46 protein-coding genes (1 of these 46 only partly in view) are annotated in these 57,671 nt (G+C 51.8%); 29 read left to right on the top strand and 17 right to left on the bottom strand.

Going from position 1 to position 57,671, the window contains the following annotated elements:
• The 4 genes in view from ACKWCC_RS08430 to ACKWCC_RS08445 are tightly spaced (at most 9 nt apart) and all read left to right on the top strand, a layout consistent with a single transcriptional unit that may run on beyond the window.
• Nucleotides 1–946, top strand: partial view of an ABC transporter permease gene (locus ACKWCC_RS08430; protein WP_413995476.1) — the 3' portion only. Its footprint begins 389 nt before the window's first position; 946 of the gene's 1,335 nt are visible here — the last part of the coding sequence; its start codon lies off the left edge, out of view; its stop codon occupies nucleotides 944–946.
• Nucleotides 946–1,836: a mechanosensitive ion channel family protein gene (locus tag ACKWCC_RS08435; protein WP_413995477.1), complete on the top strand. Its 891-nt coding sequence runs from the start codon at nucleotides 946–948 to the stop codon at nucleotides 1,834–1,836. The genes ACKWCC_RS08430 and ACKWCC_RS08435 overlap by 1 nt, the downstream gene beginning before the upstream one ends.
• A gap of 1 nt (nucleotide 1,837) precedes the next feature.
• Nucleotides 1,838–2,746 carry a DUF6268 family outer membrane beta-barrel protein gene (locus ACKWCC_RS08440; protein ID WP_413995478.1) on the top strand — a complete coding sequence of 303 codons (909 nt, stop codon included), beginning with the start codon at nucleotides 1,838–1,840 and terminating at the stop codon, nucleotides 2,744–2,746.
• Nucleotides 2,747–2,755: 9 nt separating this feature from the next.
• Nucleotides 2,756–3,919 carry a sigma-54-dependent transcriptional regulator gene (locus ACKWCC_RS08445; RefSeq protein WP_413995479.1) on the top strand — a complete coding sequence of 388 codons (1,164 nt, stop codon included), beginning with the start codon at nucleotides 2,756–2,758 and terminating at the stop codon, nucleotides 3,917–3,919.
• 121 nt (nucleotides 3,920–4,040) lie between these two features.
• On the opposite strand, the gene ACKWCC_RS08450 is transcribed toward ACKWCC_RS08445, so the two are convergent.
• Nucleotides 4,041–4,736, bottom strand: a complete 696-nt coding sequence (locus ACKWCC_RS08450) for a hypothetical protein (RefSeq protein ID WP_413995480.1) — start codon at nucleotides 4,734–4,736, stop codon at nucleotides 4,041–4,043.
• A gap of 194 nt (nucleotides 4,737–4,930) precedes the next feature.
• On the opposite strand from ACKWCC_RS08450, the gene ACKWCC_RS08455 reads away from it, so the two are divergent.
• From ACKWCC_RS08455 to ACKWCC_RS08465, 3 genes are all read left to right on the top strand, one after another.
• The gene (locus ACKWCC_RS08455) at nucleotides 4,931–5,818 is read left to right on the top strand and encodes a PPK2 family polyphosphate kinase (RefSeq protein ID WP_413995481.1); all 888 of its coding nucleotides are present in this window, start codon (nucleotides 4,931–4,933) and stop codon (nucleotides 5,816–5,818) included.
• Nucleotides 5,784–7,199: a M28 family peptidase gene (locus tag ACKWCC_RS08460; protein ID WP_413995482.1), complete on the top strand. Its 1,416-nt coding sequence runs from the start codon at nucleotides 5,784–5,786 to the stop codon at nucleotides 7,197–7,199. The genes ACKWCC_RS08455 and ACKWCC_RS08460 overlap by 35 nt, the downstream gene beginning before the upstream one ends.
• A gap of 287 nt (nucleotides 7,200–7,486) precedes the next feature.
• The gene (locus tag ACKWCC_RS08465; protein ID WP_413995483.1) at nucleotides 7,487–8,422 is read left to right on the top strand and encodes a peptidylprolyl isomerase; all 936 of its coding nucleotides are present in this window, start codon (nucleotides 7,487–7,489) and stop codon (nucleotides 8,420–8,422) included.
• A 775-nt stretch (nucleotides 8,423–9,197) separates the two neighbouring features.
• On the opposite strand, the gene ACKWCC_RS08470 is transcribed toward ACKWCC_RS08465, so the two are convergent.
• The 3 genes from ACKWCC_RS08470 to ACKWCC_RS08480 all read right to left on the bottom strand — a co-directional run bounded on the left by ACKWCC_RS08470 (nucleotide 9,198) and on the right by ACKWCC_RS08480 (nucleotide 10,900).
• Nucleotides 9,198–9,392 carry a cold-shock protein gene (locus ACKWCC_RS08470; RefSeq protein ID WP_138257532.1) on the bottom strand — a complete coding sequence of 65 codons (195 nt, stop codon included), beginning with the start codon at nucleotides 9,390–9,392 and terminating at the stop codon, nucleotides 9,198–9,200.
• Nucleotides 9,393–9,531: 139 nt separating this feature from the next.
• Entirely contained in the window at nucleotides 9,532–10,170 is a 639-nt protein-coding gene (locus ACKWCC_RS08475; protein ID WP_413995484.1) for a peroxiredoxin, read from the bottom strand.
• A 166-nt stretch (nucleotides 10,171–10,336) separates the two neighbouring features.
• A complete protein-coding gene (locus ACKWCC_RS08480; protein WP_413995485.1) occupies nucleotides 10,337–10,900 on the bottom strand; it encodes a thioredoxin family protein in 564 nt (187 codons plus the stop codon).
• A gap of 170 nt (nucleotides 10,901–11,070) precedes the next feature.
• Between ACKWCC_RS08480 and ACKWCC_RS08485 the strand changes: the two genes are divergently transcribed.
• Both ACKWCC_RS08485 and ACKWCC_RS08490 read left to right on the top strand, forming a co-directional pair.
• The gene (locus ACKWCC_RS08485; RefSeq protein WP_413995486.1) at nucleotides 11,071–11,991 is read left to right on the top strand and encodes a bile acid:sodium symporter family protein; all 921 of its coding nucleotides are present in this window, start codon (nucleotides 11,071–11,073) and stop codon (nucleotides 11,989–11,991) included.
• 4 nt (nucleotides 11,992–11,995) lie between these two features.
• Nucleotides 11,996–13,033 carry a lysophospholipid acyltransferase family protein gene (locus tag ACKWCC_RS08490; protein WP_413995487.1) on the top strand — a complete coding sequence of 346 codons (1,038 nt, stop codon included), beginning with the start codon at nucleotides 11,996–11,998 and terminating at the stop codon, nucleotides 13,031–13,033.
• A gap of 627 nt (nucleotides 13,034–13,660) precedes the next feature.
• On the opposite strand, the gene ACKWCC_RS08495 is transcribed toward ACKWCC_RS08490, so the two are convergent.
• From ACKWCC_RS08495 to ACKWCC_RS08505, 3 genes are all read right to left on the bottom strand, one after another.
• On the bottom strand, nucleotides 13,661–16,183 hold the full coding sequence (locus ACKWCC_RS08495; RefSeq protein ID WP_413995488.1) for a M14 family metallopeptidase: 2,523 nt from the start codon (nucleotides 16,181–16,183) through the stop codon (nucleotides 13,661–13,663).
• Nucleotides 16,184–16,465: 282 nt separating this feature from the next.
• Nucleotides 16,466–16,849 carry a PUR family DNA/RNA-binding protein gene (locus tag ACKWCC_RS08500; RefSeq protein ID WP_413995489.1) on the bottom strand — a complete coding sequence of 128 codons (384 nt, stop codon included), beginning with the start codon at nucleotides 16,847–16,849 and terminating at the stop codon, nucleotides 16,466–16,468.
• Between the two features lie 63 nt (nucleotides 16,850–16,912).
• Nucleotides 16,913–18,664 carry an ABC transporter ATP-binding protein gene (locus tag ACKWCC_RS08505; RefSeq protein WP_413995490.1) on the bottom strand — a complete coding sequence of 584 codons (1,752 nt, stop codon included), beginning with the start codon at nucleotides 18,662–18,664 and terminating at the stop codon, nucleotides 16,913–16,915.
• A gap of 170 nt (nucleotides 18,665–18,834) precedes the next feature.
• Here ACKWCC_RS08505 and nusB point away from each other — a divergent pair, with 170 nt between their 5' ends.
• The 4 genes from nusB (at nucleotide 18,835) to ACKWCC_RS08525 (ending at nucleotide 22,279) form a co-directional block, all read left to right on the top strand.
• A complete protein-coding gene (gene nusB, locus ACKWCC_RS08510; protein ID WP_413995491.1) occupies nucleotides 18,835–19,782 on the top strand; it encodes a transcription antitermination factor NusB in 948 nt (315 codons plus the stop codon).
• Between the two features lie 140 nt (nucleotides 19,783–19,922).
• The gene (locus ACKWCC_RS08515) at nucleotides 19,923–20,393 is read left to right on the top strand and encodes a DUF1573 domain-containing protein (protein ID WP_413995492.1); all 471 of its coding nucleotides are present in this window, start codon (nucleotides 19,923–19,925) and stop codon (nucleotides 20,391–20,393) included.
• Nucleotides 20,394–20,434: 41 nt separating this feature from the next.
• Nucleotides 20,435–20,722 carry a preprotein translocase subunit YajC gene (yajC, locus tag ACKWCC_RS08520; protein ID WP_413995493.1) on the top strand — a complete coding sequence of 96 codons (288 nt, stop codon included), beginning with the start codon at nucleotides 20,435–20,437 and terminating at the stop codon, nucleotides 20,720–20,722.
• Nucleotides 20,723–20,944: 222 nt separating this feature from the next.
• Nucleotides 20,945–22,279, top strand: coding sequence for a Gfo/Idh/MocA family protein (locus ACKWCC_RS08525; RefSeq protein WP_413995494.1), 1,335 nt, complete (start codon nucleotides 20,945–20,947; stop codon nucleotides 22,277–22,279).
• A gap of 85 nt (nucleotides 22,280–22,364) precedes the next feature.
• Here ACKWCC_RS08525 and ACKWCC_RS08530 read toward each other — a convergent pair whose 3' ends face one another.
• Together ACKWCC_RS08530 and pepT are read right to left on the bottom strand one after the other, a co-directional pair.
• A complete protein-coding gene (locus ACKWCC_RS08530) occupies nucleotides 22,365–22,730 on the bottom strand; it encodes a DUF1801 domain-containing protein (RefSeq protein ID WP_413995495.1) in 366 nt (121 codons plus the stop codon).
• 39 nt (nucleotides 22,731–22,769) lie between these two features.
• Nucleotides 22,770–24,002: a peptidase T gene (gene pepT, locus ACKWCC_RS08535; RefSeq protein WP_413995496.1), complete on the bottom strand. Its 1,233-nt coding sequence runs from the start codon at nucleotides 24,000–24,002 to the stop codon at nucleotides 22,770–22,772.
• Nucleotides 24,003–24,398: 396 nt separating this feature from the next.
• Between pepT and ACKWCC_RS08540 the strand changes: the two genes are divergently transcribed.
• Nucleotides 24,399–24,854 (top strand): hypothetical protein, encoded by a 456-nt coding sequence (locus tag ACKWCC_RS08540; protein ID WP_413995497.1) that lies wholly within the window; start codon nucleotides 24,399–24,401, stop codon nucleotides 24,852–24,854.
• Nucleotides 24,855–24,929: 75 nt separating this feature from the next.
• Nucleotides 24,930–25,964: a quinone-dependent dihydroorotate dehydrogenase gene (locus ACKWCC_RS08545; protein WP_413995498.1), complete on the top strand. Its 1,035-nt coding sequence runs from the start codon at nucleotides 24,930–24,932 to the stop codon at nucleotides 25,962–25,964.
• A gap of 213 nt (nucleotides 25,965–26,177) precedes the next feature.
• Here the strand turns inward: ACKWCC_RS08545 and ACKWCC_RS08550 are convergent, their stop codons facing one another.
• Both ACKWCC_RS08550 and ACKWCC_RS08555 read right to left on the bottom strand, forming a co-directional pair.
• Nucleotides 26,178–26,591 carry a Dabb family protein gene (locus tag ACKWCC_RS08550; protein WP_413995499.1) on the bottom strand — a complete coding sequence of 138 codons (414 nt, stop codon included), beginning with the start codon at nucleotides 26,589–26,591 and terminating at the stop codon, nucleotides 26,178–26,180.
• Nucleotides 26,592–26,693: 102 nt separating this feature from the next.
• On the bottom strand, nucleotides 26,694–28,766 hold the full coding sequence (locus tag ACKWCC_RS08555; RefSeq protein ID WP_413995500.1) for a choice-of-anchor L domain-containing protein: 2,073 nt from the start codon (nucleotides 28,764–28,766) through the stop codon (nucleotides 26,694–26,696).
• Nucleotides 28,767–28,958: 192 nt separating this feature from the next.
• On the opposite strand from ACKWCC_RS08555, the gene ACKWCC_RS08560 reads away from it, so the two are divergent.
• Nucleotides 28,959–29,591 (top strand): LysE family translocator, encoded by a 633-nt coding sequence (locus ACKWCC_RS08560; RefSeq protein ID WP_413995501.1) that lies wholly within the window; start codon nucleotides 28,959–28,961, stop codon nucleotides 29,589–29,591.
• Nucleotides 29,592–29,615: 24 nt separating this feature from the next.
• Nucleotides 29,616–30,482: a hydroxymethylglutaryl-CoA lyase gene (locus ACKWCC_RS08565; protein ID WP_413995554.1), complete on the top strand. Its 867-nt coding sequence runs from the start codon at nucleotides 29,616–29,618 to the stop codon at nucleotides 30,480–30,482.
• A gap of 56 nt (nucleotides 30,483–30,538) precedes the next feature.
• Here ACKWCC_RS08565 and ACKWCC_RS08570 read toward each other — a convergent pair whose 3' ends face one another.
• From ACKWCC_RS08570 to ACKWCC_RS08595, 6 genes are all read right to left on the bottom strand, one after another.
• Nucleotides 30,539–30,901 (bottom strand): hypothetical protein, encoded by a 363-nt coding sequence (locus ACKWCC_RS08570; protein WP_413995502.1) that lies wholly within the window; start codon nucleotides 30,899–30,901, stop codon nucleotides 30,539–30,541.
• Nucleotides 30,901–31,260 carry a DUF6686 family protein gene (locus ACKWCC_RS08575; protein WP_413995503.1) on the bottom strand — a complete coding sequence of 120 codons (360 nt, stop codon included), beginning with the start codon at nucleotides 31,258–31,260 and terminating at the stop codon, nucleotides 30,901–30,903. The genes ACKWCC_RS08570 and ACKWCC_RS08575 overlap by 1 nt, the downstream gene beginning before the upstream one ends.
• A gap of 59 nt (nucleotides 31,261–31,319) precedes the next feature.
• Entirely contained in the window at nucleotides 31,320–33,512 is a 2,193-nt protein-coding gene (locus ACKWCC_RS08580; protein WP_413995504.1) for a PepSY domain-containing protein, read from the bottom strand.
• Nucleotides 33,513–33,692: 180 nt separating this feature from the next.
• On the bottom strand, nucleotides 33,693–34,175 hold the full coding sequence (locus ACKWCC_RS08585) for a DUF2271 domain-containing protein (protein WP_413995505.1): 483 nt from the start codon (nucleotides 34,173–34,175) through the stop codon (nucleotides 33,693–33,695).
• A gap of 122 nt (nucleotides 34,176–34,297) precedes the next feature.
• Nucleotides 34,298–35,794: an ankyrin repeat domain-containing protein gene (locus ACKWCC_RS08590; protein WP_413995506.1), complete on the bottom strand. Its 1,497-nt coding sequence runs from the start codon at nucleotides 35,792–35,794 to the stop codon at nucleotides 34,298–34,300.
• Between the two features lie 22 nt (nucleotides 35,795–35,816).
• Nucleotides 35,817–36,752 carry a DUF6607 family protein gene (locus ACKWCC_RS08595; RefSeq protein ID WP_413995507.1) on the bottom strand — a complete coding sequence of 312 codons (936 nt, stop codon included), beginning with the start codon at nucleotides 36,750–36,752 and terminating at the stop codon, nucleotides 35,817–35,819.
• A 103-nt stretch (nucleotides 36,753–36,855) separates the two neighbouring features.
• Here ACKWCC_RS08595 and ACKWCC_RS08600 point away from each other — a divergent pair, with 103 nt between their 5' ends.
• From ACKWCC_RS08600 to ACKWCC_RS08655, 12 genes are all read left to right on the top strand, one after another.
• Nucleotides 36,856–38,958: a TonB-dependent receptor plug domain-containing protein gene (locus ACKWCC_RS08600; protein WP_413995508.1), complete on the top strand. Its 2,103-nt coding sequence runs from the start codon at nucleotides 36,856–36,858 to the stop codon at nucleotides 38,956–38,958.
• Nucleotides 38,959–38,974: 16 nt separating this feature from the next.
• Nucleotides 38,975–39,853 carry an IPT/TIG domain-containing protein gene (locus ACKWCC_RS08605; RefSeq protein WP_413995509.1) on the top strand — a complete coding sequence of 293 codons (879 nt, stop codon included), beginning with the start codon at nucleotides 38,975–38,977 and terminating at the stop codon, nucleotides 39,851–39,853.
• A 287-nt stretch (nucleotides 39,854–40,140) separates the two neighbouring features.
• Entirely contained in the window at nucleotides 40,141–42,594 is a 2,454-nt protein-coding gene (locus tag ACKWCC_RS08610; protein ID WP_413995510.1) for a TonB-dependent siderophore receptor, read from the top strand.
• 4 nt (nucleotides 42,595–42,598) lie between these two features.
• A complete protein-coding gene (locus ACKWCC_RS08615; RefSeq protein ID WP_413995511.1) occupies nucleotides 42,599–43,900 on the top strand; it encodes a PepSY-associated TM helix domain-containing protein in 1,302 nt (433 codons plus the stop codon).
• A 164-nt stretch (nucleotides 43,901–44,064) separates the two neighbouring features.
• Nucleotides 44,065–45,357, top strand: a complete 1,293-nt coding sequence (locus tag ACKWCC_RS08620) for a DUF4856 domain-containing protein (protein WP_413995512.1) — start codon at nucleotides 44,065–44,067, stop codon at nucleotides 45,355–45,357.
• A gap of 173 nt (nucleotides 45,358–45,530) precedes the next feature.
• Nucleotides 45,531–46,655, top strand: a complete 1,125-nt coding sequence (locus ACKWCC_RS08625; protein ID WP_413995513.1) for an imelysin family protein — start codon at nucleotides 45,531–45,533, stop codon at nucleotides 46,653–46,655.
• A 3-nt stretch (nucleotides 46,656–46,658) separates the two neighbouring features.
• Nucleotides 46,659–48,026, top strand: coding sequence for an HTTM domain-containing protein (locus ACKWCC_RS08630; RefSeq protein WP_413995514.1), 1,368 nt, complete (start codon nucleotides 46,659–46,661; stop codon nucleotides 48,024–48,026).
• Nucleotides 48,007–50,478: a TonB-dependent receptor domain-containing protein gene (locus tag ACKWCC_RS08635; RefSeq protein WP_413995515.1), complete on the top strand. Its 2,472-nt coding sequence runs from the start codon at nucleotides 48,007–48,009 to the stop codon at nucleotides 50,476–50,478. Before ACKWCC_RS08630 ends, ACKWCC_RS08635 begins: the two co-directional genes overlap by 20 nt.
• Before the next feature lie 68 nt (nucleotides 50,479–50,546).
• The gene (guaB, locus tag ACKWCC_RS08640) at nucleotides 50,547–52,019 is read left to right on the top strand and encodes an IMP dehydrogenase (protein ID WP_413995516.1); all 1,473 of its coding nucleotides are present in this window, start codon (nucleotides 50,547–50,549) and stop codon (nucleotides 52,017–52,019) included.
• A gap of 111 nt (nucleotides 52,020–52,130) precedes the next feature.
• Nucleotides 52,131–52,793 carry a class I SAM-dependent methyltransferase gene (locus tag ACKWCC_RS08645; RefSeq protein WP_413995517.1) on the top strand — a complete coding sequence of 221 codons (663 nt, stop codon included), beginning with the start codon at nucleotides 52,131–52,133 and terminating at the stop codon, nucleotides 52,791–52,793.
• Nucleotides 52,794–53,073: 280 nt separating this feature from the next.
• Nucleotides 53,074–53,961 carry an ABC transporter ATP-binding protein gene (locus ACKWCC_RS08650; protein ID WP_413995518.1) on the top strand — a complete coding sequence of 296 codons (888 nt, stop codon included), beginning with the start codon at nucleotides 53,074–53,076 and terminating at the stop codon, nucleotides 53,959–53,961.
• Nucleotides 53,962–53,990: 29 nt separating this feature from the next.
• Nucleotides 53,991–57,635 carry an ABC transporter permease/M1 family aminopeptidase gene (locus ACKWCC_RS08655; protein WP_413995519.1) on the top strand — a complete coding sequence of 1,215 codons (3,645 nt, stop codon included), beginning with the start codon at nucleotides 53,991–53,993 and terminating at the stop codon, nucleotides 57,633–57,635.
• The last annotated feature ends 36 nt before the right edge of the window (nucleotides 57,636–57,671 follow it).

A 57,671-nucleotide genomic window follows, 5' to 3' on the forward strand; every position in this document is an offset into this window, starting at 1 on the left:
GCGTACCATAAAAGAACGCCTGCGTCAGGAGCGGCTGAGGGAACTGGGCATCTCTGCGGCTGATTTTGCCGAAATGGACAGCCGTTACGAGTTGAACATTTCTACCTATCAAGGACTAAAGAACCTCAAGGGGCTCAATGAGATAAAAGCGATCATTGGTGGGGGATTTGGGTACCTCATCATGATGTTCATCATCATCTACGGCGGGTTTGTCATGCGCAGTGTCATAGAGGAGAAGACCAGCCGGATCATCGAGGTCATCATTTCCTCCGTTAAGCCCTTTCAGCTCATGCTGGGAAAAATAATAGGCACCTCCCTGGCCGGCATTACCCAATTTGCCATTTGGATCGTGTCGGGGCTGTTCCTGTTTTTGGGGGCCCTGCTCATTTTTGACCTGGACCCCTCCGTTCTTACAAAAAACAATGTGGGGGCAGATATCATCGCGGCCAATTCCGGTATGCCGCAGATAGACCCTTCCCTACAGATGTACGCCCAGGAGATCATGGCCATTCCCTGGGCCATGCTCATAACCTCCTTTTTGGTGTATTTTATCTTGGGCTACCTGATCTACAGTTCCATTTACGCCGCCATCGGTGCAGCGGTGGACAATGAGACGGACACCCAACAGTTCATCTTCCCCATTATCCTTCCCTTGATGTTGGCCATCTATGTTGGTTTCTTTTCGGTGTTCAGCAACCCGCACGGGCCCATAGCGGTGGGGTTTTCCCTTTTTCCGCTCACCTCTCCCATTGTCATGCTCATGCGCTTGCCTGGCGGTATCGGTGAGGGCGGCGTGCCCATATGGCAATTGGTGGCCTCCATTGTCTTTTTAATAATTACCTTTATTGCCATTGTATGGCTGGCGGCAAAGATTTACCGGGTGGGCATTCTCATGTACGGCAAAAAACCCAGCTATAAGGAACTGCTTAAATGGCTTAGGTACTGATGGTCTCACAAGACAACACGGATAGGTTAAAGGACATTTTGGAAGACGACATCTGGGGCACCATCAAGGAATTTTTGGAAATGGGCATCAGGTTCGGGGAGGGAGATAAGTCCATACACATTACCATAGGGCTTCTCATATTGGTCACCATTGCCTTTTTGTTGACCACTTTTGTCCTTAAATGGGTGCGCAAGTTCTTTACGCGCAAGATGGAAATGGACGATAAGCTCAAGTTCATCAGCATCTTTAAGTTCATTAAGTACGTGGTCTATTTGGTGGTGATCTTGCTCACCATGAGCGCCGCGGGCATTGACATCACCATTTTAATAACGGCCTCGGCCGCCTTGTTCGTGGGTCTGGGACTGGCCCTCCAAGAGCTGTTTCAGGATATCATTGGGGGCATTTTCATCATTACGGACAAGTCGCTCCGCGTGGGCGACATTGTGGAGGTGAACAACCGTGTGGGCAAGGTGCTGGAAATAAAGCTGCGCACCACCAGGGCCATCACCAGGGACGACAAGATCATTATCATTCCCAACCACAAGTTCATCAGCGACATTATCTATAATTACACCCAGAACCACAAGATCACCCGGGAGCACGTGCAAGTGGGTGTGGCCTACGGTAGCGATGTAAAGTTGGTGACCCAGGTCCTGGAGCAGGTGGCCCAGGAGCATGAGGGCCTGTTAAAAACGCCCAAGCCATTTGTGCTCTTTGAAGATTTTGGGGATTCTGCCCTCGTGTTCTCCCTTAACTTTTTTATCAGCGACAGTTTTACCGATCCCCGCGTTAAAAGTGATATGCGCTATAGGATAGATGCCCTCTTCAGGGAGCACAACATCAGTATTCCTTTTCCACAGCGCGATGTGCACATCATTCAAAAAAAATAATTTGCGCGCACCGATACCTTTAAGAAGCATTGCCTATGGGAAGGCCCTGTTATGGGCCCTGTATCCGGCCCTCTTCCTTTTTGTGGGGCCCGGCCACGCACAGACCCCGGATGTTTTCAGGGCAGAGTACATGATCATGCCAAGCAATAGGCTCCATGTGGAGACCATACGCTACAAAGGCGTGCTCAACCTGCCCATACGGGTGGGTAAGACTGATTTTTTGATTCTTGGCGGTGAGTACAACAAGTTCCGTTTTGGCCTGCCCGCCAACCTCATTCCCAACCCCGAAGAACTTGAGCATTTTCATGTGGCCGATATCAACTTGGCCTACGTGCACCAATGGAACAAGGATTGGAGGCTCATTGCGGCCGTGACGCCCAGGTGGGCATCCAACTTTACCCAAGGCACACAGCGCGAAGATTTTGTGGTGAATTTTACGGCGGGGGCACTGACCGATAGAAAGGACTTGGAAAAGCCTTATTTATTGGTGCTCGGCCTTTCCTACAACGCCACCGCCCCGGTAAGGGTGCCGCTTCCTGTGGTTTATTTTGAAAAGAGGTTCCATCCCAAATGGGCCTATATCCTTGGCGTCCCAAAGACCGGATTGAAGTACTTCACCAAGAAAAACCATTTTTTCCAAACCGAGTTTTTCCTGGACGGTTACTACGTGAACGTGCAGAATGATATCTTGTTGGGCAATAATGGCCTGGCCACGGATGTTAGCAGTGTGTCCTTGTTATGGGCGGCAGGCTATCAGTACAAATTTACCAAGGAGATGTCCGTATATCTTATGGCGGGCCACACCATCTTCCAGAACGGTGTGCTACGGGATGGCGATAGAAGTGCTAACTTTACGCTCAACGATGGGCCCAGTTTGTATCTTAGAACGGGTTTTAGAATAGGAATATAAATAAAAAATATGTCGAAAATATTGGTAATTGAGGATGAGGCCGCCATTAGAAGGGTATTGGTAAAGATACTGTCCGAAGAAAGTGATGCCTATGAACTGCACGAGGCAGAAGATGGGCTAAAGGGCTTGGAGGCCGTGAAGGACAATGACTATGACCTGGTGCTCTGCGATATAAAAATGCCCCGGATGGATGGGGTGGAAGTGCTGGAGGCGGCCAGGAAGATCAAACCGGAGGTGCCCTTTATCATGATTTCCGGCCACGGTGACCTGGATACCGCGGTGAACACCATGCGCATTGGCGCCTTTGATTACATCTCCAAGCCCCCCGATCTTAATAGGCTCTTGACCACGGTGAGAAATGCCCTTGATCGCAAGGAACTGGTCACGGAGAACAAGACCCTGAAAAAAAAGGTGGGCAAGAATTATGAAATGGTGGGCAATAGCCCGGAGATAACCGCCATCAAGGACATTATAGATAAGGTGGCCCCCACGGATGCCCGGGTGCTCATAACCGGTGGCAACGGTACCGGTAAGGAACTGGTGGCCCACTGGATCCACGAAAAGAGCGATAGGAGCAAGGCACCCTTCATTGAAGTGAACTGCGCCGCCATACCGTCAGAGCTTATTGAAAGTGAGCTTTTTGGCCATGTCAAAGGAGCTTTTACCTCTGCCGTAAAGGATCGGGCCGGTAAGTTTGAAGCCGCCAATAAGGGCACGATCTTTTTGGATGAAGTTGGCGATATGAGCCTTTCTGCCCAGGCCAAGGTCTTGCGTGCCCTGCAAGAAAGTAAAATCTCCAGAGTGGGCACGGACAAGGACATTAAGGTAAATGTCAGGGTGGTGGCAGCGACCAACAAAGACCTTAAAAAGGAAATTGAGGAGGGCAATTTCCGAGAAGACCTGTACCATCGTTTGGCGGTCATCTTGATCCAGGTACCATCGCTCAACGAACGCAGGGACGATATTCCCCTGTTGATCGAGCACTTCTCCAAAAAAATATCGGGAGAGCATGGCACTGCCGTGAAGAGCTTTTCGGACAAAGCGGTGGAACTGTTGAAATCCTATGATTGGACCGGCAACATACGCGAGCTGCGCAATGTGGTGGAGCGTTTGATCATCCTGGGGGGCAATGAGGTCTCCGAAGACGATGTGAAGCTCTTTGCCAGCAAGTGATGGCGCTGGCTATAGGTAATTTTTTTTACAGACCGGTTGTGCCCGGCCGCGATCGGGGAGGTTCGCTGCGTTCGGTGCTTTGGTGCAAGGGCCCTGGGGCGAGGGTGGTCCGGGCAGTTTGTTACAGCTCCTTTGGGCAATCTGCCAGTGTTTCCATGGCAGCGGCCGTAATTTCCTTGGTGCGTAGGTAGTAGTATTTTTTCCCTTCGCTCAGATTGGTTTTCAATAGCTGCGCCTCGCTGTTTTCATAGATGTCCTTGGCAAACGCCAGGGCTTCCCCACAGTTTACCGTACTTACTATTTTTTGGAGCGAGGCCTCATATTTTTTAAGGGAAAGGTCTATTTTGTCGTTCAGTGTCTTCACCTTGCCATTGTCCAAGGTCTTGGAGCGCTCCTCGGCATCGGTGGTGTTCAGCACCAACACATCCTTGCCATAGCTGCTCCCGTGCAAGTGGTGCTCTGCCAGGGCTTCAAGGCTCACATTGGTGTGGTCCACGGCCCGGGACAACAAGATTTGTGCCGTGCCCAACTGTTCGGACTTCACCGCATTTTTAAGGTCGCTTATGGTTTCGGCCATGCTTTTGGAGGCATAGCTGCACCCGCACTTTTCCAATTGTTCTTTAGATTTTTCCAGGGCGTTCAAGGCCTTGTAGGCAAAAAAACGAAGTTTGTTCAGGTCGGTGTTCTTCAGGGCCTTCATAGCTTGCGTCTGGGCAAAACCAATGTTGGAACCTGCATACTCACATTCCAAATTGGGACTGAAGGAAGAAAACAACAGTAGGGAAAGGCCAAGGGCCAAAAGGCGCACGTTACGCATGACAGTAGGTATTTGGGTTTGTAAAATTTGGGACTTTACAGGGATAAAGGTAGCGGTAATGTTCAGGGAGGCCATTTTTATTCGTTCGCAGGGGCCATTTTTACGTTCAGAGGGCAAAGGGTGCGTTTTTTCGGTTCAATGGAAGTATTTTTGTGGTTCATTCAAGGATTGCAGCATAATTTTTATCTTTCACCATGGATCACATCAAAACAGGGGCATACCTGGCCCACCAGCACACCAAATTGTCCGAACGCCCTACCCTGGAAGATTTTGGCCTAACCAAAAAGGAACTGAAAAAAGAACTGAAATCCGTACGCAGGGAACTGGGCGATTTCCAAGATACCTTGTACGCCCATGACCGGTACAGTGTGCTCATCTGTTTGCAGGGAATGGACACGGCCGGTAAGGACAGCTTGGTCCGGGAGGTGTTCAAGGATTTCAACGTAAGGGGCGTGGAGGTGCACAGTTTCAAGGTGCCCACGTCCCAAGAACTGGACCACGACTTTCTGTGGCGCCATTATTTGGTGCTCCCCTCCCGCGGCAAGTTTGGGGTGTTTAACCGCACCCACTATGAAAATGTGCTGGTAACCCGTGTACATCCGCACTACATACTCAATGAGAATTTGCCGGGGGTGGAGACGGTGGAAGATGTGGATGATGGTTTTTGGGACGCCCGGTTTAAACAGATCAATGATTTTGAGCACCACCTGGCACAGAACGGAACGATCATTTTCAAGTTTTACCTGCACCTCTCCAAAGAAGAACAACGGCTGCGTTTGTTGCGACGGCTCTCCAGAAAGGACAAGCACTGGAAGTTTTCTCCCGGAGACCTGGAAGAGCGGAAGCTTTGGGACACCTACCAGGATTGTTACCAAGACGCCATTTCCCGGACCACCAAGGAACATGCCCCTTGGTATGTGGTCCCGGCGGACAACAAGCAGGCGGCCCGCGTCATCGTGGCCCATATCCTGTTGGATACGTTAAAAAAATACAAAGAAATCAAAGCCCCGGAATTGGACGAGGAAATATTGGTTAATTTAGGCAGTTATGAGAAACAGTTACAAGCTGAAAAACAGGATTGACCTTGCCGTGTGCCTGGTGCTTCTGGCTTTTGGGTCTGCGGTGCGGGCCCAAACCGGGGATGCGGAACAGATCGAAAAGTTTTTTGATGCGGCCCTGACCAATGGAAAGGCCTACGGTTGGCTCAACCATCTGAGCAACCAAATCGGTGGCCGACTTTCCGGTTCCATACAGGCCGAACAGGCCGTGGAATACACCAAGGCCCAAATGGATTCCCTGGCCCTTGATCGGGTTTGGTTACAGCCCGTCATGGTGCCAAAATGGGTACGGGGCACCCCAGAGTTCGCTTTTTATGAGACCGACCCGGGAATAACCACCAATGTTCCCATAACTGCCTTGGGCGGATCGGTGGCAACCCCACCAAAAGGGATCAAGGCCGGGATCGTGGAAGTACAGGGGATAAAAGGTCTGGAAGCTTTGGGCAAATCCAAGATTGCCGGGAACATCGTTTTTTTTAACAAGCCCATGGATGCCGCGCAGATCAATACGTTCAACGCCTATTCAGACGCCGTTTCACAGCGCTATTCTGGAGCCGAGGAAGCTGCCAAGTTCGGTGCGGTAGGGGTCATTGTGCGCTCCCTGACCCACAAATTGTCCGATTTTCCCCATACCGGTGTCATGGCCTATGGAGACGGCCCCGTGGCCGATCGCATTCCCGCAGCGGCCATCAGTACCAATGCGGCCGAGTTGCTCAGTACCACCCTTAAGTTGCGTCCGGACATTCAATTCTATTTTAAACAGAACTGTAAGCAGTTGCCAGATGTGCCATCGCACAACGTCATTGGGGAAATCAAGGGGAGCCAATACCCGGATGAGATCATATTGGTGGGCGCACATTTGGATTCTTGGGACTTGGGAGATGGCGCCCATGACGATGGGGCCGGTTGTGTGCAGGCCATGGAGGTGCTACGGCTCATGAAAGAAATTGGCTATGCGCCCAAGCGAACCATCCGGGCCGTGCTCTTCATGAACGAGGAGAACGGTCTCAGGGGGGGCACCGAGTATGCGAAACAGGCGAGGGCCAAGGGAGAAAAACACATTTTTGCCCTGGAGAGCGATGCCGGGGGCTTTACCCCAAGGGGCTTCTCGTTCGATGCCGGTACGGCACATTTTAACCAGGTGTTGGCCTGGAAACCACTGTTTGAACCCTATTTTATCCATTCTTTTGTCCAAGGGGGCAGCGGAGCGGATATTGGGCCCTTGAAGGAAGAGGGCATGGTGCTCGCCGGGCTAAGACCGGATTCCCAACGTTATTTTGACCATCACCACTCGGACAACGATACCTTTGAGCACGTGAACAAACGCGAACTGGAACTGGGCGCGGCGGCCATGGCCGCCCTGGTATATCTTTATGACGCCCACGGTGTCGTTTCCCAGCCTTAGGGCAGGCATCGTTTAGAGCCATTGGAACGTTTTTGGGATTTGGGGGCATCGGGAGGATGGCAGCCCCCCCGTTCTTTTGTGACCGCCTTTACGCTCCCGAAGTTAGGTGCAAATCTGTTTTCTTTTTTTTCTTTGATTTGAAGCGCTCCACGCCCCACGCGGAGCGTTCCCCCGGGCAGCTTCCCAAGAAATGGTTGGCAGCGGAAACAACGATGTGGGCCCAAAAGCCTGTTTGGAGGCACCCCGGTATTTTGCCTACCTTTGCCCCTCACCAAAAATAATTAGGAATGCAAGACGGAATATACGCCAAGTTCAATACCGCCAAAGGAGAGATCTTGGTACGCTTAACCCATGATAAAACCCCCGGAACGGTGGGCAATTTTGTGGCATTGGCCGAAGGGAAAATGAAGAACAGTGCCAAGGCCATAAACACCCCTTATTATAATGGACTTACCTTTCACAGGGTTATACCGGACTTTATGGTCCAAGGCGGATGTCCCTTGGGCACGGGCACCGGGGACGCCGGGTATAAGTTTGATGATGAGTTTCATCCCGAACTGAAGCATGATGCCGCCGGGGTGCTCTCCATGGCCAATGCGGGCCCGGGCACCAACGGCAGCCAGTTTTTCATTACCCACGTGCCCACACCCTGGTTGGATGGCAAGCACACCGTCTTTGGTCACGTAGCTTCGGGCCAAGAGGTGGTGGACACCATTGCGCAGGGCGATGAACTCACCTCATTGGAGATCGTAAGGGTGGGCACTGAGGCGCAACAGTGGGATGCCTTGGCCGCCTTCCATGCCTTTACCGCGGCCAAAGAGGAGCGTTTGGCCCAGCAGCGGGCTAGGCAGGCCGAAGCCTTGGACAAGGTGGCAAAGGATTTTGAGTCCACCCCTTCGGGATTGCGCTATAAGATCTTGGAAAAGGGCAATGGGGCCAGACCCGAAAAAGGACAACAGGTCTCAGTGCATTATGAGGGCAGCTTAATGGACGGTACCGTTTTTGACTCCTCCTACCAACGAAAGCAGCCCCTGGACTTTAGTGTTGGAGTGGGCCAAGTGATCCCCGGATGGGACGAGGGCATAGGCCTACTGCAAGTTGGCGATAAAGCACGTTTGGTAATACCCTCCCAATTGGCCTATGGTGCCGCCGGGGCGGGGCAGGGGATCATCCCACCAAATGCCGATCTCATTTTTGATGTGGAATTGGTGGCCGTAAAATAGCTGGGCTCATAAGACCTATAAAAAGGCCCGAACCATCTGGTTCGGGCCTTTTTTGTGGCGGGCAGTGATGTTTGCGTTCCTAAATGCGATGTTTTTTTTTGGATGTGGTTCAGCACCTTTCATTCCGGCTTTTTTGCTTACAAAAAGCCTGGGTGCAGCGGGCTTTGCGCCCTGTTTCGGTAGCACTCGCCATTCATTACTGGTCATTTTGCTTTGACCGAGGAGAAAGCAAAGAGAAGAAGGTTTACCACCACCAGAATCAAAATAATACCTAAGAATATTCCCATAACAAAAAAGCAACTTGTAGTTCTAACAATTAAGGTGTCCAAAACCCTACTTCCATTTGCAAAAAAAATGAGCCTGCCTTGCCTTATCTCGTGGAGCAGCTTATGTTCTTACATACGGCTATAGGGAAAATCATACACGGCAAAGGGTTTGTTTAACTTTAGACGGAATTTTTGTAAATGGTTGCGTAAAAACTTCAACAAAATAAAAAGTTGGAGGCTGTCCGCACTGTTGTGGTCTTCTGGGTCAAAAAGCCCACTGGACCTGGGCCTGTGCAGATGGGTGGCCCCTGCCCAACGCGGCAAAACCTTTGCTTCTGGTCAGGGCTGAACGTCTTGGTGCGGCATCTGCGCCCACCCCTTTGGGGCGTTGCGCTGCTGTGCCGCTCCAAACGGGATGGGAGCCCTTGTGGTTAGAAGTTGGGCATTGGGCATAAAAAACCCGGACATTGGTCCGGGTTTTCGCTTTCTATAAAAAAGTTGATGCTTTCCTAGTCAATAACCTTCACATTAACGGCGTTCAATCCTTTTTTACCTTGTTGTAGTTCAAATTCCACAACATCGCCTTCACGAACTTCGTCGATTAAGCCAGAAATGTGTACAAAATGATCTGTGTTTGAACCATCTTCGGTGATGAAACCATATCCTTTGGAATCATTGAAGAATTTAACTGTTCCTTTACTCATAATTAAAAATATTAAATAGTGATTAAAGTGCGAATATAGTATTTAAATATTTAATTAAGAGTTATTTAGTCAAATATAATTGCACTTATTTTCTTTTGGTAAAAGCACTTGCCCTGCCCTGGGCGTCCGCAAGCTATTTTTAGGCCGTGGGATCGGGCGTCATTCTCAGATAGGGTTTTACTTCGGTGACCCCTTTCTTGAACATCTGCTTTGCATCTTCCGTGGCAATGGCCGGGCTCACCACCACATCTTCGCCGTGCTTCCAGTTGGCCGGGGTGGCCACTTTGTGGTAGGCGGTGAGCTGTAGGGAATCTATGACCCTTAACAGTTCATGAAAGTTGCGCCCAGTGCTGGCGGGGTAGGTCAAGATGAGCTTAATGCTGCGGTCCGGTGCAATGATGAACACGGAACGTACGGTGAGGTTGTTATCTGCCTTGGGGTGGATCATGTCGTACAGATCCGATACTTTTTTGTCCTCATCGGCAATGATGGGGAAATTTACCTCGGTCTGCTGTACTTCATTGATGTCCTTTATCCATTCCTTGTGCGAGGCGGCGCCATCCACGCTCAGGGCCAGCATTTTTACGTTTCTTTTGTCAAATTCTGACTTGAACTTTGCGGCGGTGCCCAATTCTGTGGTGCAAACCGGCGTAAAATCTGCCGGGTGCGAAAAAAGGATGCCCCAGCCATCACCCAAATAATCATAAAGTTCAATTTTTCCCACGGAGCTGTCCGCGGTAAAGTTGGGAGCGGTATCGCCCAAACGTAGTGTTGCCATCTTCTAATTTTTAGTGGTTAACAATAATCCATAAAATTAGTAGATTAATGCGAGGGCACAGGGACATCAAGGTTAAATGTTCGCTAATTTTTGTCACTATGGCGGGCCAGGCCGGTCCAGCCAGCGGTGGGTGTTGGCATAAGGGTGCCTGCTTCGTTAGGGCCTGTTACCAATGGGGTTTCCACTTTATGTTGCAGCCCACGCTGGGTTTCTGATTCCCCGATATGGGCCGCCCTTCCAGGAGTGCGTCCATCGCGTCCACAAGGTCCCTGCCGCTCAGTGGTTTGTCGTTGCCCGGTCGGGAATCGTCCAATTGCCCGCGGTACACCAGTTTCAGTTGGCCATCAAACAGAAAGAAATCCGGGGTACAGGCGGCCTCATAGGCCTTGGCCACTTCCTGGGAGGCATCGTAGAGGTAGGGAAAGGGGTAGCCCAGGGTCTTGGCGGTGGTCTTCATCCGTTCCGGGGCATCCTGCGGATAGTGCTCCACATCGTTGCTGGAAATGGCCACAAATGCAATGCCCTTGGGCTGGTAGCTGTGGGCCAGTTCCACCAATTTTGGGTTCACATGGAGCACAAACGGACAATGATTGCAGATGAACATGATCAAAGTTCCCTTTTTCCCTTTCAGGGAGGGGAGGGCCAAAAGCCTATCGCTAGCGGTATCCATCAATTCAAAATGGGGCGCTGGGGTGTTCAAGGGAAGCATGTTGCTCGGGGTCTGGGCCATGGGCAAAGGGATGTTGGGTGATCTGTGGGCGTTGTCTCCCTAAAAATAACGATAAAATTCATTTTGTGGGGCATCCGTTCTGCCGCCATTGCCAATTTTGCGCTTAAAATAGTATCTTCGACCCTTATCCAAGAAAATCAATAACCAACCTTTATAATTTGCCGTTGTTTTTGGGAGAGCATGTTTTGGACAACGTGGCCATTAATTTTGATACCGGTTCCCTTTGGGTATTGAACGCGGCCTTGGCGCTGGTCATGTTCGGTGTTGCCCTGGAAATTTCCACCTCGGACTTCCGTGCCCTTTGGCGGGCCCCGAAGTCGATTTTGGTAGGGGTGTTCGCCCAATTTTTGCTGTTGCCGGCGATCACCTATCTCTTGGTGCTTTTCTTGGCCCCCTATCCCAGCATTGCCTTGGGCATGTTCATGGTGGCCGCCTGTCCCGGGGGCAATATTTCCAATTTTATTTCCCATATGGCCGGGGGCAATGCGGCCCTGTCCGTCTGTCTTACGGCCATTGCCACCCTTGTGGCCGTTTTCATGACCCCTTTTAACCTGCACTTCTGGGGCACGCTTTATGCCCCCACGGAAGCGGTGCTAAAGACCGTGGCCGTGGATTCTTACGAAATGGTGAAGCTGGTGGCCCTGCTCTTGGGGGTTCCCTTGCTTTTGGGCATGGCCTTGAACCATAAAAAACCGGTGTTGGCCAAGAAAATGGCCAAGGTGCTCAAAGTGGTATCGCTCTTGTTTTTTGTTTCCTTGGTGGTTTTGGCACTGTACAACAACCGCACGGTCTTCATAGACTATGTCTTCTATGTGTTCTGGATCGTTCTCTTGCACAATCTTTTGGCCTTTACCACGGGCTTTTCGGTGGCCAAATTGTTTGGGCTGAACACGGCAGACCTCCGTTCCATTACCGTGGAAACGGGCATACAGAACTCTGGGCTGGGGCTTTTGCTCATCTTCACTTTTTTTGACGGTCTTGGGGGCATGGCCCTCTTGGCGGCCTTCTGGGGCATTTGGCACATTGTTTCCGGCCTGCTGCTGGCAAGTGTTTGGAATGTAAGACCGGCTAAATCCGAAAAACTGGCGTAAGGCGATGTGGTACGGACTGCTAAAGATCATTTTTAAGTTTGCCCTGCACGGCTACCACAGGCACATTGGGGTGTACGGACTGGAAAACGTGCCCACGGACAAACCCGTGCTGTTTCTCCCCAATCACCAGAGCGCCCTTCTGGATGTGCTCTTGGTGGTGGTGGACTGTAATAGAAAGCCTTATTTCCTGACCCGGGCAGATGTCTTTGGAAAACCCTTGCTGAATGCCTTTTTTAAGTTTCTAAGAATGATTCCCATTTACCGCATTCGCGATGGGCGGGACAAGCTGGCCAAGAACGACGCCATTTTTGATATTTGTGCCGAGGTCTTGGGCCGGGGGGAGGCCATTGCCATGTTCCCAGAGGCCAACCATAATCTTAGAAGAAGGGTGAGGCCACTGAGCAAAGGGTTCACCCGGGTACTGTTCAGGACACTGGAGCGCTATCCAGACCTTGACCTGCAAATTGTTCCGGTGGGCCTTAATTATAAGCACGCCGAAACGTTTCCGGATGAGGTGGCCATTTATTACGGGAAGCCCATTTCCGTGGCCAAATATTATGATGCCCACGACGTGCCCGGTTCCGTGGGCGCCACAAAGGAAGCGGTTGCCGCGGCCCTGAGGAGGCTCACCACCCATGTAGGTCCAGAGGGCCACTACGGGGAAATTGTGCGTTATCTGGAGCGAAAAGGGGTGGATTTTCTTGATCCTAAGGCCGCCAATGCCTTGGTGGAACAGTGGACTACCGCCGCCGTGGCACCGGTAAGGGAGAAGGCGCCCAAACCTTTGCGCATGCTGTTGCTTTTCTTAATACTGCTCAACCTTCCCGTAATCCTTTTATGGAAACTGCTGGTGAAGCCCAAAGTCTGGGAACCTGAGTTTACGGGCACGCTCAGGTTTGCCACTGCCTTTGTTGGTTTTTTGGTGTACGGTTTGTTGCTTTTTGTCCTGCTTTCGCTATTTTTTGGAGGTTGGTGGGCGGGAGCGTCCATTTTACTGCTCTTGGCCTTTAATTGGTGCTACGTAAAGTACGGTTCCTTCTAATGGTAAAACGTCCACCGAAGCGGCCCCAAAAATAACGTCCGGGATTTCTTTGGCGCTTTTCCAGGCGGGCCCTTTTTGGGAACAGGAGGCTCCTTATGCTTTGGGCAACCATATTTTGGCAGTTACAACGTAACCCCAGATCATGCAGCGCACTTTCGCAACAAGGTTGCAACCTTCAATGAAATGAAGACTTTGGTGATTTGAGCAAGGCCATCGCTGTGATGGTGGAACGGAAGCCGGCCCAATAGGGTTGGTGTGGTCCTCGGGCGATATGGGAATTTTAAGGCGTCATCTCGGTGGGATGGCCTAATGCCATCTTCCACTGTTTTCCGGAGGCAATACCAGAAGAGACCGTCATCTTCTGGCGCCTGACAAAAGAAAAGGCTTCCCGTTTTTGGGAAGCCTTTGAAAAACATTGGGCAGGCCGCTCTTGGTCATCTCCTTGACCCCGGACGGGGAATCGTACGTTCGTATTAAGGGTGCAACCTCCAATAAAATCAAGACTTTTGCCACTGTTGCATGGCCATCGCCGCGGTGCTGTCAAAAAAGTTGCCGCGGTGTTTTATTTTGCACGGAGCTGCAGCCGTTAATGTTCAATGCCTCATCTTAAAACCTTTGCAAAGGGGATCACATCATCTCGCCAAAGAATATGGCGTTCATCAATAATTTGTTGGTGCCGTACCAAAAGGCCCTAAAATTGGTATTGTCGGTGAACGCAATGACCCGTCCCCGGCCCAGACCTTGCACTTGAAAAGGTACGGAGCCCTTTAACAAGCTCAGGTTTTCTTCGGATATGTAACCGCTCAAAAGGGGTTCGTTGGTATAGGTAATGGGATTGTTGTAGCTGTTCTTGTCCGGCTCTATGTACACGTTGGTGTTCCTGAAGAGGGACAGGGTATTGTTCTTGTAGCCAAAGTTCACCGGATGGGACCGGTCCAGCTTGGCCTCAAAAATGGCACCTCCCGTTACTTGGGCACCGCGGAAATCGCGTCTTAGCAGAAAGGGGACATCCTTGGCCACCAAGGAGGTGTCCTTCCGGAATTCCAACTTCATAAAGTCATTTTTGCTCAGCCATTCCACCATGTTTCGGTACCCTATCAGGGTGCCGCCACTTCTTACCCAGTCCTTTAATTTCTGCGTATTTCCCTTGGTAAGGGCGTTGCCCCCTGCGCTTGGCAGGATAATGTCCGTGTACTTGGAGAGGTCCACCTGGCTTAGATAGGCCACATCGATCTTGGTAAGTTCCATCGCGTAGCGGGTATCCAAGAGGTGCCAGATCTCCCCGGCATCATAGGACCGTATGCCGTTGCCCACAATGATGGCCACCTTTTGTTTTTCAACCGGTTCAAAATCATTGCTCCCAAGGTCAATGCCCGTGGCGTGTCCTGTGTTGGCGGCGGTAATTTTCAAATGGCTTTGGGCAGCGACTTGGGTTAAAAAGCGGTGCAATTCCGTGGCATTGAGGTCTTGGTTCTGTACGGGAACCATAATGGTACCATAGTCATACTGGTTTCCTTCCAGGGTAAAGGGAGACATGGCCACTTTGGCCCGTAACCCTTTTTCCATGATCTGGTTCAGGGCCTTTGGTGTGTAGTATTCGTGCCACTCAAAGAGATAGGCGTAATTGCTCTTGGCGCTCACACTGCCTTGCCGGGGTGGTAAATCGGTGATCTGTGGGCCCGCGTTGGCAAGGGAGCTTGTCTCGGCATAGTCCACATTGAAGGCCAAGGGAAGGGTCCAGGCAGAGACATCGTAAAAAATACTGTCCTTGAAGGTGGTTCGTTTTTCAAACATTCCCTGGATCAACCTTGGGTTTTTTTGATTCATGGGAACCACGTAGCTATTTCCCTTTAGGTAGCGCGTTCCGTTGATGGTGGCATCGTTGGCCAGTTCATGGAATTGGATCTTGTGGCGTTGCAGGATCTCGGCCAAGTGCCATGCCCGTGCGCCGTCCTTGGCATCTCCAAAGACAATGCCCTTTACCTTGTTGCGGCTTCCCTCGTTCCTTAATTTTTCAAAAAAATCCTGCTGGTAGTCCAGTATTTTTTCCCGCATGGCGTATGCCGCCTCTATGGTGCTCATGGCGGTGACGAACTGGTTGCGAACGGTATAGGGAAAGGTGAGCAATCCGTTTTCGCTCTCCTGCACGTGCCCCCTGGAGCTGCCCTGTTCAAAAAGGATGCCTATGCTCCCGTTCACGTCCGGAAAGGTGGATCCCTTTCCGTAATAATAATCGTCAAAACCTTCCTCAGAATAGTAGAGGGACCCGATCTTGTCCAGCGCCTTGGCGTGGTAGGTGCCTATTTCACGGGTCAGTTCCTGGTTCAGTTGGGGGGTGAGCGGGTGCGTACGTGCGGGCACCCCGGGCTGAAAGAAGAAGGTGGAGTTGGTGCCCATTTCGTGATGGTCCGTCAATATATTGGGCATCCACTTGTGGAAACTCTCAATACGGGCCCTGCTCTCGGGCAGTTGTACGGGAAGCCAGTCCCGGTTCATGTCAAACCAGTAGTGGTTGGTGCGGCCCCCGGGCCATACCTCATGGTATTCACGTTCATTGTTGTCCGCTACCAGTTGCACGCTCTTGTTGGTGTTGGCCCAATAGGCAAAACGCTGCAGCCCGTCCGGGTTAAAGGAAGGGTCCAGGAGGATGACCATTTTATCCAGCATGTTTTCAATTTCGGGCCCCTGTGCCGCGGCCAAGTGATAGGCGTAGGCCAGGGCGGCGTTGGATCCACTGGGCTCGTTGCCGTGAATGGAAAAGCCTTGGTACACCACAATGGGTGCGCCGTCATTGCTTCCCTTGGCGCCTCCCTCGGTCCGGGCCAGGTGTTTCTCCCTTATCAGGTCTATGTTCGCGTGGTTTTCCGGAGTGGTCACGGTGAGCAGCAGCAAGGGTCTTCCCTCAAAGGTCTCCCCCCTGGTCTCCAGGGTGATGCGATTGCTGGCCTTGGCAAGTGCCTGCATGTAGAACATGAGCTTGTCATGGGTTACGTGCCATTCCCCGACCTCATGGCCAATGACCTCTTTTGGCGTGGGGATGGAGGGGTCATAACGCACGCCCTCGGGCAGGTAATAACTAAGGTCCAGATCTTCTTGGCCCACGGCGGTACCAAATACGGTGAGCAGGGCCAATAACAACATTCTTTTCATTTGGTCTGATTTAAAGATGACCCTAAAAATAGCAAATAGGTACCGAATTATGGGAAGGTTTTTGGTTTATTCCTGGGCGCCGCACCCTAAAACCGTGCCCTAAGGCCAGTTTGGTTCCGTAAGCCCGACCGTTTTGCCTTCCCACGCAAACTTTGGCCTTTTTTGTCTTTTTCGTGGGGGGGTTGGGGCGCCCAGCCCTTGGCGATCACAAGACACATTGGGGCGTGCCCACCTGCAGGTCTTGGCAAGGGGCGTGTTTTCATTGGGATACTGGCGGTGGGGTCAGATATCGTCGAAGCTGACGTCCGTAAAGTTTTCCGAGGGCTTTTCCACAGCGGCAGACTGGGTCACTTCCTCGTCATCCTCTTTCTTAAAATCTTTTTGGTGACGGTCCGAGATGACCTCGGTGCCTTTTTCGTTGATGATGAAATCCATCATCTCCTCCACATTTTCCTTGAAGGCCTCAAAATCTTCTTTATAAAGGTATATTTTGTGCTTCTTGTAGTGGAAAGAACCATCGTCATGGGTAAACTTCTTGCTTTCCGTGATGGTCAGGTAATAATCTCCGGCCTTGGTACTGCGCACATCAAAGAAATAGGTGCGTCTTCCGGCCCGTAGTACCTTGGAATGTATTTCTTCTTGATCTGTCAATTCTCTCTGGCTCATGGTATTTATAGTATGATTAGTCTTTCAAAAATGGAAAAAAAAACCTTAATCAACAACAAATTTTTACTTTTCTTTCCCCTCTAGTTGATTTCTGTAAAGCGTTCGGTAATATCCGTCCACCTCGTTCAAGGACTCATGATTTCCCTGTTGCAAGAGTTTTCCGTTTTCAAGAACCAGTATCTGGTCCGCGTTTTTTGCCGCCGAAACCCTATGGCTCACAATGAGTGTGGTACGCTCACTGGACGCTTTTTTCAGGTTGTTTAGGATGCGTTCCTCGGTTTCGGTGTCCACTGCCGATAGGCAGTCGTCAAAAAGGTAGATGACCGGATCCTTGATCAGGGCGCGGGCTATGGACACCCGTTGTTTTTGGCCACCACTCAGGGTAATGCCGCGTTCTCCCAATACGGTATCGTATCCTTGGCCAAATCCCATGATGTTGTCGTGTACCACGGCTTCCTTGGCCGAGTCCGTAACTTCTTGGTCCGTTGCATCTGGCTTGCCAAACTTTATGTTCTCCCTAATGGTTTCCGAGAAGAGAAAGGCGTCCTGGGGCACGGCTCCAATGGCGGCCCTTAAGGAGGTAAGCCCAATTTCCCCGATCGGTTTTCCGTCAATAAGGATGTCGCCCGAGTTGGGTTTGTAGAGCCGTGCCACGAGTTCCAGGATGGTGCTTTTGCCAGAACCTGTCTTTCCCAGTATGGCCACGGTCTGGCCCTTTTCAACTGTAAAGGAAAGCTGGTGCAGGGCTTCGATCTGGGTGTCCGGATAGGTGAAACCAACGTTTCTGAACTCTATTTTTCCGCTGATTTTGTGGGCTTCGGGGGCTTCATCCCTGATTTCTGGTGTCTGCCTCAAAAACTCGTTGATGCGTTCTTGGCTGGCCGCTGCCGTTTGCACTATGGAAGTGAGCCAGCCCACAATGGCCACCGGCCAAGTGAGCATGTTCACGTAGAGAATGAACTCGGCAATGAGGCCCACACCGATCTCGCCGGCAAGGTACTGCCTCCCCCCAATGTAGATGACCAGGATGTTGCTGGCGCCAATGAGCAGGATCATCAGGGGGTAGAACCAAGCATTTACCTTGGCCAGGTCCATACTCTTGGTCCTGCCCTCATTGGCCAATACCTCCAAGTCCCTGTTGGTCCTGGGCTCTATGGCATAGGCCTTTATGACGGACACCCCGGAGAAAACCTCTTGGGTAAAAGTGGATAGCCCCGACAAGAATTCCTGTACCCGGGTACTGCGAACGTGGATGATTTTGCTGATGCGATAGATGAGAAAGGAGAGAATGGGCAAGGGCAGCAGGGTATAGGTGGCCAAAGTGGGGGCTTTGATGAACATCAGGGGAATGAGGCAAGCGAACAGGGTAATGGTCTGTATGCCGTACATGATGGCTGGCCCGGCGTACATCCTTACCTTGTTCACGTCCTCACTGATGCGGTTCATAAGGTCTCCGGTGCGGTTGCTTTTATAGAACGTAAGGTTAAGGATCAGGTAATGGTCAAACACTTCATTTTTTAGGTCGTACTCAATATATCTGGAAACGTTGATAATGGTTTGCCGCATTAAAAAGGTAAAGAACCCTGACAATAGGGCGGCCCCGACAATGATCAGAATGTACTCGGTGATCAGGCCCTTGGCGGCGGCACCGCCCATGCTCTCGTTCAAGAACTGCTCCACGGCCGTTATGGTCTTGTTCACATAGGTGGGCATGACCAACTGAAACAGGCGGGCCACAATGGTGATGAGGATGCCCAAGAACAATTTGCGCCAGTACTTCTTAAAATATTTGTTCAGGTGCTTCAGTTCTTTCATCGGTCGTTTGGAAAAGGGTCTGCGGGCAACATGGGGGCAAAGATAGGATTTTGGGACACATTGCCTTATTATAAAACGCATAAGATAAAACCCGCTGGTTATTGTGGCACGCTAAATAGATGCGTACTTTTGCACTTCCAAAAATTACGCAACCATAAAAGTTCTTCCACATGCTTACAAGACGGCACATTAGGGTAAAGGTGATGCAATCCATCTACGCCCTGGTTCAATCCAAGGACGGATCCCTGCCCAAACAGGAAAAGTTCTTGAAGGTGAGCATAGACAATACCTACACGCTCTACCTGCTTTGGTTAAGCCTTTTCATAGAACTTCATAAACGCGGGGAAGAGCGTGCCAAGTTGGGCCACAAGAATTATTTGGAGACCTCCAAACAGCAACAATTGTTGGCCCAGCGTTTTGTACAGAACCGTTTCTTGCTGCAGCTGCGCAACAACCAACCCCTGCAAGAGGCCCTTGACGGTAAAAATATAAGGAATTGGTACTTGAACGAGGAGTACGTAAAACTCATTTTAAAGGAGATCACGCAAAGCGATACCTATACAACCTACCTCACCAGGAAAGACACCAATTACAAGACCGACCTTGATTTTGTCCTTACCCTATTCAAGGACATCATGGCGCCCAACGATAAAATATACGATTATTTTGAGGATGACACCCTCACTTGGGTCGATGACCTCCCCATTGTGAACACCTTTCTGTTAAAGTATCTTAAAAAAGCAAAGGCCGGCCAAGATGCCGATTTTTTTCTGCCCGTGCTTCTCAAGGATAAGGAAGACATGGTCTTTGCCAACCAATTGCTCACCAAGACCCTCCTTAAAAACGAGATGTTGGAAAAGGAGATACAGGGCAAGACCCCGAACTGGGATAAGGACCGTATAGCCGATATAGACGCCATTCTCCTTAAAATGGCCATTTGTGAACTCTTGCATTTTCCGTCCATTCCGGAGCGGGTCACGATCAATGAGTACCTGGAGATCGCCAAGGAATATTCCACGCCAAAAAGCAGTATTTTCATCAACGGAATCCTGGATAAGCTCACCAAAGAGTACAAGGCCACGGGAAAACTGACCAAAACGGGTAGGGGCCTGTTGTAATAAATTTTATAATTTCGCGTTGGTTTAAAAAATAATGACCGTTCATCGATGAAATTGGGCAATTGTTGGTTTAACAGGGTACCCAAGCTCGGATATGTTCACGGGCATTGTGTAAATTAAAACTCAAAATTGATTAAGGTATGAAAAAAGTAGTTTTGGCCTTGGGCCTAGTTTCGGTTTTTGCATTTACATCCTGCAAGGAAAATGCCAGTAGTAAAATAAACACGGAAAATGTGGCTCAGGCAGCCGTAAGGGATGAAGCGGCCAAAGCAGTTCCCGTGATGACCTTTGAGAAGTCCGAGCATGACTTTGGGGCCATTGAGCAGAACAGTCCGCAGGAGACCATTTTTAGGTTTACCAATACCGGAAACGCCCCGTTGATCATCACGGATGCCAAGAGCAGCTGCGGGTGTACGGTGCCCAACCCCCCCAAAGATCCCATAGCACCGGGCGAGTCCGGAGAGCTATTGGTGAAATTCAATGGACAGGGGCAGAACCAGGTAACCAAGAACATTACGGTCACGGCCAATACGGCAAAAGGCTCCGAGATATTGCGCATCAAGGCCTTTGTGAACCCCAAAGGTGCCGCTCCCTTGGGTCCGGTTAAATAGTTGCCCATCCCATAATAACAGAACCTTAAAAAGAGAACACCATGGGTGATATAGGACAGTTTCTACCAATGATATTGATATTTGTGGTAGCGTATTTTTTTATGATACGGCCACAGATGAAGAAACAAAAGGACGAAAAGAAATTTGCTTCCGAGTTAAAAAGAGGAGACCGGGTCATTACCAAAAGTGGCCTCCACGGCAAGATCGTTGAACTGAACGAGAAAGACTTCTCGTGCGTGCTTGAGACCATGGCCGGAAAGTTGAAGTTTGATCGCTCTGCCATCTCCATGGAAATGAGCCGCAAACTGTCCGCTCCAGAAAAGAAGTGATTTCATCATGTCCGCGACAATGCACAACGCCAAGGGAAACCTTGGCGTTTTTTTTGTTTTTTGGGCTGCTGTGCCCGTCCGTTCCTTCCCTTGTTTGGTACATCCTGGGAGGGCCCTAACTGGATACCATAAAAAATTGAATGGACCGCCACCGGACGTTTTGGCACAGGTTCAATGTGGAAAAAAATGGCTATTTTAGAAATCTAATAAAAATACCCTGTGATGCACAACCGAAGACAATTTGTGAAAAAGGGAGTGGCCGGACTGGCCTTGGCCTCCAGCAGCTTTGCGTTCCCCATGGACCTCTTAAAGGCAATGAGAAGGCCCGTAGGGCCCAACGACACCATAAATGTGGGCCTTATTGGCTGTAAGGGGATGGGTTTTGCCAATCTCAGGTCTTTTTTGAAGATGAACGATGTGAATGTGCTGGCCCTTTGTGATGTGGACCGTTCCGTACTGGAGCAAAGGACGGCCGATCTGGAAAAAGCGGGCATTAAAAAGCCAAAATGGTACAGGGATTATCGCAAGTTGTTGGAGAACAAGGACCTGGACGTGGTCATCATTGGCACGCCCGATCATTGGCACTGCCTGCAACTCACCGATGCCCTGATGGCGGGCAAGGACGTGTACTGTGAAAAACCCATAGCCAATTCCATACAGGAAGCGGACATTATGCTCAACTATGTGGGTGCCAGCGATCGCATGGTCCAGATCGGGCAATGGCAACGGAGCCAGCCCCACTTTGTGGATGCGATGGATTTTGTGCATTCGGGGGCCTTGGGCCAAGTGCGCCTTGCCAAGGCCTGGGCCTACCAAGGATGGATGAAACCAGTGCCCCAAGTGCCCAATTCCCCGGCACCGGCCGGAGTGGATTATGAAATGTGGTTGGGTCCGGCTCCACTCCGAGAGTTTAATGCCAATAGGTTCCACTTTAATTTTAGGTGGTTTTGGGACTATGCCGGCGGATTGATGACCGACTGGGGCGTGCACCTCATTGATTATGCGCTGTACGGTATGAAGGCCGGGACGCCAAAATCCGTGATGGCCCTGGGCGGTAAGTTTGCCTACCCCAACGATGCTTCCGAAACCCCGGATACCTTGCAGACCGTGTTTGAGTTTGATGGTTTTTCCATTCTTTGGGAGCACGCCACGGGCATAGATGGGGGCAATTATGGCAGAAACCACGGTATTGCCTTCATAGGAAACAACGGCACGCTGGTCTTGGACCGCCAAGGATGGGAAGTAATACCCGAAAAGGGCGGCCAGGACGGGGCGCCCAAAATGGAAGCGCAGTCTTTTGACAAGGGCAGCGCCAACGGCTTGGACCTGCACACCCAAAACTTTTTGAATGCCGTTAAGACCCGGGATGCCAGTGGCCTTACGGCACCCATCAAGGTAGGCTACGATGCGGCCAGGGTGTCCCATATGGGCAACGTGGCCTTTAAGACGGGAAATAGGATTTATTGGGACGCCGATGCCCAAAAATTTACCGAGGAGTCCGCCAATGAGGTGGCCCTGGCCAACTATCAAAACGGTTGGAAATTGCCCATGCTCTGAGACTGCGACGATGTTAACCCGTAATGGTTTTTCTATTGCTTCATCTGGGTTTAACCTACCGCATCCGGCCTTAGGTGGGGTGTCATCATGATTGGGCCTCCTTCTCAAAGGCCAGCGCCTGTACCATGTATTCCTTTATTTGCGGGAGTGGAAGCTCTTTTTCGCTGTGAAATCTCCAATGCCGCATGTGCTTGGTCTGGCCTTCCTGGGCATTTACAAGGACCTTGTTTTTATCGGGCAGCGAGCTCCCTTTAAAGAACCAGATGCCAAAATGATGCTTGAATTTACAGATGGCCAGTACGTTTTTGCCCCCGTAGGTGTAGGTGGGAAAAGACCATTTATAGGTCTCTTCCAGCTCTGTCCCTTGGGCTATGGCCCGCAATTGTGCCATGCCCTCCTTAAACGGGTGGGGCTGGGCATAATACTCCCTTATCTTTTCCTTTTTCTCCACCTTACATCAATTTAAAAACGCCTTTTGGGCCTTTCAGGGTCACCCCTCGTGCATTTCCGCCGCCAGTTCACAAATGGCCACTATGACTTCCGTGGCTTTTTGCATGCTCTGCACGGGCACATATTCATATTTGCCGTGAAAGTTGTGGCCCCCGGCAAAGATATTGGGGCAAGGAAGTCCCATAAAGCTCAATTGGGACCCATCCGTGCCTCCCCGTATGGGTTTAATGATCGGTGCAATGCCCACTTTCTCCATCGCTTTCTTGGCCAAATCCACCACGTGCATCACGGGTGCGATTTTTTCCTTCATATTGTAATACTGGTCGTGGAGGTCCATCTCAATGATATCGCCATACTGTTCCTTTAAGCTTGCCACAAGGGAAAGCAGAAACTGTTTCCGTTGCTCAAAGGTTTCCCTGTCGTGGTCGCGCACGATCAGTTCCAGTACGGTTTTTTCAAGGGTGGCGTCCATACGGTACACGTGGTAGAAGCCTTCTCTCCCGGACGTGGTCTCCGGGGTCTGGTCTTTGGGCAGGGCGGAGAGGAACGCATTGCCAATGCCAATGGCGTTCACCATTTTGCCCTTGGCGTATCCGGGATGTACGCTTTTGCCCCGAATGGTGATCGTGGCTTGGGCCGCATTGAAATTTTCATATTCCAGCTCCCCAATTTGGCTGCCGTCCATGGTATAGGCCCATTTTGCCCCAAATTTTTCCACATCAAACTTTTGGGCGCCGCGGCCAATTTCCTCATCTGGGGTAAAGCCAATCCGTATTTTTCCGTGTTTTATTTCCGGATGTTTCAGCAAGTGCTCCATCGCCGTCATGATCTCGGTGATCCCCGCCTTGTCATCGGCTCCCAGGAGGGTGGTGCCGTCCGTGGTGATCAGGGTCTGCCCTTTGTACAGCAGCAGCTCTTGAAAATATTCGGGAGAGAGGACAATGTTCTCTTTGGCGTTGAGCACAATGTCCTTGCCGTCATAATGTTCAATGATGTTGGGGGTTACGTTCTTGCCGCTAAAGTCCGGTGTGGTATCAAAATGCGCAATGAAGCCAATGGTGGGCACTTCATGCGCCACGTTGCTCGGTAGGGTGGCCATAACATAGGCGTTTTCGTCCAGGCTCACGTCTTGCATTCCCATTGCCTTGAGCTCTTCGGTGAGCTTTCGGGCCAGCACCCATTGCTTCTCCGTACTGGGCGTGGCATCGGACTTCGGGTCGCTTTGGGTGTCAATGGCAACGTAGCTTAAAAACCGGTCAATGATGTGCTGCATAGTGGTATGTCCTTATCGGTGCCTTCCCGAGGGAAAAAGGGAGTCGCAATTTCTTTGAAAAACCTTCCAAGTCTTTTATGGAACGCGCCTTGGGTTTCACAACGGCTGGCGGGTGGTTTTACCGCCACAAAGTAATCAAAAAAATACTGAAGCGGCTACCCTGCCCCGCTCCCATTTTAAGAACAACCGGCTTTTTGGGGTACGTTGGGCCGGCATTAGTGGAATGGGCCATGGTTTCCCAAAGGGTGGTTTGGCCCAAAATCCAGTTGGTTTTGCCCCATTATTTTTGCTCCCATTGCCGCGGCGCCTTTGTCATTAGGGATACTTGGGAACGTTTCCCCCTTTTTGGGCAAGGATTTTAATCGTACTTTTAACCCGTTGTAGATTGTATTGCCCATGACCTCTATCCTAAAACATGGCTGTGCCCTATTTATGGTCCTTTTGGCCTCTTCTGGTGTAAGGGGCCAGGCAGATTGTGTTTTGGGCGTGGGCATTACACCGGATAGCACCTTGGCCCAGGTTTTTCAGCTCAATGCCGTGCAAACCAAGGAGCTGCTAAATTACAGTGCCGAGCTGCGCTACCGAAAGGATGTGCTCAACATTGGTCTGGAGAACTACGTAAAACGCCAGCCGCAGGGCTCATTGGAAGAATTGCAGCAGTTGGCGGGGCACTACAAGAAAGTGATGGACAGCATGACCAGCTTACAAAGGATGATCGACAAAAGACTGCTTAAACTTTTCAACGAGGAACAGTACCAGCGTTACAGGCTCATGTGCCTGGAAGTGCAACGATCGCCCTACGTGGTCACCCCCACGGTGTATCCAGATAGTTTGGCCGTCAAAAAACGATGAGTTTATCGATTATTCCTCCCCATGCCACAATGTAAGGGCTGCAGTTTGTATTTTTGTTTTTTAAAGTTCAGATCAATGTACAGCGCTGTCATACGGCCGTTGCTCTTTTTGTTTGATGCCGAAAGGGTGCACCATTTTAGTTTTTCCATCATTAAGCTGTGTGCCAAGTTGGGCCTGTCCGGATTTCTTAGGCGCTTGTACGTCATTGACGATCAGCGTTTGGAGCGTGAGGTCTTTGGTCTGAAGTTTAAGAACCCCGTGGGCCTGGCCGCCGGTTTTGACAAAAATGCCGTGCTCTACAACGAACTTTCCGATTTTGGCTTTGGTTTTGTGGAGATAGGCACCCTGACCCCCAAACCACAAGGGGGAAATCCTAAAAAACGACTGTTTCGCCTGGAGGAAGACAAGGCCATCATCAATAGGATGGGGTTTAACAATGATGGGGTTTTTGAGGCAGTGGAGCATCTTAGGAAAAAGCACCGTGTGCTCATTGGTGGCAACATTGGCAAAAATAAGGACACCCCCAACAACGAGGCCATAAAGGACTATCTCATTTGTTTTGATGCCCTGTTCGATCATGTGGACTATTTTGTGGTGAACGTTAGTTCTCCCAATACCCCTGGGCTAAGGGAGCTGCAGGACAAGGAACCGTTGACGGCCCTGCTCATTGAGCTGCAAAGGGAGAACGACAAGTATGCCAAAAAGAAGGGCACGCATAGAAAGCCCATCTTGCTAAAGATAGCACCGGACCTTACGGAAGAACAGTTGCTGGACATCATAGCAATTGTGGGCACCACCAAAATAGATGGCATCATAGCCACCAATACCACCTTGGACAGGACCAACCTAAAATCGCACATTTTGTTAACGGAGGAGGCCGGGGGTCTCAGTGGCAAACCCCTAAAGTCCCGTAGCACGGAAGTCATCCGTTTTTTGGCCGAAAAGAGCAACAAGTCCTTTCCCATTATTGGGGTCGGGGGCATCCATTCTGCCGAAGATGCCCTGGAAAAATTGGCGGCCGGGGCCGATCTGGTGCAATTGTGGACCGGGTTTGTCTATGAGGGCCCCGCGTTGGTAAAACGCATCAATCAAGCCCTTTTGGCGTCCTGAGCGGGAACTGTTACCCCGAAGCCCAACGGCGGCACCTTGTACCTGCATTGGAAGAGCAAAAGCCCATAAACCGTACCAGGGTCTGCTTCCCAGCTTATACTTCCCATTCCAAAAGCCTCCTAAAAGGAAATTTAGCTGCTTTACATCGTGATAGATATGTTTTTGGAAGCAGGCGTGCGGGCAACCCCCTTTGGATTGGGGACATCTTGGGCATTAATGGGTCTTGCTCCAATAGTCCACCACCAGCACATCTTCCAAGTGGGGCTTCAATACGGCGCCAAAGGCCTTATGGTCCGGATGGGGCAGATACACCTCACGATCGGCCTCACTTTTAAACGTTAGCAGAAATCCGTGGGTAAAGCCTTTGTCCAGTCCTTCCGGACTGTTGTTCAGCCCCCATTCGTAGTCCGCTATTTCAGGAATCTTGTTTGGCAGGGCCCCAAAGGCATCGGTCACTTTTTTGAGGTCGTCCTGGGAAGTGCCCGGTTTAAACTTAAAGAGTACCACGTGGCGTAGCACGGAATCTTGTGGCATGGCGGTGTCATTTTTGTTGGTGGCGGCATTGTTGCAAGAAGGGAGGGCCAGGGCCAGGCATCCCATCAGAAGAAACAGTATTGAATTTTTCATGGGTTTGTGGTTCTTTTTGGTTTCGTTCATGGGGGGGGGCTGTTTCGGGCCCGTGCCGGCGCGGCCCGGGGCCACGGGTAGGCCAAGGTACAAAAAGCGTTTTCATCGTTTTAGGGAGAAATGGTTTTTAAACTCCTTTCTAACCCCGTCCAGTTCATAGGCAATGGTAAACCAGTAGTCCGTGGCCGGTGCAGGGCTTCGGTTGGGATGGTTGCCGTCCCAGCCACTGTCATCACTGAACTGGTGGTACAACTGTCCGTAGCGGTCATAGATTTTTATGGTGGGCGAGGGGAGGTCCTCTATGCCCACAATGCGCCAAACATCATTGAAACCGTCACCGTTGGGGGTAAAGAAACGCGGGTAATCTATCACGAAAAATGGTTTGGTCTGCACGGTACAGCCTTCGGTGTCCTGTACAAGGGCCAAGTGCTCGCCCGGTGCAAGGTTGTCAAAGTCCGGATTTTCGGAAAAGGCCCCGTCATCCACGGCAAACAGGTAGTCACTGTCGCCCTCCACCTCAATGCGCACCCCATTGCTGCCCGAGAACAGTTCCGTGGTAAAGGCCACTTCAATGGCACTGGGCGGGCGCACCGGCAGTACTTGGGTGCCATAGGAGAACACGCAGCCAATGCGGGTACTGCTCACTTCCACCACATAGTCTCCGGGTTCCATTGCCACCAGTTCCCTATTGTTGGCGTTGGGGATCCGGTTTTCATCGGCCAGGGTGCCGCGGTACCACTGAAAAGTGAACTCATTGGCGTCCAGGCCCACATCCAGCACCGTAAAGGGTTCCAGTGCTGCGCCGTTCCCATCCAGGCAGATGACATAGGATTCTTCCAGGGTGGGGGCCACCTCCAGGGCTTGCACCGAAATGTTGAACGAGGCAATTTCATAACAACTGTCTCCGGAAGACAAGCGGGCGTGGATGGTTTCTGGTAGCAGCGTTCCGGGATAGGATGCAATGGTTTCTATGCGGTTCGCATTGGCCTCGGCCTCTGCCCGGGAGTTGAAAAAAGCTACTTCATAGATGCTGCGGTCCTGGGAGCCCAACATCCGTGCTGCGTTGGCACGGAAGTCAAAAAGTTCATTTCCATCGCCGTCCAAATCACAGGCCACAAGGTTCAAGGGCTGTTCGTCTATCCTGGGCGGGGCTATGTATTCCACGGCCACGGCCCCTGAAGAAATGCACAGGGCAGAGAAGACCACTTCCACCTCATAGTTGCCCGGGGCGTCCACGTTCAGGGTGGTCATGCCATTGTTGGCGGGCAATGGCTGCCCGTTTCGGGACCAGCGATAATCAATGGCGCCAATGGCAGTGGCATCCAGGGAGAGGTTCTCCCCAATGCAGAGCGGATTGTTGCTGGCCACCGTGCGGTCCTCGCCCAGATCTACATCAATGGAAAAGCTGCCTGCCTCAAGAAATACGGCCGAGTCCAGTTCGGAATCCAAGTTGTCCGCGATCACCAATTTAATGTTGTAGGTTTCCCCGGGAATTACCTCGCTTACCGCCTGCAGGCTCACCGTTTGCCCCTCGAACGATATGGCCGAATCGGCACCATTGGTGCCCGCGAAGAATTCCTCATTTCGCGGCCCGCAGGCATTGTCCACTCCGGGGCGTATGCTGGTGGCGCTCACCGCGCGGTTGGTGCCCGGTATCACGGCCAAGTTGGTGGCTTCCCCCGCGGCATCGGTGAGGATAAAGGCAAAGACATCGGAATAAATGCACTGGTACTCTGCCGAGTATTCTTCCGAGGCAAAGATGAAGTTGAAACTGATGCTGTTGGTGGTGGGCACAAAATCGAATTGGATGTACGAAGCGTTGAACAGGTTTCCCGTTCCCGTGGCACTTCTCAGGTCCAGATCGCCCGGCCAGCTGGGATTTATGCCCGAGCCAACGCGGTTGTTGGGGCCAATGGCGTTACGGGCGTTACCGGTGGAAAGGATAATGCCCTCCCGGTAGGGGAAACGGGTGTCATTGGCATTGAAATACCCTATTCCGTTGAATCCGAAGGCACTTCCGGTGGAAGCACTGTAATTGGAGGTCTCCGCACAACTGCTATTGATCAGCACATCTACCACCAATTCCTCAATGGAACGCGAGGTGTCCACCTCAAATTGACCCCTGATTACAAAGGATGCCCCCAATAAAAGAAAGATAAAAAGGAATGTTCTCATAGCTCTTCCGCTCCAGTACAAAAGAATTATCTGGGCGGGAGTGGAATATAATAAGTATTTTGCTCAAAAAAGGTTAAAGTTGGTGAGTTTCTTTAAATTGGGGTCGATCTGCCACCATGGGCAGGGGTCAAGTGGTTTTGGCCGGTTTGGCAACGGCAGTTTGTACGTGTTTCTTAAAAGGTGTGCCCCGGTATGCAGTTAGATGTGCTCTTGGCATTTTCCACCGCCACGGCGGCCTTGGCCATTTCCCCTGGGCCCGACAATATCTATGTGTTGATGCAGAGCGTGGTGCACGGCAAGCGCTTTGGACTGGCCACTGTGGCCGGTTTAATGACGGGCTGCCTGGTGCATACCACCCTGTTGGCCTTTGGGGTGTCTGCCCTTTTGAGACGGCACGAGGGATTCTTTTTTGTCATTACCCTTTTCGGGGCGACCTATCTGCTGTATCTGGCGGTTAACGTGTATCGGGAAAACAGGGGCATTGATATGGCAGGGGACGCCCTACCAAAGAAAACCCTTGTACAGCTGTTTAAACAGGGTTTTGTCATGAACGTGCTCAACCCCAAGGTCACCATCTTCTTTTTGGCCTTTTTCCCGGGCTTTTTGTTCAGTGATACGCTGGGAACCGTGGCCCAGTTCTATATCCTGGGCTTTCTGTTCATTGCGGTCTCCTCGGTGGTCTTTGGCGGCATAGCCCTCTTGTCCGGTGGGGTGTCGCGGTGGTTGTCCGGAAATTCCAAGGCGGCTTTTTTCTTGAAATGGATGCAGATCGTGGTCTTTGTGGGCATTGCACTTTACCTGCTGTCATCAAATAATTTATGGTAATTTTAGCCCATGATACAAGAGGGTATGCCCAAAGAAGTGAAGATCGTGGAATGTCCCCGGGATGCCATGCAGGGCATCAAGGCGTTTATTCCAACGGAGCAAAAGGTAGGCTACCTCCAGGCCCTGTTGGGCTGCGGTTTTGATACGTTGGATTTCGGGAGCTTTGTGTCCCCAAGGGCCATACCCCAAATGGTGGACACGGCCGCCGTGCTCTCCCAGCTGGACCTTTCCCGCACCAAGAGCAAGCTGTTGGCCATTGTGGCCAATGTACGTGGGGCCACTGAGGCCGTACGGCACCCGGAAATTGATTATCTGGGCTTCCCCTTTTCCATATCGGAGAACTTTCAGATGCGAAATACCCATAAGACCATTGCCCAATCCGAAGAAACCCTAAAGGAAATTTTTGATATTGCCCAAGAGGCCGGCAAGCAAGTGGTCACCTATATTTCGATGGGTTTTGGGAATCCCTATGGCGACCCCTGGAACGTGGAGATCGTGGGGGAGTGGACCGAGAAGTTGGCGGATATGGGGGCCAAGATCCTCTCCCTTTCCGATACCGTGGGCACCTCCGACGCAGAGACCATCCACTACTTGTTCTCCAATCTCATTCCCGCCTACCCCCACATAGAATTTGGTGCCCACTTGCACACCACCCCGGCCGGGTGGCACGAAAAGGTGGCCGCGGCCCATAAGGCCGGTTGCCACCGCTTCGATGGGGCCGTACAGGGATTTGGAGGTTGCCCCATGGCCAAGGACGAACTAACGGGGAACATGCCCACCGAAAAAATGCTCTCTTACTTCACGGAGCAAAAAGTGGATACAGGGGTGAACTGGCTGGTGTTCGAGGCGGCCTACAACAAGGCCTCCGAACTGTTTGGCACCTACCATTGATGGCCCTTCCCATCGAGGCCTTCTTAAGAAAGGGGGGGGTGCCAGACGGGAAAGCCCTAGCTTTCCAGCACTTCATCCAAAAAGCCGTTGAGCCGCAGTTGAAACAGGGCACCCTCCACCAATTCCCCAAGGAGTTGCAGTTCATTGGGGCTCACGGCAAAGGTGAGCTGGCCCATCGGGGTCTCCAGAAGCAATGCCCTGCAATCCATTTGTTGGGGGCAGGAAGGCCTTGGCAGGCCATGCCCCTTTGTTTTTTCAATTTCGGTGTAAAAGGTGCACAGTTCCTTTTTGGTGAGCAATAGGCCGGTGTCCCTGAACACCAATTGTATTTTGGGGCGCTCGGCCGTTTGCTGTCCCTTCCACAGAAAGGCAATGCCCAGGGCATTGTGGTGCAGGGTGTCTATATCGTTCAGCATCATCAGTTCAGTATAAAAGTGTAGTCTATTTCCCCGGGGTGCAACGGCCGATCATCGGGGTCTGGGCGTTCCTTGAAGAAAACCAAGGACTTCAGTTCCTCCAGTTCGTTACGGTTCAACAGTAGCTGCAGGTTCTGCTGTAGGGTGGCAACGGCAATTTTTCGTGGTGATGTACAGTTGCAATGTTGTTGCTCCCATGGGTCCGCATCGAGCTGCATTAAAAATTTACCAAAATGGTTCAACTCCTTTGCCGTGAACTCCAGGGCAAACTGCCCAAAGAGCAGGTGGTACATCTTGCACTCGCCGCAGTGGGCCATGCTGCCGTTTCTGGTTCGTTTCAATACATTTATATTTCTGCACATAACTATAGGGATATTTTTCCGAAAAACCCTTTTTCAGAGGGATTTCCTTGTTTTTGGGTTCAATAACAGTCCATTTTTAGTTGTTCACTGGCCTCAAAATCGCTCAAGGGTCGGTTCAGATGGGTTTTGCTGATGTCTTCCAGTACGGCCAGCACCTCGTTCTGCATGGCCAGGGATCCACAGATAAAAATCGGGCCACCGTCAGACAGGATATGGGCCATGAGCTCCTTGTTGTCCCGCACCAGTTCCTGTACATACTGCTTTTTGCCTTCCCGGGAATAGGCCACGTTCAGACTGCTCAGCTGTTCTTTTTTCTCTATGTCCAACAGCAGGTCCGCATACAGATCTAAGGAGCTTTTATTGCGCAGCCCCAGGAAACAGTGCACGGGGTTGCGCCCCTTGTTTTCGTGCAGCATGCCCAGGAACGGGGCAATGCCCGTGCCATTGGCGATCAATGCCACTGGTTTTTGGTGTTTGGGAAAATGGAATTCCGTATTTCTTTTGATGCGCACGTGCATTTCTTCTCGGGGCCGTAGCTCGCTGAGCTGCGGCGAGCAGACGCCCATTTCGTGTTTTTTAACGCTCAGGAGCATGTCCTTGCCTATCTTGGCAATGGAATAGAGCCGCTCTACCCCATCTTCGGGAATGATACCGGCCAAGTCGCCCGATTGAAAGCGCAGTTTCTCCTTTGGCCGCAGGCGCACCAGAAAGGTGTCGTCCGCGTTCAAATTGGTGCGCTCCACCACGGTAAAGGATTTGGACGTTGTCCTTTTCTTTTTAATGGCCTCGTCCTTAAGGAGCAGCGGGGTCTGTGTTTTTTTGCCCCATTGCTTGGCCCATTCGGAAAAAGCGCGTTTATCTTGATTATTGATCTTAAAGAGGGGCAAGGTGCGCTCAAAGCCGGCGGTTTGTAGCAGTTGGTCCACTTGTGTGGCAAAGGCACAATAGTCTGGGTAGCGGAGGGAGCCAAAGCCCACCACGGCATAGTGCATCCCGGCGGGCTGGGCCACGGTCTGCAATAGGGATGCAAATTTTCTGGCGTTGGTCGGGGCCTCGCCCGCACCATAGGTGGCGGTGAGCACCAGTAGTTTTTTGGCGTTTTCATAGGTGGTGTACTGGTTCAGCTCTGCAATGTGCACCTGTTTTCCCTGGGCCACCAAGGCCTTCCTCAATCTATGGGCAAACGCAAAGGTGGTTCCGGTTTCCGAGCCCACCAAAATCACGTGGTCCGCTTCCGAAATGGGCGTTTGTGGTGGTAAATGGGCACGGCCCTGGGTGCGCTTGCGCCACATCACGAACCCGGATTGGATAAAGTACAGGATGCCCATACTGGCCAATAAAAGCACCAGGGCCCAGGGCCATGCCCCTTGTCCCGTGTGCACGGCAACGCTCCAACGGGCGGCCAGGGTGGTAAACGGATAGGGCACCTCGCTGAGGATGGCCCCCGTATATTGGTGCACCCGAAGCTCCCGGTCCTTAAGTGCCAATTCAAAGTAGTCTTCCGGCATTTCTGAAAAGGGAAATGCAATGGTTCGCACTTCGCTCAGTGCCGTTTCCATGAAAAAGGGCACTTCCCATACATCCGTCGTCATATCCACTTCCGTGTCCACTTCCGCGGGCGTGTGCCGCGCTTGGGACTTTGGCAGCAGGGAAAACTGCTCGGCGGACAGGTACACCCCGCTGGCCGCGATAAGGACAATGGGCAGCAGCAACCACCTGCCCAAAACCACGTGATAGTACAGGGCCGCATGGTCTTTCTGTACTTTGGAAAACAGTTTAAGCGGACCGCCCTGCCGCTGCGCGATCAAAACGAGTCCGCTCACGGCAATGAGGCAGAGTAAAAAGGAGACCAGTCCCACAAAAAACCGGCCCACGCCCTTTAGAAAAAGGGAGCGATGCAGGTTGGTGGTCCATTGGTATATGGCGGCCCGTTTTTGGGGCGTTCCCAGGGCTTCTCCCGTTCTGGGATCCACATATAGGGTCTGGCCCTCACCGTCTTTGGTAACAACGGAGGCGATGACACCGTCATTGGCATCGACCTCGAGGGCAAGGACCTCCCCGTAGTTGGCCGTTAGGGCACGTACGGCCTCTCCAACGGAAATGTCATCCAGCGGGGCCGATCGGGGCGCTGCCCACGCCTCCTGCACCGGCTCCACCGCTAGGACAATGCCCGTGAGCGAGGCTATGATGAGAAAAAGGGAGGCCACGGCCGCCAAGGCAAGGTGACTGTACCTCCAAATGGAAATGGTCATAACTCAGGTTCAAGTTCAAGAATCAAGTTCCTTTGCGATCATCAAGCGTACACAGCAGTACATGAGCGTAAGTTTTGAGGGATTGAGCGTAAAGCAATAGGGCAAGCATCCAGTTTTATTTTTTTACTACCAACTACCAACTACCAACTGCCAACTACCAACTACCCACAACAGCCGTGCCTATTGGGCCATCATCCGTACGTATCTGATAAAGCCCTGTCCTTCTTTTTTGGCATTTAGGTTCTCCGTGGTCAGTTCAAACTCCACATCGCCTTCATAATACTCCTGATCCTCCACGGCCGATTCAAACCGAATGCGATACCCGGCATCGATTTTGTCTTGGGGTATTTTCAATACCGTCATGCTGCGTTCCCCTCCGGACACCGTAGCACCGGTTATGGCGTCCAATTCCGGTCTTCTTATCCCGTACACATTTTTCCACCATTGTTCTATGTCCCGGTACCACTCGTTGTCGTCCCCCTGCACGTAGAGCGTATCCTCATAATCGCCCTCCGCATTTAGGATGGAGACCACAATGTAGGCTCCCTCACCGGTATAGTTGGTGAGCTGAATCATGCATTTGTAGTTCACCGTTTCCACAGGGCGCATAAAGCCAGACAAGGCAAAAAGCCCTATCGCCATAAAAAGAATTTTCTTGATCATTAGTTTTATTTTGTGTTTGTTTTTTTATCACATCACATCACATCACATCACATCACATCACATCACATCACATCACATCAGCATCACAAATCTCAGCCCCAACATTAAAATCCAAGCAAACCTTACTTTAAAAATTCCAAGGCCACCCCGTGCTGCGTGAGCAGTTCATTCTCGCGGGCCAGGTCCCAGACCGATTCCTCAAAAGACGTTTTTGCCGTCTTGTCCGCGCCTTGGGCAATGAGGTATTTAAGAATGCGGTCGTCCTGGGCTTTCATTGCGGCCAGGTGGAGGGCGGTGTTGCCCTCCTTGTTCTTGGCGTTGATGTCCAGTTCAAAAGCCGCCAAGCGCTCTAGCAGGCTGAGGTTGTTTTTTTCCACGGCCAAATGGTACAGCGTGTTTCCCTTTTGCTGGGGCAGGCTCAGGTCCAGCCCATGTTCCTGCAAGAGCCGTAGTTTCTCCTCAAAGTTTTTGGGGTTCCGGGCGTCATAGGCGTTAAGCAGGTAATGGGCCAAAGTGTTGCCCTTGGTGTCCGTTGTGTGCACATTGGCCCCGTTGTCCAAAAGGAAACCTACCACATCCGGTGTGTTGCGGTTCACGGCCATGGCCAGGGCGGCGCGTCCGTTCTCATCTTGCAGGTTGATGTCCTTGACGTATTTGGCCAAAAACGCCACCACCTCCAGTGTATTGCTGTTGGCCGCGTTCATAAAGGGCGAGTCCCCGCCGCTGTCCTGTTGGTTCACATCCACGCCTTTGGAAATGAAGAACTCAAAAATGGGAAGTTCCCTGCTCCTGTAGGCAATGGCGTGCAAGGGGTTGCGTCCGCGTGCCCCAGTAACATTGGCCTGGACGCCCAAACTGTCCAAAAACAGGTAGGTCTCCAGGCCGTTCTGGGTGTTGCGCGTACCTTGGCTGGCCAGTAGCATGGCATTGCCCCCGTGTTTGTTGGTGACCTTGGGATCCCGTCCCTTGGCCAAGAGCTGCTTCAGGAAATCTTGCTTGCCCCCTTTGGCGGCATAAAGAAAAAGGTCGTTTCCGTCCTTGTCCGTCGCCGTGGGATTCAGTCCCTTTTCCTGGAAATACTGCACTAGGCCGTAATCTTCCATAAAGGGGGCCGCCAACAAAAGGGCATTGGCCCCGTTGTTGGTGGTTCCTTGGATATCTGCACCGTGCTCCAGCAGAAAATTGTACAGGGCCACATTGGTCTGACCGCCCGCGGCCGCAAAGTTAAGCACCGAATAGCCGTGGCTGTCTTCCATATTGGCCTTGGCGCCGCGATCTACCAGATACTGCATCATCTCCAAATTGCCGGTGTAGGCGGCCCAAAAGATATAGGTGCGGCCGTCATGCGTCAGCTTGTCCACCGCATTGCCCTCCATGTTCAGTAGGTGTTCAATGGTGGCATTGTCCATTTTTTCCAGTAAGGCGTAGGTCACGGCATCGAACATATTGCCGTTCAGTTCCGTGGCATTGTTACCGGCCGCAATGTCGCGTTCCACCTGGGCCAAGCTGGGGTTGTCCTTCCAATAGGAACGTTCCAAGAAAACGTTCTCCTGGGCCAAGGCTGGGCCAAAAGTGAGCCATAACAAAGTAAGGCCTAAATAAAAGTGGGCTGTTTTCATCTTGAGAAGGCTTAGCAGTAATTTAATTGCCACTTGTGGAGGCCGTTCCCGGCGTTTTTACAAAGGACGCTATGATGGTGGCAATCTCCTTCTTTTTCTGGACCTCGTCCGCAAACAGATGTTTGTAGAGCACTTTATTGTCCACTTTCTCTTCCAGCACCAAGTCTTGGTTGCGCTCAAAGACCGTGTCCCAGACCTTGCGTACCGTGGCCCATTTCTTTTCTTCTTTCTGCCACCAATCTGCCGCTGCCTGGCAACGCGCATCGGGCACCCTTACGTAGGTATTGTAGCCTTTTTCCATGGCCAGCACCACATCTTCCTCGCCATCCTTTCTTATGATCTTGGCATTGTCCTGATCGTGGATCCAACCGTTGTCGGTGATTTCCTGTCGGTTGCCGCGTAGGGTAATGTTGTAGTCGCCACGGGTGGTGTACTCCCTTCTTGGCAGTGGGGCGGGCGTGGTGTTTTCCCAATAGCTCTTGCCGTCCACGTGCACCCAGGAGGCAGTGCCCTCATAGCGGGGGCTATCATCCACCTGAAAGACTTTTTGCGTCCACTGGCCACTTACCTCCTCGGGGTTCTTTTTGGTGTAGGTCCACTCATTGTCCCCGTTGTACATGTACAGGTCCGTGTTCTGGTACAGCCAGTCCTGGCGCCAGTGCTTTACGATCATCGGTTTTGCGGGGTTGCCCACCTGAAGGATGTGCTGGATGACAATTTTGTCGTCCTTGTCCGTGACCAATTGGGCCCACTCCAGGCCTTTGTCCACCTTGGTCTTGGAGGGCTTGTAGAGCGAATCATTGCTGTAGTTGAAGGTTTCGGCGAAGTTGAAGGTGACCTCATAGCAACCGCACATGTCTTTTATGGCCGCTGCATCCTGGGCCTTTTTGTCTTTTTGTGCAACACCCTGCACGCCAATGGTAGCGCAGAGCAGTGAAGATAAAATCAGTTTTTTCATCATAATGTACTTAAGGGTGAAACATTTTTTTCGGCTCCAAAAATATGAAATTTATTTAGACTGGTTTAAAATAAACTATATATTTGCCAAAAATTTATCATTAATGAGTCTAAATAAGGCTGTTTTTATGCTGTTGGTGGCCCTTTTTTCTTCCTTTGCCCGGTCGCAGTCCGGTAATGCGGAGAAAAGGGACAGCCTGCTCACCCAGGACTTGGATGAGGTGGTGGTAACGGCCACGCGGACCGTACGCCAACTGTCTTCCCTGCCGCTGCCCGTGACCCTGATTCCCCAAGAGCAGATCGCCAGAACGGGCGTTACCCGGCTCAATGAGATATTGAGCGAGCAGACGGGGATTGTCATGACCCCCGATGCCACCATTGGCGGTGGGGAAGGGGTGCAGATACAAGGGATAGCATCAGATTATGTACTGGTGCTCATAGATGGGGTGCCCGTGGTGGGGCGCAGTTCCGGAAATTTGGATTTGAGCCGATTTGCCATTGGTAACATCAAACAGATCGAGGTGGTCAAAGGCCCGTCCAGCAGTCTTTTTGGCTCCGAAGCCCTGGGTGGCGTCATCAACATCATCACCGAAAAACCTACATCTGAGGCCATTACCGGGCACGTGGGGCACCGCGCGGCATCCTTTAACAACCAAAACAGCAATTTTAGCCTCAATCAGCGTCGAGAAAACTTTGGCTACTCCCTTTTTGTAGATCGAATGAGCTCGGACGGCTTTGATCTGGCCACGGGCGACAACGGGCAGACCGTGAACCCCTTTGTGAACCATACCCTTAATGGCAGGTTGTTTTTTGATGTTTCCGATAAGGCCAAACTCTTTGCCTCCGGGCGCTATTTTGCCCAAGAGTTCAACGTGGCGCCCAGCACGGCAGAGGAACAGGATGCCAACGCCCATTTGCGCTTGGACCACGATGCCTCCGGAAAAGTGAATTGGCAGTACGAACTTTACTACACCCGCTATGTGACCAACGAGCAGACCGTAGATCCCATTGACAATGCCATTTTAATGGACAATGATTTTAACCAACAACTGCTGCGGCCAGAGATACGCTATAACCGCCGCTTTGGGGAGCGCAACACCATGACCTTGGGCCTGGGCTACAATTGGGAGACCCTGGACCGTTCCCTTTTTGCGGAGCAGGTCACCTTTGACTCCCAATACCTGTTTGCCCAGTACGATTTTGTCCCCATGGAAAAGATGAACGTCATTGTGGGGGCCAGGTTCGATAATCATTCCGAATACAATTCGCAACTGAGCCCCAAGCTCTCTGCCCGGTACAATTTTAGCGATCATTTTGCCGTAAAGGCTTCCGTGGGCAGCGGCTTCAAGGCACCCGATTTTAGGCAGCTCTACCTGGACTTTACCAATGTGGCCGGTGGGGGCTATTCGGTCTTTGGAAAAGATGTGGAGGCCGCGGGCATACAGCGTTTGTTGGACAATGGCGAGATCGCCAACCTGGTGGTGGACCCGGCCGACCTCGGGGCGCGTCTGGATGCCGAGAGTTCCGTGGGCTATAACCTGGGCGCCAGCTTTAAAAAAGGGAAACTCTCCACCGACATCAATTTTTTCAGGAACGATTTTAGAAACCTTATAGATACCCAGATCTTGGCCTCCCGCACCAACGGGCAGAACGTTTTTGGCTACATCAACCGGGAGCGCGTCTATACCCAGGGCGCCGAGCTGGATGTAAAATACCGCATCAATCAGCATTTGAACCTTGCCATGGGCTACCAATTGCTTTATGCCTTTGATAAGGACAAGGAAGCGGCCGTGGAGGCGGGCACCGAGTTTGCGCGCGATCCCCAGACCTTGGAGACCATTCGTTTGGCCAGGGGCGATTATTTTGGACTCGAGAACCGCTCCCGGCACACCTTCAATGCCAAAGTGTTCTACGAAGTGCCCAAGTGGGATGCCAATGCCAACCTCAGGGTGGTGTACCGCAGTCGGTTTGGGCTCACGGACCGCAACGGAAATGGGTTGTTGGACCCCTGGGACAATTCCTTTGTGGACGGTTACGCCCTGGTGAACCTGGCCTTGGGCAAGACCTTCTACAAAAAATACGAAGTGCGCCTTGGGGCCAACAATTTGTTGGACTTTACCGGGGAAAACCCCTTGGCGGCGCAGGGAACCCAAGTGCGGGTAAACCCCGGAATACAATTTTTTACACGTTTAAACATTCAATTCTAAAATTAAAATTACCACTATGAAAACTACATTGAAAATGTTTGCTTTGTTCTTTGCCCTTTTTGCCTTTGTGGCCTGTGACGATGACGATGGGGGAGACCCATCCCAAAACTTCAGGGTCACCGCAGTGGCACCGGAATCGGCCACAGTGGGCACCGAAATTACCATAAGCGGAACCGATTTCCCCACCGATCAAGCGCGGGTATCCGTTACCGTGGGCGGTGCCACGGCCAGCATCAGTTCTCTTAGCAGTACCCAAATTGTGGTGACCGTGCCCCAGGGGGCGGTGAGCGGGGCCGTGAGCGTGAGCGTGGACGGCAACGCAAAGACCACCACCAATGAGTTTACCGTGCTCTCCGACCTGGTGAGCGCCCGGGCAGAGAACATTGCCGCACCACAGACCGGTGGGCAGGGACAGCCCGTGGGCGGGCCCTTTACCAAGTTTAGCTTTGAGACCGGGGAGGTCACCGATAGCGAGACGGAATGGGACATTGCCTTTAGGGGCACCACCATTGCCGTGAACGGGGGCACCGTGACCGGTACCGCCGAAGAGCCCGCCCGTAACGGCGAGGGAGGCGCCGCGATTGTGGATGGTATTTTTGACGAGCTTACCTCGGCCGAGGGCATCACCTTTGCCCAGGATGCCGATGCGGCCTTTGCCATCCCCACGGGGAGCGACAATGGGTGGTACAACTACAATTTCCAGACCAACTTGGTCACCCCCATACCCGGCAAGATCCTGGTGTTCCGCACCCATGACGGAAAAGTGGCCAAAGTGGAGATCTTGAGCTATTACCAGGATGCACCGGCCAACCCGGACGGATTCGCGGACCCCTCCCGTTTCTACACCTTCAATTATGTGTACAATCCCAATGAGGGGGAAGTGGCGCTACAGTAGGTCTGGGCAACCCAAAAGTTTGGCGATGCTGTGTGTGGCCCACCCATCGCCACGGTTCGGTTGCGACCGGAATTGGTATTCAAAAAAAATATTATACTTATTTAGATTGATTAAAAATAATTGAATACCTTTGTTTAGGAACCGAATCAGGGGTGTTTTGGCGGGCCCTATGACAGGTATGCCCACTCCGCCATTCGGCTTCCGATTTGTTTGAGTTAGTTAGTTTGAGTGGCCGGGCACGGTTTAACGTGCCCGGTTTTTTTTAAAGTTGCAAAAAACCACTAAAAATGAAAAAAATCTCTTTTTTAAACCTGTTCCTCTGGCTAGGTTTGGCCGGTTATGCACAGTCTTCCATCACCGGCACGGTGGTGGACGATGGCGGAGCACCGCTGCGTGGTGCCAGTATCGTGCTGGCCCAGGGAAAAGGAACCACGACCGATGCCCAGGGTCAATACCTTTTGGCTTCTTTGGAAGAGGGGTCATACGCCGTTACCGTATCCTACATCGGCTTTCTTGCACAGACCAAATATGTGAACCTGGCCCAAGGACAAACCGCTGTTCTGGATTTTACCCTGAACCAGGCCACCGAAGAGCTGCAGCCCGTTGAAATCATTGGACGAAGGGAGACCGGCTATAAAAACACCGTGTCCTACTCGGCCACCAAGTCGGCCGCTCCCGTCAAGGAGGTGCCCACCACCATCAATTTTGTGACCAAGGAGCTGGCACTGGACCAAGCCGCCTTTACCTTGAACGATGTGGTAAAGAACGTGAGCGGGGTAAACCAGTTCAGTTTTTACAATGATATTTCCATTCGCGGATTTCGGGTGGCGGGCCAGCGAAACTCCGGTAATCTGGTAAACGGCATGCGCGCTTTTACCAGTTTTTGGAGTCCGCAATTAATACCCCATATTGAGCGGGTGGAGGTGATAAAGGGTCCCGCCTCGGCCCTGTTTGGCAATGCATCCCCCGGGGGCACGATCAATAGGGTCACCAAAAAGCCCTTGCGGGAAGAGCGGCAGTCCATCACCGCATCCGTGGGCAGTTTCAATACTTTCCGGACACTGGCCGATTTTACGGGGCCCATGACCAAGGACAACACCTTGTTGTACCGCCTGAACATAGGCTACGAGAACACGGATGGTTTTAGGGACCTGCAATTTGGTCGTAATCTGGTGCTGGCACCATCCTTTTCCTTTTTGCCCACCGAAGATACCCGCCTTAATTTTGATATTGTATACCAGGACTCACAAGGGCGGCTGGATCGGGGTCAGGCGGTGTTTGGCAACGGCGATTTAAATTCCACTCCCATTACCAAATCGCTCAGCGCGGCAAACGATTTCTTGGACGAGATCAATTTGACCGCCACCGTGAGCCTTCAGCATAACTTTACCGACAACATCACCTTTAATAGTGTGTACATGCGCTCTTCCTATGACGAAGACCTCTTGGAGCACCGAACTTCCAACCGTTTTGCCGCTCTCGGGGATGGCGGTATCGATGAGGAGAGCGTGGCCATGCGGGTGTTCATCCGCAAAAGGGCTTGGGACAATAACAGCTTCAATAATTATTTCAATTTTGATTTTGATTTGGGAGATGTGAGCAACAAACTGTTGGTGGGCCATGATTATTTTCAACAGGAGTTACAGCCTGGGGGCTCCCAATTGGAAGCGCGCAGTTATCTGTTGCAGAACGGTGGTGCCACCAATGTCTTCAACCCGGACAATATAGACGACTATGTCTTGGACGCCAACGGCAACCCGGCCACCAATGTGGGGCATTTCAACCTAACGTCTCCCACCGCCAATGGCCTAAGGGATATGAGCGACTACGTGTACCGCACCCGAACCTTTGGCCAGTTTTTGCAACGCTCCCATGGGGTATATCTACAGAACCAGGCAGAGTTTGGCAACTTTAAATTCCTTGTGGGGCTGCGCCAAGAATTTTTCAGGGATTTCATCAACTACAACAGCGAAACGGAGGAAACCCTGGAACAACAGGCCTTCTTGCCCCGGGTGGGCCTGGTCTATACCCTTAACGAGAACGTGAACCTCTACGGAACTTGGGTACAGGGCTATCAGCCCCAAAGCGCAGCGGATATCATCAACCCCGATGCTGGGGGTCCGTTTGACCCCTTGGTGAGCGAATTGTTTGAAGTGGGAGCCAAATCCGATTGGTTCAATGGCAGGCTCAACGCCTCCCTGGCTTTTTACCTGCTTACCCAAAATGGAGAGCTTTACAACGCGGACGATGCCACCAACCCGGATCGTCTGGTGCAGATCGGCGAAGAGGAGGCCAAGGGCTTTGAATTGGATATCTCTGGGAGCATCACCCAAAATTGGAGCCTGGTGGCCGGTTATGCCTTTAATGATGCAACGTTCACGGAAAGCGATGACCCAGCGGAGATCGGAAGGCAAAAGCCCAACGCCCCGAGGCATATGGCCAATGTCTGGACCAAGTACATTTTGAGTGAAGGACGCTATAAAGGGCTGGGCTTTGGCCTGGGCTACAATTATGTGGCCGAGCGGTTCGGCTCCATCGTGGCCAGTAACGCCAACCCCACCGAATTTCCCGCCTACGGTCTTTTCGATGCCGCCTTGTACTATAATTTGAACAAGGTGCAGATACAGCTCAATTTCAACAATGTGTTCAACAAGACACACTGGGTTGGGGGGTATGATTTTATCCGTGCTTTTCCAGGGGCTCCAAGAAATATCATGACCACCGTATCCTATACTTTCTAATGGGATGAAGGTCAATAAAAAGATCTTTTTCAAGATTCATGGGTGGATCGGCATCCGGTTGAGCATACTATTTTTTATAGTATGCTTTTCCGGTACCCTGGCCACCCTGAGCCATGAGATGGATTGGTTGTTCATCCCGGCCATAAGGGCCGTGCCCCAACCGGAACTGGCTTCCCGTAACCTCATCATGGATAATTTCAGGAAGGCGCATCCCACCGGCGAGGTCACTTTTTGGTTGCGCACGGACGAGCCCTACCTCTGCGACATCATTTACAAGGAAGAGGGCGGGCAACGTACCTACGTATTCGCCAACCCCTATACCGGCGCCATTCAAGGTAAGGCACAGCTCACCTTTCAGCGTTTTTTCAGGGACTTGCACTACTTCCTTTTTGTACCCTTTCAAATAGGGCATTTTACCGTGCTCATTTTTGGTTTTTTATTGCTCATTTCGCTCATTACCGCCCTTGTGTTTTATAAACAATGGTGGCGAAAGCTGTTTGAACTGAAAATGGGCAACGGCCCCTTGGTGTTCTTTAGGAGCCTGCACCGATTGGTGGGCGTTTGGTCCGTTCCCTTTACGCTGCTGTTCTCCATTACCGGTATCTGGTATTTTATGGAGCGGGCCAATGTGGCCGGGGTGGGCGATTTGGGCAACCCTCCTGTACCGGTGGTGGCGTCTTTGAAAGAAGGTGTCCAAGCCACGGATGATGCCGCTAAAATTGATTATGATCGTGCCGTGGCCTTGGCCAAGCGGGAAATTCCCGGCTTGGTGGTAGGCGATATTTCACCCAAAAGAGGGGAGGCCGGACTTATCTACTTAACGGGCAAAAGTGATGTGCCCTTGGTGCGGCAACGTGCCAATAGGGTGTACATAGACCCAACCACCTACCAGGTGGTGTCCAGCCAAAATGCCAAGGATATAGGCATGGTGCGCTACCTCAATGACATTGCCGATCCGCTGCACTTTGGCAATTTTGGCGGCCTGCCCACCAAAATCATTTGGTTTTTCTTTGGCCTGGGAATTTCCGGGCTTGTACTTACTGGAATATGGATCACGGCAAAACGAAAGGCCATTAAAAGAAAAAAGGACAACAAGCCCATCATGGGCGGGTGGCGGTACGTCAATTGGGGCTTCTTGGCCCTTATGTTGGGTTTTATGTATTACTTCCTGTTCAATAGGTACAGCATCTCCCTCACCGCCTTCGCCACCATTACCGCGGGATGGCTTCTGTTTGTTTTTGGCTGCCACTACCTTTTTGTGCATCAGATGGAAAAAAGTGTTCAAAAGGCGTTGAAAAAAAATTAAACGATCTTTTACGGGTTTTCGGCAATGCATCACAGGGATTGGCCTACCCCTCCGAAAAACAATCAAACCTTATTTAGATTTATTAAAAATAATTTTGAGGTTCCCTTTTTTCGGTCTAATTTTGGCCGCTTAACCTATTCCATACAATTAAAATGACTCTAAAAATGAAAAAGTACCTTTTACCGCTTTCCGTAGCCTTGGCGCTCACCTTTGTGGCCTGTGATGATGAGGATAACAACGATGTCGAAGCGGCCACCTGTTTTGACAATGTCCAAAACGGGGATGAGACCGGTGTGGATTGCGGCGGTATCTGCACGCCCTGTGAAGTGGGGGTGGAAGCTCCGGACACCTATGTTTTTGAGCGTGACGGTGAGAACACCGTGAGCTTTTCAGGACAGACCACCCGCTTGGCCATGGGCGGAGAACTGGGCAGCGCCCTAAAGGATACCGACAAAAGCGCAGCCGAAATTCTGGCCATGTTTGCCCATGAGGAAGGGGCGGACAATTTCTCCGATGCCGACCTCAACGCTTCCGGAAAGAACATCAAGAGCAAAACCGCAGCGTCCAGGGATTTTTTCTCGGCCAATGCCACCGATCAAGCACTGATCAGGGCAGATTTTGAGACCTGGATCCAGACCCAGGTCACCGAGGTGTACCCCAATTGGAACACGGCGGCCTCCGCCGGGGTTGCGGGCCAATTGCCAGATGGTTCTTCCACCCGCTACGTCAATGCACAGGGATTGGAATACAATCAAATGGTGATCAAAGGACTGATCGGGGCCTTGGTCGCGGATCAGACCCTGAACAATTATTTGAGCCCCGCCGTTTTGGATGAGGCAGACAACCGCGCCAACAACGATGGGAATGTGGTGGCCACCGACAAGGCCTATACCACCATGGAGCACAAATGGGACGAGGCCTACGGCTATGTTTACGGACTCAATGCCAATGCGGCCGATCCCAACGCCGATCTGGGCGCGGATGAGTTCCTGAACAAATACATTGGTAGGGTAGAGGGCGATGACGATTTTGCCGGAATTGCCCAGGAAATTTTTGATGCCTTTAAACTGGGCCGTGCCGCCATCGTGGCCAAGGATTACGAGCTGCGCGATGCCCAAGCGGACATCATAAGGCAAAAGATATCGGAGATCATAGGCATCAGGGCGGTGTACTACCTGCAACAGGCAAAGCCCTCCCTGACCCAAGAAAATCCTGCTTATGGTACCGCCTTCCATGACCTTTCGGAAGGCTACGGGTTCATCTACAGCCTACAGTTTACCCGCAAACCGGGAACCGATGCCCCCTACTTTACCAAAACAGAGGTGGACGGGCTGCTGGCCGACCTTTTGGGCGATGGGGAGAACGGACTCTGGGATGTGACCACCGCTACCCTGGATGCCATTTCCGAGACCATAGCCGAACGCTTTGAGTTCACTTTGGCGGAGGCCGCGGAGTAGCCGCCAAGAGCAGAAAAGATTAACAAAAAAAGGCAGCCTGTTCTTAGGTCGGGACAGACTGCTTTTTTACTTTTGCGTTTATTTGGAATTGATTAAAATAAAAATGGCCGAAGGGTATCCGGACGTAACAGCCATCGCCCGGCACCCTTGGACCTCAAAATACCGTTTTTCCCATGCTTAAAAAGAGTTTTGTAGCCCTGCTGTTCCTTGGCCTGCTCTGGGCCTGTAGCACAGATAGTGAAAATGGACCGGACAATGCCCCCGGGGAGGCCACCTTTGATCGGGCCCCGCTCCTGACCAATTGGGCGGACAATATCATCATTCCCTCCTACGAGGCTTTTTTGGCCCAATTGGCCGATCTCAACGGGGCTTTTGAAACCTTCGAGGCCAATGCCAATGCAGACAATCTTGTGGCCCTGAGGTCCGCTTGGGCAGCCGCCTACACCAGTTGGCAACGGGTCTCCATGTTCGAAATTGGCCCTGCGGAATCCGTTGGGCTGCGCCTCAATGTCAACATCTATCCCACGGACAGTGAAAAGATAGCCGGCCACATCGCCTCGGGGAACTATGATCTCTCCCTTTCCTCCAACCGCGATGCCAAGGGCTTTCCGGCCCTGGACTGGTTGATCAATGGTTTGGCAGAGGACGATGCCGCCATCTTGGGCAAGTACACCGGCGAGGACCGTGAGGCCACCCTGGCCTACACCGCTGCCGTCCTGGAGGACATGACCATGCTCACCACCAATGTCCTCAATGAGTGGAAAGACAATTATCGCGATACTTTTGTGGCCAATGACGGGGCCTCGGCCACGGCTTCCGTGGACCGTTTCGTGAACGACTATATTTTTTATTACGAGAAATTTCTGAGGGCCGGTAAGATGGGCATTCCGCTGGGAGTGTTTTCCGGCACTGCCCTGCCCAGCCACGTGGAGGCCTATTATGACGAGGAACTTTCCAACGCCCTGTTCTTGGAAGGTCTGGATGCCGTTCAGGATTTCTTCAATGGTCGGCACACGGGCTCCAGCGGTCAGGGGGAGAGTCTGGCCTCTTACCTGGACGCCCTGAACACGGTAAAGGATGGCGAGGACCTGGCGGCCATCATCAACGAACAGTTCAATGCCGCACGCAGCTCGGTTACAGGTCTGGCCCCGTTCAAGCAAGAGATCCAGGACAATGCCACCCCCACCAACATGCTGTTGGCCTATGACGAGGTGCAGAAGGCCGTGCCCCTCTTAAAGGTGGACATGGTCTCGGCCATGAGCATCAGTATTGATTTTGTGGATGCCGATGGCGATTAGCGCATGAACACCTTTGTAAGAAGATATGTGAACGCTCCTGTGGAGGCCGCCCCTTTGGCGGTATTTCGCATTTTATTTGGTGTGATGATGCTCTTGGGCATCGTGCGCTTTTGGAGCTACGGCTGGATCGATAAGTTGTACCTGCAGCCCAAATTTTCCTTTTCTTATTTCGGGTTCGAATGGGTGAAGCCCTTGGGGCCCTATACCTATCTCCTTTTTGCCCTTTGTGGCCTGGCCGCCATTTTCGTGGCCCTGGGCTACCGCTATAAATGGGCCATCCTGGTTTTTTTCCTAAGTTTCACCTACATAGAGCTCATGGACAAGACCACCTACCTGAACCACTATTATTTTATTAGTGTCCTGTCTCTGCTGATGGTTTTTTTGCCCGCCAACGCCTACTTTTCCCTGGACGCGCACCGCAACCCAAAAATGGCCCACCAATACGTACCGGCCTGGACCATAAACAGTATAAAGGTATTGTTGGGCATTGTCTATTTTTATGCCGGTTTGGCCAAGCTGAACTCGGACTGGCTCGTGGAGGCCATGCCCCTAAAGATCTGGTTGCCCAGTAAGTTCGGCATGCCGTTGCTGGGCCATTGGTTGTCCCAGGAATGGGTGGCCTACGCCTTTAGCTGGTCCGGTGCCCTCTACGACCTGGCCATACCCTTTTTGCTCCTTTACAAAAAGACCCGTGGGCCGGCCTTTGTGCTCGTGGTGGTGTTTCACTTGCTCACCCGGGTCCTCTTTCCCATTGGTATGTTTCCCTACATCATGATCGTCTCCACCCTCATCTTTTTTGATGCTGGGCTGCACCATAACATCCTTCGTGGTCTGGCCGGGGTGTTTCACTGGTCCAAGGCCTCCTTTGACAACGGTAAGACCTTGATGGTCAAAAAATCCCACGGCACCCGGCTCAAGCACACTTTCTTGATGGGGTTCTTTGCGGTGCAGCTGCTCTTTCCCTTTAGGTACCTGCTCTACCCCGGGGAGCTTTTTTGGACCGAACAGGGCTATCGCTTTTCCTGGCGGGTCATGTTGATGGAGAAATCGGGCTACGCCCAGTTCAAGGTGGTGAACGGACAAACGGGAAAGTGGTTCTATGTGGACAATGCCGATTTCCTGACCCCCTTCCAAGAAAAACAAATGGCGTTTCAGCCAGATTTCATCCTGGAATATGCCCACTACCTCAAGGAGCATTTTGAAAAGGACGGCCACAAGGAGGTAGCAGTGTACGTGGACTGCCAGGTGAGCCTCAACGGAAGGCTCAGCACCACCTTCATAGACCCGGACGTGGATTTGGCCCGGGAAAAAGAGTCATTTGAACATAAAGATTGGATCATACCCTTCAACGATGAGATCAAAGGCATTTAAGTTTTGGGCCTTGTGGGCCATGGCCCTCCCCTTGTGGGGGCAAGTTACCATAACCGGCACCGTACAGGACGCCCAGGGCGGCCCCATACCCTTTGCAGAGGTCTATTTAAGGGAAGTACAGCGCTTGGAGACCACCGATGAGAACGGGCAGTTCACCTTTAACAACCTCCCTGGGGGCAAATACACCGTGGTGGCCTTTTCCTATGGCTACGAAGTGCTGGAGAAACAGCTCTTGTTCAACGATGCCTTTACCGTGACCTTGACCTTGGAGGCCCTGCGGGCCCAGGAGCTTTCCGAGGTGGTGCTCTCCCAGAAACGGGAAGCCGTCTTTGCCCTGAAACAGCTGAAGAAAGTGGAGGGAACCGCCATTTATGCCGGCAAAAAGACCGAGGTGGTGCTCTTGGAGGGCATTACCGGGAATCTGGCGGCGAACAACCCCCGGCAGATCTACGCCCAGGTGGTGGGCCTCAATATTTATGACAATGGCGATGCCGGCCTACAGCTAAACATTGGGGGCAGGGGGCTGGACCCCAACCGTACCGCCAATTTCAATACCCGGCAGAACGGCTATGACATCAGCGCCGATGTACTGGGCTACCCGGAGAGCTATTACACCCCGCCGGCCGAGGCCCTTGAAGAGATCCAAGTGGTCCGGGGGGCGGCCTCGCTGCAATATGGCACCCAGTTTGGTGGGCTGGTGAACTTTAAGTTCAAACGGCCGGTGGCCAACAAGAAATTGGAATGGACCACCAGGCAGACCTTGGGGTCTTTTGATCTCCGTACCAGCTTTAACAGCCTTAGTGGTACCGTGGGCAAGTTTAGCTACTACACCTACTTCAACTACAAGGACGGAAACGGGTTTAGGCCCAATTCCAATTTCAACAGTCGCAATTATTTTGCCCATTTGGGGTATCAGCTGGCCGAGAACACCAAGCTCACCTTGGAGACCACCTTTCTCAATTATCTGGCCAAACAGCCCGGCGGACTCACGGACGCCCAGTTTCTGGAAGACCCCACCTTTAGCAATAGGGACCGGAATTGGTTCGATGTGGACTGGAAACTCTATTCCCTCCGTTTGGACCATAGCTTTTCTTCCAAGACAGATTTTAGTCTCAACATTTTTGGATTGGATGCCTCCCGAAGTGCCCTGGGCTTCAGGACCAACCGTGTGTCCCAACCGGATGATGTCGCTGAACCACGGGAACTCTTGGTGGACAATTTTCAGAATTGGGGGGCAGAGACGCGCCTGCTCACCCGCTATGGTTTGGGGAAATCGGAGTCGGCCCTGTTGTTGGGCGCCAAGATCTACCAGACCAACAACGACCAAAGGCAGGGACCCGGTACCGCGGCGGGCAATGCCAATTTCAATTTTGCCGACGCCCAGTTTCCCAATTACGAGCGGCAGTCGCAGTTTGACTTTCCCAACTTCAACCTGGCCTTTTTTGGGGAGAACATCTTCAACATCACACCAAAACTGACCCTTACGCCCGGATTTAGATTGGAGCACATAAAGACGGAAAGTCTGGGGAGCTTCCGCAACGTGGTGTTGGACCTGGCCGGAAACCCCTTGCTAAACCAAGAGGTCCAGGACAACCGTACCTTTGACCGCACCTTCTTGCTCCTAGGGCTCGGGGCCTCCTATAAATTGGCGCCCAGTGTGGAACTCTATGGCAATTTTTCCCAGAACTACCGTTCGGTGACCTTTAGTGACATTCGCGTGGTAAATCCTTCCTTTCAAATAGACGAGAACATCTCCGATGAAGATGGCTTTACGGCAGATATCGGTGCCAGGGGCCGTTTCAAGGATGTTTTTTCCTATGATGCCAGTATTTTTGGGCTCTTGTACGATAATCGTTTGGGCGAGGTGCTCAAGAGCGAAACCAGGGTGAACGCCGCCGGCGAGCTCGTGGAGACGGGCCGCACTGTGCGGTTCCGGGGCAATATAGGCACCGCTTTTATGTACGGATTGGAAAGTTTTGGAAATTGGAGCCTCAAGGAGACTTTTTTCCCAGCACTTGAAAAACTGAAGATGAACCATTTTGTGAACCTCGCCCTGACCCGATCGGAGTACCTATCTTCCGAAGAGAACAATGTGGAGGGCAACCAAGTGGAGTTCATTCCCGAGCTCAATTTGCGCACCGGCCTCAACTTTGGCTATGGCAACCTTTTGGGCAGTTTGCAGTACACCTACCTCTCTACCCAGTTCACGGACGCCACCAATGCACCACAGGACGTACGGGACAACCAGCGGGGCATAGAGGGCGCCATCCCGGCCTACGATATTTTGGACCTGTCCTTTTCCTATACCTATGAAAAGTGGAAGCTGGAGGCGGGCATAAACAACCTTATGGACAACAGCTACTTTACGCGCAGGGCCACGGGCTATCCGGGCCCGGGCATCATACCCGCCCAGCCCAGGACCTTTTACACCACCTTGCAGCTCAAGCTCTGAGTGTGGCCACGGGTGCAAGAAAACCAATAATAATGCTTACTTTTGCACGCAATTAATCCTTAATTGCCATGCAAGCCCACCTCAATAAAATTCTCGGCGAAGGCCTTACCTATGATGATGTTCTCTTGGTGCCCGCCTATTCCGAGGTCCTCCCCAGGGAGGTGAACATCACCTCTAAATTTACACGCAACATTACCATTAACGTGCCCATTGTCTCGGCGGCCATGGATACCGTGACAGAGAGCAGAATGGCCATTGCCATTGCCCAGGAAGGCGGTATAGGCGTACTGCACAAGAACATGACCATTGAGCAGCAGGCCTTGAAGGTGCGCAAGGTGAAACGTGCCGAGAGCGGCATGATCATGGATCCCGTGACCCTGCCCCTGGATTCCCTGGTGAAAGATGCCAAGGCCAACATGAAGGAGTACAGCATTGGGGGCATCCCCATTGTGGACGGGGCGGGCAAGCTGTTGGGCATTGTGACCAACAGGGACCTCAGGTTCGAAAAAAACAACGAACGGCCCATTTCCGAGGTCATGACCTCGGAGAACTTGGTCACCGTGGGCGAGGGGACCTCCCTGGAACAGGCAGAGGACATTCTTCAGGAGAACAAGATCGAGAAGCTTCCCGTGGTGGATGCGAACAATGTATTGGTGGGCCTCATCACCTTTCGGGACATCACCAAGCTCACCCAAAAGCCCATTGCCAACAAGGACCAGTACGGCAGGTTGCGGGTGGCGGCGGCCCTTGGCGTTACCGGTGATGCCGTGGACCGTGCCGCCGCACTGGTCAGCGCCGGAGTGGATGCCGTGGTCATTGACACCGCCCACGGACATACCAAGGGTGTGGTGGCCGTGCTGCAAGAAGTAAAGCGAAAATTCCCGGATCTGGATGTGATCGTGGGCAATATTGCCACCGCCGAAGCCGCAAAGTATTTGGTAAATGCCGGTGCAGATGCCGTTAAGGTGGGCATTGGGCCCGGATCCATTTGCACCACCCGTGTGGTGGCCGGCGTTGGGTTCCCACAGTTTTCTGCCGTATTGGAAGTGGCCGCGGCCATCAAGGGTTCCGGGGTGCCCGTCATTGCCGATGGGGGCATCCGCTACACCGGAGACATCCCCAAGGCCATTGCCGCCGGGGCCGATACCGTGATGTTGGGATCGCTCCTGGCGGGCACAAAGGAATCTCCCGGGGAGACCATCATCTACGAAGGGCGAAAATTCAAGACCTACCGGGGCATGGGCTCTGTGGAAGCGATGAAGCACGGATCAAAGGACCGTTATTTCCAAGATGTGGAAGACGATATAAAGAAGTTGGTGCCCGAGGGCATTGTGGGCCGTGTGCCCTACAAGGGCGATCTGTACGAGAGCATCCACCAGTTCATTGGGGGGCTCAGGGCCGGTATGGGCTATTGTGGCGCCAAGGACATTGCCACGCTCAAGGAGACGGGCAGATTTGTGAAGATCACCGCCAGCGGCATCAATGAAAGCCACCCTCATGATGTCACCATAACCAAGGAAAGCCCCAATTACAGCAGGTAAAGGGCAGGTTCCAAGCACGGGCCATTGCCGTGAGCTACTTTTTTTTGGTATATTCGGGCACCCGCATCCTTGTGGTGCCATGATTTTTCAATCGGTTTTTTTAACCCCTTGATGGACTACGACCAAAAAGACAGTGATTATTTTAAGCACGAAAGGCCAGAAATGTTGGCCCTGATGCCCAAAACCTGCAACACCCTATTGGACGTGGGCTGTGGTGAAGGCACTTTTGCCCGGCAGATCAAGGAAAGCCACGGGGCCGAGGTCTGGGGCATTGAACTGATGGAGGGTCCGGGGAAAAGGGCCGAAGAAGTGTTGGACAAGGTCTTTATTGGATCGTGCACCTCTTTTTTAAAGGAATTGCCAGCTGGGTATTTCGAGGTCATCTATTGCAACGATGTGCTGGAGCACTTGGAGGATCCCTATTCTTTTTTGGATGGGTTAAAATCAAAGTTGGCCCCGAACGGGGTGATCATCAGCTCCATTCCAAATATTCGCTACCATAGTGCATTTAAGAAAATTGTGCTTCAAAAGAAGTTTGAATATGAGCGCCACGGCATCTTTGACAAGACCCACCTACGTTTTTTTACCCAGAGCAGTATTGCCAAGATGTACACCGATCTGGGCTTCCAGATCATAAGCCATAGCGGCATTAACAAGACCAGGTCCTTGAAGCCCTACCTGTACAATATTCCTTTTCTTTTCACGGCAATGGACATGTGCTACCTTCAATTTGCGACTGTGGCCACCCTAAAGGACAGCGGATCCAGGGCCTGACCTGGCCAGAACGGCCACTACTTGTGCCTGGGCCCCTGGGCATGTTGTTGGAATGCGAACAAGCGCTGGTAAATGAGCTCGGTTTTATGGCCATTGCCAAATACGACTGAAGATAGGGTCAAAAATACCGTCACAAGAATTGTTGGTTTTCCAGATGTTTTGGCATCCATCACCCATAGTTTCTTTTACGGGTCACGGTATTTTTCCAAGGCCCGTGGCGAAGATTTTGTGATTAATGCCTTACCTTACCCTGTGTTAACCAGATATCCAACCAAAAAATATGGAACTAAAAATTGAAAATCTCAGCAAGACCTATTCCAATGGTGTCCATGCCCTAAAGGGCATTGATCTTACCATTCCCAGCGGCATGTTTGGCCTTTTGGGCCCCAACGGTGCCGGCAAGTCCTCCTTGATGCGCACTTTGGCCACCCTGCAACAGGCAGACACCGGTACGGTGACCTTGGGAGATATCGATGTGCTCAACGAGAAGGAGAAAGTACGGCAACTATTGGGCTACCTGCCCCAGGAATTTGGGGTCTATCCCAAGGTGAGTTCCTATGCCATGTTGGATCACATTGCCTCCCTCAAGGGCGTTACCGGCAAGGGGGAGCGGAAAGACCTGGTGGCCTCCCTGTTGAACAAGACCAACCTGTGGCACGTTAGGAACAAGAGCCTTGGCACCTACTCCGGGGGCATGAAACAGCGCTTTGGCATAGCACAGGCCCTTATCGGCGAGCCCAAATTGATCATTGTGGATGAGCCCACGGCCGGCCTGGATCCCACGGAGCGGGTACGTTTTCACAACTTGCTCAGTGAAATTGGAGAGAACACCATTGTTATCCTGTCCACCCATATCGTGGAGGACATTTCCAACCTGTGCAACAACATGGCCATTATCTGTTTGGGCGAGGTGGTGGCCAAGGGCCATCCGGCGGCATTGACGGAGAAGGTAAGGAACCGCATCTGGAAAAAGGCGATAGAAAAGGCGGAGTTGGAGGCTTATCAAGAGGAAATGACCGTCATTTCCACGCATCTAAAGGCGGGCAAGACGGTGATACATGTGCTGAGCGACGATCAACCGGATAATACCTTTGCCGCAAGCACCGCCAATTTGGAAGACGTGTATTTTGCGGAGATCACCGCCCGTATGGCAACCATTACAACCTAGGCACTTCGCCCCAACTAAAAACCGACCAGATGTTCAAGGAAATCTTTTTGTTTGAAATAAAATACCGTATAAAGCGTCCGGCCACCTGGGCATATTTTGGCATCCTCTTCTTGTTTGGCCTTTTTGTGGCCATTGGTGACAATGGTCCTTCTTCGGAAAAGGTGTTTGTGAACGGTCCCGCGGCCATTGCCAATGTCTTGGCCACGATCAGTATTTTCTCCATCATGATCGCCAGCGCCATTATGGGCGTTCCGGTGTACCGGGATATTGAGCATAAAACGGACAACTATTTTTTCTCCTTCCCCATCTCGGAAAAAGGATATCTCCTGGGAAGGTACCTGGGCTCCTTGACCATACTGTTCTTGGTGAGCCTGGGCCTGCAGTTGGGGCTCATCATAGGATCTTTCATAGGGCCGTTCGCGGGCTATGCGGAGCCGGATCGTTATACTTTTTTCGATCTTTGGTACTATGTGCAGCCCACCTTGGCCCTGTACTGGGTAAACCTCTTTTTTGCGGGCACCATTTTCTTTGCCCTGGTGAGCCTTACCAAAAGGGTCATGCTGGCGTATGCCGGGGGAGCCATCTTGTTCATTGCCTATTTGGTGACCCTCACCCTGACCCAGGACATTGAGAACAAGACATTGACCAGCCTGCTGGATCCTTTTGGACTCACGGGCCTGAACAATATCGTGGAGTATTGGACCCCTGAGGAACAAAACACCCAATTGGTGCCCTTGGAGGGCAATCTGTTGTGGAATCGGTTGCTCTGGACGGGAATGGCGATCCTCTTGTTCCTGTTCACTTTTTTCCGGTTTAACTTTCAATCTTTTTTGACCAAGAACTTTAAGGGCAAAAAGAAGAAAACCGTTCAGGACAAGGTGAAGGCCGGTGCCGCACTGACGCCCATTCCCAGCGTTACCAAGGTCTTTGGCGCCGTGCCCAATCTCAAATTGCTCCTTAGGTTGGCGGTGATGGAGTTTAAGAACATCTTTTCAGATAACTTTTTTAAGGCCATTCTGATCGCGGCCGTGGCCTTCCTGTTCTTTGATGGCTGGTTCGGCGCCCCCATCTATGGTACCCCTTCCCTGCCCTTAACCTATTACATGCTGGAGGTAAAGGATTTTACCTACATTATCCTGGTCTTTGTGCTCATTGTCTTTATGACGGGAGAAGTGCTGCACAGGGAATGTGGGGTAAAGTACGACCAGATCTTTGGATCACTGCCCATTCCCAATAGGGTGGTGTACGGGGCCAAATTTCTGGCCCTGGTCATGATCAGTTTTGTTTTGGTGAACATGGTGTTGGTGAGCGGGATGCTGAATCAGGTGCTCAAGGGCTATTTCAATTTTGAATTTGGCATGTACTTTACGGACCTGTACCTATTTGAATTCCCCAAGTACATCAGTTTTGTCATGCTGGCCTTTTTTGTGCATTCGGTGGTCACCAAAAAATTTCTGGGCCACGTGGTGGCCATAGCCATTTGGGTGCTGTTGTTTGGCATAAACACCCTGGCCGAGGTGGACAATAACCTGTATCTGTACAGTTACGCTCCGGGTTATACCATTTCCGATATGAATGGATTTGGCCACTTTACAACCGCCCTGCTCTGGTTCAAGGGGTACTGGCTGGCTTTTGGTGCAGTGCTCACCTTGATCGGTTACCTGTTCTGGAAGCGCGGCACGGACACGGGGGCAAAAGCACGCCTCCAGTTGGCCAAGAGCCGCATGAACCTAAGGACCGGGTTGCTGTTGGGCGCCTTCTTTCTGGCCTTTCTGGGGGCCGGCATCTACATTAATTACAACACCAAGACCATCAACAACTACCGGACGCGGGAAACGGCTACCATTGGCAGGGCCAATTATGAGAAGGAGTTGAATCAATATGACAGGATCGCCCAACCAAAAGTGGTGGATATCATATTGACGGCAGACCTCTTCCCAGAAGAACGCAAAGCCAAGTTAAACTCCGTCTTTACCTTGACCAACAAGACCGGTGAGGCCATTCCCGCCCTGCATTTAAATTGGGGGCCGGAAGGTCTGTTGAAAAAGGAGCTGAATGATTTTACCATTGCCGGAAAAGCGCCACGCCTGGAAAAGGAATACAAGGAATATGGCTATCAGATATATGCTTTTGAACCACCGTTGCAGCCAGGGGACACCTTGGTGATGACGCTGGATGTATCGGCCTTTTATGACGGATTTCCCAACGAGGGCTCCGGATCGTCACTGGTGCAAAACGGTACGTTCATGAACGATGGCTTCTTCCCATCCTTTGGCTACAGCGCCCAGGGAGAGCTGAGCAGTGATCAAGATCGGAAAAAATACGATTTGCCGGTGAAGGATTACCAACTCCCCGAACAGACCGATGCCTGGGGCACCTCCAATCTGCTCTTTAACGATGATGCGGATTACATCACCTTCCAAGGAACGGTGAGCACCACACCGGACCAGATTGCCGTGCTGCCCGGGTACCTTACCAAGGAGTGGGAAGAGAACGGGCGCAAATACTACACCTATGAGATGGAGGGCGAAATGGATTTTTTCTACAACATTTCCTCTGCCCAATATGCGGTGCACAGGGAGGTTTGGACATCCGGGGAAGGCACACCGGTGAACATAGAGATTTTTCACCACCCCACACATACCTATAACCTGGATCGTTTTGTGAACGGGGTTAAAAGATCCATGGATTATTTCACCAAAAATTTTGGACCCTACCAATACCGGCAGATCCGAATTCTGGAATTTCCCAGATACTCCACCTTTGCCCAATCCTTTCCCAATACGGTGCCTTTTGCAGAGAGCTTTGGTTGGGTGGGCGACTTTAGTGACCCCAATGACCTGGATTATGTGTTTACCGTGACCTCGCACGAGGTGGCCCACCAGTGGTGGGGGCATCAGATAACACCATCGGCCACCAGGGGTGCCAACCAGATATCCGAGACCATGGCCGAATACGCTTCCTTAATGGTGATGAAAAAGGAGTATGGAGTGGATGCCATGCAGCGCTTTCTAAAGGAAGAACTAGATCGTTACCTTAGGGGGCGTGCCAATGAAAGCAAGTTTGAGAAAACCTTGTTGGACAATGACACACAGGCCTATGTGTGGTACCGAAAAGGGGGGCTCGTGCTCTATGCGCTCCAAGACCTGGTGGGAGAGGAGGCGCTTAACCAACAGTTCAAGGCCTATATGGAAGCGGCAAAATTTAGGCCAAACCCACCCTTTACCACCACCAATGAATGGTACAAGTACATGCAAATGGCCACACCGGATAGCTTAAGGTACTATTTAGAGGACAGTTTTGAGAAAATCACCCTGTATTCCAACAAAGCGGAAGCGGCCAGGTACAAAGAAAACACGGACGGGACCTTTACCGTTGAGGTGGATATAGAAAGTGCCAAGACCCATTATGACGGCCTGGGCAAAACACTCGCCACGCCCGAGCGGCCCAATCTTTTGGAAATTGGCGTGTTTGAAAGCGATACCACCAATGCCAAGGGGCTTACCGTAAAACGCCCTTTGGCCCTTGAAAGAATATGGGTTTCCCCGGGGGCAAGCACCCACACGTTCACGGTGGACAGGATGCCCGTAAAAGCCGGTATTGACCCTTACAATAAAATGATGGACCGCATTCCAGACGATAACCTGATCACGGTAGAGGCAGAGGATAATTAGTGCCAGGTTGCAAGCACCCATAAAAAAGCCCCAATC

Origin of the sequence: Maribacter aquimarinus (genome assembly GCF_047345505.1) — a bacterium.
Lineage (GTDB): Bacteria > Bacteroidota > Bacteroidia > Flavobacteriales > Flavobacteriaceae > Maribacter.

Coding starts and splice junctions, on each gene's coding strand:
- ACKWCC_RS08435 (WP_413995477.1), top strand. CDS start 946: ATGGTCTCACAAGACAACACGGATAGGTTAAAGGACATTTTGGAAGAC.
- ACKWCC_RS08445 (WP_413995479.1), top strand. CDS start 2,756: ATGTCGAAAATATTGGTAATTGAGGATGAGGCCGCCATTAGAAGGGTA.
- ACKWCC_RS08450 (WP_413995480.1), bottom strand. CDS start 4,736: ATGCGTAACGTGCGCCTTTTGGCCCTTGGCCTTTCCCTACTGTTGTTT.
- ACKWCC_RS08455 (WP_413995481.1), top strand. CDS start 4,931: ATGGATCACATCAAAACAGGGGCATACCTGGCCCACCAGCACACCAAA.
- ACKWCC_RS08460 (WP_413995482.1), top strand. CDS start 5,784: ATGAGAAACAGTTACAAGCTGAAAAACAGGATTGACCTTGCCGTGTGC.
- ACKWCC_RS08465 (WP_413995483.1), top strand. CDS start 7,487: ATGCAAGACGGAATATACGCCAAGTTCAATACCGCCAAAGGAGAGATC.
- ACKWCC_RS08470 (WP_138257532.1), bottom strand. CDS start 9,392: ATGAGTAAAGGAACAGTTAAATTCTTCAATGATTCCAAAGGATATGGT.
- ACKWCC_RS08475 (WP_413995484.1), bottom strand. CDS start 10,170: ATGGCAACACTACGTTTGGGCGATACCGCTCCCAACTTTACCGCGGAC.
- ACKWCC_RS08480 (WP_413995485.1), bottom strand. CDS start 10,900: ATGGCCCAGACCCCGAGCAACATGCTTCCCTTGAACACCCCAGCGCCC.
- ACKWCC_RS08490 (WP_413995487.1), top strand. CDS start 11,996: ATGTGGTACGGACTGCTAAAGATCATTTTTAAGTTTGCCCTGCACGGC.
- ACKWCC_RS08495 (WP_413995488.1), bottom strand. CDS start 16,183: ATGAAAAGAATGTTGTTATTGGCCCTGCTCACCGTATTTGGTACCGCC.
- ACKWCC_RS08500 (WP_413995489.1), bottom strand. CDS start 16,849: ATGAGCCAGAGAGAATTGACAGATCAAGAAGAAATACATTCCAAGGTA.
- ACKWCC_RS08505 (WP_413995490.1), bottom strand. CDS start 18,664: ATGAAAGAACTGAAGCACCTGAACAAATATTTTAAGAAGTACTGGCGC.
- nusB (WP_413995491.1), top strand. CDS start 18,835: ATGCTTACAAGACGGCACATTAGGGTAAAGGTGATGCAATCCATCTAC.
- ACKWCC_RS08515 (WP_413995492.1), top strand. CDS start 19,923: ATGAAAAAAGTAGTTTTGGCCTTGGGCCTAGTTTCGGTTTTTGCATTT.
- yajC (WP_413995493.1), top strand. CDS start 20,435: ATGGGTGATATAGGACAGTTTCTACCAATGATATTGATATTTGTGGTA.
- ACKWCC_RS08525 (WP_413995494.1), top strand. CDS start 20,945: ATGCACAACCGAAGACAATTTGTGAAAAAGGGAGTGGCCGGACTGGCC.
- pepT (WP_413995496.1), bottom strand. CDS start 24,002: ATGCAGCACATCATTGACCGGTTTTTAAGCTACGTTGCCATTGACACC.
- ACKWCC_RS08540 (WP_413995497.1), top strand. CDS start 24,399: ATGACCTCTATCCTAAAACATGGCTGTGCCCTATTTATGGTCCTTTTG.
- ACKWCC_RS08545 (WP_413995498.1), top strand. CDS start 24,930: ATGTACAGCGCTGTCATACGGCCGTTGCTCTTTTTGTTTGATGCCGAA.
- ACKWCC_RS08550 (WP_413995499.1), bottom strand. CDS start 26,591: ATGAAAAATTCAATACTGTTTCTTCTGATGGGATGCCTGGCCCTGGCC.
- ACKWCC_RS08555 (WP_413995500.1), bottom strand. CDS start 28,766: ATGAGAACATTCCTTTTTATCTTTCTTTTATTGGGGGCATCCTTTGTA.
- ACKWCC_RS08560 (WP_413995501.1), top strand. CDS start 28,959: ATGCAGTTAGATGTGCTCTTGGCATTTTCCACCGCCACGGCGGCCTTG.
- ACKWCC_RS08565 (WP_413995554.1), top strand. CDS start 29,616: ATGCCCAAAGAAGTGAAGATCGTGGAATGTCCCCGGGATGCCATGCAG.
- ACKWCC_RS08570 (WP_413995502.1), bottom strand. CDS start 30,901: ATGATGCTGAACGATATAGACACCCTGCACCACAATGCCCTGGGCATT.
- ACKWCC_RS08575 (WP_413995503.1), bottom strand. CDS start 31,260: ATGTGCAGAAATATAAATGTATTGAAACGAACCAGAAACGGCAGCATG.
- ACKWCC_RS08580 (WP_413995504.1), bottom strand. CDS start 33,512: ATGACCATTTCCATTTGGAGGTACAGTCACCTTGCCTTGGCGGCCGTG.
- ACKWCC_RS08585 (WP_413995505.1), bottom strand. CDS start 34,175: ATGATCAAGAAAATTCTTTTTATGGCGATAGGGCTTTTTGCCTTGTCT.
- ACKWCC_RS08590 (WP_413995506.1), bottom strand. CDS start 35,794: ATGAAAACAGCCCACTTTTATTTAGGCCTTACTTTGTTATGGCTCACT.
- ACKWCC_RS08595 (WP_413995507.1), bottom strand. CDS start 36,752: ATGAAAAAACTGATTTTATCTTCACTGCTCTGCGCTACCATTGGCGTG.
- ACKWCC_RS08600 (WP_413995508.1), top strand. CDS start 36,856: ATGAGTCTAAATAAGGCTGTTTTTATGCTGTTGGTGGCCCTTTTTTCT.
- ACKWCC_RS08605 (WP_413995509.1), top strand. CDS start 38,975: ATGAAAACTACATTGAAAATGTTTGCTTTGTTCTTTGCCCTTTTTGCC.
- ACKWCC_RS08610 (WP_413995510.1), top strand. CDS start 40,141: ATGAAAAAAATCTCTTTTTTAAACCTGTTCCTCTGGCTAGGTTTGGCC.
- ACKWCC_RS08615 (WP_413995511.1), top strand. CDS start 42,599: ATGAAGGTCAATAAAAAGATCTTTTTCAAGATTCATGGGTGGATCGGC.
- ACKWCC_RS08620 (WP_413995512.1), top strand. CDS start 44,065: ATGAAAAAGTACCTTTTACCGCTTTCCGTAGCCTTGGCGCTCACCTTT.
- ACKWCC_RS08625 (WP_413995513.1), top strand. CDS start 45,531: ATGCTTAAAAAGAGTTTTGTAGCCCTGCTGTTCCTTGGCCTGCTCTGG.
- ACKWCC_RS08630 (WP_413995514.1), top strand. CDS start 46,659: ATGAACACCTTTGTAAGAAGATATGTGAACGCTCCTGTGGAGGCCGCC.
- ACKWCC_RS08635 (WP_413995515.1), top strand. CDS start 48,007: ATGAGATCAAAGGCATTTAAGTTTTGGGCCTTGTGGGCCATGGCCCTC.
- guaB (WP_413995516.1), top strand. CDS start 50,547: ATGCAAGCCCACCTCAATAAAATTCTCGGCGAAGGCCTTACCTATGAT.
- ACKWCC_RS08645 (WP_413995517.1), top strand. CDS start 52,131: ATGGACTACGACCAAAAAGACAGTGATTATTTTAAGCACGAAAGGCCA.
- ACKWCC_RS08650 (WP_413995518.1), top strand. CDS start 53,074: ATGGAACTAAAAATTGAAAATCTCAGCAAGACCTATTCCAATGGTGTC.
- ACKWCC_RS08655 (WP_413995519.1), top strand. CDS start 53,991: ATGTTCAAGGAAATCTTTTTGTTTGAAATAAAATACCGTATAAAGCGT.